The 57,671-nt window shown below is 54.8% G+C and carries 50 protein-coding genes and 3 pseudogenes (2 of these 53 running past the window's edge); 41 read left to right on the top strand and 12 right to left on the bottom strand.

Annotation, left to right across the window (positions count from 1 at the left end; all coding sequences use genetic code 11):
• The 19 genes from rpsB to tilS form a co-directional block, all read left to right on the top strand.
• Nucleotides 1-151 carry the final stretch of a 30S ribosomal protein S2 gene (gene rpsB / locus BLU64_RS02315; protein ID WP_026742927.1) on the top strand. It extends 575 nt beyond the left edge of the window, so the window shows 151 of its 726 coding nt (coding positions 576-726); its start codon lies beyond the left edge, outside the window; it ends in the stop codon at nucleotides 149-151.
• A gap of 112 nt (nucleotides 152-263) precedes the next feature.
• Nucleotides 264-1,121 (top strand): translation elongation factor Ts, encoded by an 858-nt coding sequence (tsf, locus tag BLU64_RS02310; RefSeq protein WP_026738760.1) that lies wholly within the window; start codon nucleotides 264-266, stop codon nucleotides 1,119-1,121.
• 144 nt (nucleotides 1,122-1,265) lie between these two features.
• Nucleotides 1,266-1,997 (top strand): UMP kinase, encoded by a 732-nt coding sequence (gene pyrH / locus BLU64_RS02305; protein WP_026738761.1) that lies wholly within the window; start codon nucleotides 1,266-1,268, stop codon nucleotides 1,995-1,997.
• A gap of 135 nt (nucleotides 1,998-2,132) precedes the next feature.
• On the top strand, nucleotides 2,133-2,690 hold the full coding sequence (frr, locus tag BLU64_RS02300) for a ribosome recycling factor (protein ID WP_026738762.1): 558 nt from the start codon (nucleotides 2,133-2,135) through the stop codon (nucleotides 2,688-2,690).
• 200 nt (nucleotides 2,691-2,890) lie between these two features.
• Nucleotides 2,891-4,084, top strand: a complete 1,194-nt coding sequence (gene ispC / locus BLU64_RS02295) for a 1-deoxy-D-xylulose-5-phosphate reductoisomerase (RefSeq protein ID WP_074727812.1) — start codon at nucleotides 2,891-2,893, stop codon at nucleotides 4,082-4,084.
• 188 nt (nucleotides 4,085-4,272) lie between these two features.
• A complete protein-coding gene (gene ispU, locus BLU64_RS02290) occupies nucleotides 4,273-5,034 on the top strand; it encodes a (2E,6E)-farnesyl-diphosphate-specific ditrans,polycis-undecaprenyl-diphosphate synthase (protein WP_026742925.1) in 762 nt (253 codons plus the stop codon).
• Between the two features lie 9 nt (nucleotides 5,035-5,043).
• Entirely contained in the window at nucleotides 5,044-5,901 is an 858-nt protein-coding gene (gene cdsA / locus BLU64_RS02285; protein WP_074727811.1) for a phosphatidate cytidylyltransferase, read from the top strand.
• Nucleotides 5,902-5,922: 21 nt separating this feature from the next.
• Nucleotides 5,923-7,278 carry a sigma E protease regulator RseP gene (gene rseP / locus BLU64_RS02280; protein WP_074727810.1) on the top strand — a complete coding sequence of 452 codons (1,356 nt, stop codon included), beginning with the start codon at nucleotides 5,923-5,925 and terminating at the stop codon, nucleotides 7,276-7,278.
• Between the two features lie 35 nt (nucleotides 7,279-7,313).
• Nucleotides 7,314-9,740, top strand: coding sequence for an outer membrane protein assembly factor BamA (gene bamA / locus BLU64_RS02275; protein WP_074727809.1), 2,427 nt, complete (start codon nucleotides 7,314-7,316; stop codon nucleotides 9,738-9,740).
• 142 nt (nucleotides 9,741-9,882) lie between these two features.
• On the top strand, nucleotides 9,883-10,380 hold the full coding sequence (gene skp, locus BLU64_RS02270) for a molecular chaperone Skp (protein ID WP_026742921.1): 498 nt from the start codon (nucleotides 9,883-9,885) through the stop codon (nucleotides 10,378-10,380).
• A gap of 4 nt (nucleotides 10,381-10,384) precedes the next feature.
• Nucleotides 10,385-11,407 carry a UDP-3-O-(3-hydroxymyristoyl)glucosamine N-acyltransferase gene (gene lpxD / locus BLU64_RS02265; protein WP_074727807.1) on the top strand — a complete coding sequence of 341 codons (1,023 nt, stop codon included), beginning with the start codon at nucleotides 10,385-10,387 and terminating at the stop codon, nucleotides 11,405-11,407.
• 149 nt (nucleotides 11,408-11,556) lie between these two features.
• Nucleotides 11,557-12,012, top strand: a complete 456-nt coding sequence (gene fabZ / locus BLU64_RS02260; protein WP_074727805.1) for a 3-hydroxyacyl-ACP dehydratase FabZ — start codon at nucleotides 11,557-11,559, stop codon at nucleotides 12,010-12,012.
• Nucleotides 12,013-12,016: 4 nt separating this feature from the next.
• Nucleotides 12,017-12,805 (top strand): acyl-ACP--UDP-N-acetylglucosamine O-acyltransferase, encoded by a 789-nt coding sequence (gene lpxA / locus BLU64_RS02255; protein WP_026742918.1) that lies wholly within the window; start codon nucleotides 12,017-12,019, stop codon nucleotides 12,803-12,805.
• Between the two features lie 5 nt (nucleotides 12,806-12,810).
• The gene (gene lpxB / locus BLU64_RS02250; protein ID WP_036152984.1) at nucleotides 12,811-13,956 is read left to right on the top strand and encodes a lipid-A-disaccharide synthase; all 1,146 of its coding nucleotides are present in this window, start codon (nucleotides 12,811-12,813) and stop codon (nucleotides 13,954-13,956) included.
• On the top strand, nucleotides 13,953-14,549 hold the full coding sequence (rnhB, locus tag BLU64_RS02245; RefSeq protein WP_074727803.1) for a ribonuclease HII: 597 nt from the start codon (nucleotides 13,953-13,955) through the stop codon (nucleotides 14,547-14,549). The genes lpxB and rnhB overlap by 4 nt, the downstream gene beginning before the upstream one ends.
• A 79-nt stretch (nucleotides 14,550-14,628) precedes the next feature.
• Entirely contained in the window at nucleotides 14,629-18,111 is a 3,483-nt protein-coding gene (dnaE, locus tag BLU64_RS02240; protein WP_026742915.1) for a DNA polymerase III subunit alpha, read from the top strand.
• Nucleotides 18,112-18,123: 12 nt separating this feature from the next.
• Nucleotides 18,124-19,083: an acetyl-CoA carboxylase carboxyl transferase subunit alpha gene (accA, locus tag BLU64_RS02235; protein WP_026738775.1), complete on the top strand. Its 960-nt coding sequence runs from the start codon at nucleotides 18,124-18,126 to the stop codon at nucleotides 19,081-19,083.
• Between the two features lie 104 nt (nucleotides 19,084-19,187).
• A complete protein-coding gene (locus BLU64_RS02230) occupies nucleotides 19,188-19,577 on the top strand; it encodes a VOC family protein (RefSeq protein WP_026742913.1) in 390 nt (129 codons plus the stop codon).
• Nucleotides 19,567-20,907, top strand: a complete 1,341-nt coding sequence (gene tilS / locus BLU64_RS02225) for a tRNA lysidine(34) synthetase TilS (protein ID WP_074727802.1) — start codon at nucleotides 19,567-19,569, stop codon at nucleotides 20,905-20,907. The genes BLU64_RS02230 and tilS overlap by 11 nt, the downstream gene beginning before the upstream one ends.
• Nucleotides 20,908-20,970: 63 nt before the next feature.
• On the opposite strand, the gene rof is transcribed toward tilS, so the two are convergent.
• Together rof and BLU64_RS02215 are read right to left on the bottom strand one after the other, a co-directional pair.
• Nucleotides 20,971-21,231 carry a Rho-binding antiterminator gene (rof, locus tag BLU64_RS02220; protein WP_071999783.1) on the bottom strand — a complete coding sequence of 87 codons (261 nt, stop codon included), beginning with the start codon at nucleotides 21,229-21,231 and terminating at the stop codon, nucleotides 20,971-20,973.
• Nucleotides 21,215-21,418 (bottom strand): YaeP family protein, encoded by a 204-nt coding sequence (locus BLU64_RS02215; protein ID WP_026742910.1) that lies wholly within the window; start codon nucleotides 21,416-21,418, stop codon nucleotides 21,215-21,217. The genes rof and BLU64_RS02215 overlap by 17 nt, the downstream gene beginning before the upstream one ends.
• A 212-nt stretch (nucleotides 21,419-21,630) precedes the next feature.
• Here BLU64_RS02215 and BLU64_RS02210 point away from each other — a divergent pair, with 212 nt between their 5' ends.
• Entirely contained in the window at nucleotides 21,631-22,179 is a 549-nt protein-coding gene (locus tag BLU64_RS02210; protein WP_026742909.1) for a YaeQ family protein, read from the top strand.
• A 145-nt stretch (nucleotides 22,180-22,324) separates the two neighbouring features.
• Nucleotides 22,325-22,717, top strand: coding sequence for a copper resistance protein NlpE N-terminal domain-containing protein (locus BLU64_RS02205; protein ID WP_051625515.1), 393 nt, complete (start codon nucleotides 22,325-22,327; stop codon nucleotides 22,715-22,717).
• A gap of 345 nt (nucleotides 22,718-23,062) precedes the next feature.
• Here the strand turns inward: BLU64_RS02205 and mutS are convergent, their stop codons facing one another.
• The 4 genes and pseudogenes from mutS to BLU64_RS02190 form a co-directional block, all read right to left on the bottom strand.
• Nucleotides 23,063-25,621: a DNA mismatch repair protein MutS gene (mutS, locus tag BLU64_RS02200; RefSeq protein ID WP_175527794.1), complete on the bottom strand. Its 2,559-nt coding sequence runs from the start codon at nucleotides 25,619-25,621 to the stop codon at nucleotides 23,063-23,065.
• A gap of 588 nt (nucleotides 25,622-26,209) precedes the next feature.
• Nucleotides 26,210-26,602, bottom strand: coding sequence for a DUF943 family protein (locus BLU64_RS02195; RefSeq protein ID WP_026742907.1), 393 nt, complete (start codon nucleotides 26,600-26,602; stop codon nucleotides 26,210-26,212).
• The gene (locus tag BLU64_RS17765; RefSeq protein WP_268748623.1) at nucleotides 26,595-26,693 is read right to left on the bottom strand and encodes a DUF3289 family protein; all 99 of its coding nucleotides are present in this window, start codon (nucleotides 26,691-26,693) and stop codon (nucleotides 26,595-26,597) included. The genes BLU64_RS02195 and BLU64_RS17765 overlap by 8 nt, the downstream gene beginning before the upstream one ends.
• A gap of 80 nt (nucleotides 26,694-26,773) precedes the next feature.
• Nucleotides 26,774-27,453 (bottom strand): annotated as a pseudogene (locus tag BLU64_RS02190) (DUF3289 family protein); the annotation flags it as partial.
• A 1,192-nt stretch (nucleotides 27,454-28,645) separates the two neighbouring features.
• Here BLU64_RS02190 and BLU64_RS17945 point away from each other — a divergent pair.
• The 5 genes and pseudogenes from BLU64_RS17945 to BLU64_RS02170 all read left to right on the top strand — a co-directional run.
• Nucleotides 28,646-29,404, top strand: a pseudogene (locus BLU64_RS17945) (Tar ligand binding domain-containing protein); the annotation flags it as partial.
• A gap of 66 nt (nucleotides 29,405-29,470) precedes the next feature.
• Nucleotides 29,471-30,304, top strand: a pseudogene (locus BLU64_RS17940) (methyl-accepting chemotaxis protein); the annotation flags it as partial.
• A gap of 219 nt (nucleotides 30,305-30,523) precedes the next feature.
• Nucleotides 30,524-30,973: a dehydroquinate synthase/iron-containing alcohol dehydrogenase family protein gene (locus BLU64_RS02180; protein ID WP_235195096.1), complete on the top strand. Its 450-nt coding sequence runs from the start codon at nucleotides 30,524-30,526 to the stop codon at nucleotides 30,971-30,973.
• A gap of 284 nt (nucleotides 30,974-31,257) precedes the next feature.
• The gene (locus BLU64_RS02175) at nucleotides 31,258-31,908 is read left to right on the top strand and encodes a DUF421 domain-containing protein (protein WP_026742906.1); all 651 of its coding nucleotides are present in this window, start codon (nucleotides 31,258-31,260) and stop codon (nucleotides 31,906-31,908) included.
• 269 nt (nucleotides 31,909-32,177) lie between these two features.
• Nucleotides 32,178-32,519 carry a zinc ribbon domain-containing protein YjdM gene (locus tag BLU64_RS02170; protein WP_026742905.1) on the top strand — a complete coding sequence of 114 codons (342 nt, stop codon included), beginning with the start codon at nucleotides 32,178-32,180 and terminating at the stop codon, nucleotides 32,517-32,519.
• 174 nt (nucleotides 32,520-32,693) lie between these two features.
• Here BLU64_RS02170 and BLU64_RS17760 read toward each other — a convergent pair whose 3' ends face one another.
• Nucleotides 32,694-32,819 (bottom strand): hypothetical protein, encoded by a 126-nt coding sequence (locus tag BLU64_RS17760; protein ID WP_280513588.1) that lies wholly within the window; start codon nucleotides 32,817-32,819, stop codon nucleotides 32,694-32,696.
• Nucleotides 32,820-33,504: 685 nt separating this feature from the next.
• Between BLU64_RS17760 and BLU64_RS02160 the strand changes: the two genes are divergently transcribed.
• From BLU64_RS02160 to BLU64_RS02140, 6 genes are all read left to right on the top strand, one after another.
• Nucleotides 33,505-34,131, top strand: a complete 627-nt coding sequence (locus tag BLU64_RS02160; protein ID WP_051625513.1) for a hypothetical protein — start codon at nucleotides 33,505-33,507, stop codon at nucleotides 34,129-34,131.
• Nucleotides 34,132-34,500: 369 nt separating this feature from the next.
• Nucleotides 34,501-34,674 (top strand): hypothetical protein, encoded by a 174-nt coding sequence (locus tag BLU64_RS17360; protein ID WP_157755373.1) that lies wholly within the window; start codon nucleotides 34,501-34,503, stop codon nucleotides 34,672-34,674.
• Nucleotides 34,675-34,875: 201 nt separating this feature from the next.
• Complete coding sequence (locus BLU64_RS02155) at nucleotides 34,876-36,534, top strand: multidrug ABC transporter permease/ATP-binding protein (protein ID WP_074727798.1); 1,659 nt, start codon at nucleotides 34,876-34,878, stop codon at nucleotides 36,532-36,534.
• A gap of 317 nt (nucleotides 36,535-36,851) precedes the next feature.
• Nucleotides 36,852-37,373, top strand: coding sequence for a shikimate kinase AroL (aroL, locus tag BLU64_RS02150; protein WP_026742902.1), 522 nt, complete (start codon nucleotides 36,852-36,854; stop codon nucleotides 37,371-37,373).
• Nucleotides 37,374-37,458: 85 nt separating this feature from the next.
• Nucleotides 37,459-37,743 carry a pyrimidine/purine nucleoside phosphorylase gene (gene ppnP, locus BLU64_RS02145; RefSeq protein ID WP_026742901.1) on the top strand — a complete coding sequence of 95 codons (285 nt, stop codon included), beginning with the start codon at nucleotides 37,459-37,461 and terminating at the stop codon, nucleotides 37,741-37,743.
• A 618-nt stretch (nucleotides 37,744-38,361) separates the two neighbouring features.
• The gene (locus tag BLU64_RS02140) at nucleotides 38,362-40,152 is read left to right on the top strand and encodes a methyl-accepting chemotaxis protein (protein ID WP_074727796.1); all 1,791 of its coding nucleotides are present in this window, start codon (nucleotides 38,362-38,364) and stop codon (nucleotides 40,150-40,152) included.
• Nucleotides 40,153-40,208: 56 nt separating this feature from the next.
• On the opposite strand, the gene rdgC is transcribed toward BLU64_RS02140, so the two are convergent.
• From rdgC to sbcD, 3 genes are all read right to left on the bottom strand, one after another.
• Nucleotides 40,209-41,120 carry a recombination-associated protein RdgC gene (gene rdgC / locus BLU64_RS02135; protein WP_027063687.1) on the bottom strand — a complete coding sequence of 304 codons (912 nt, stop codon included), beginning with the start codon at nucleotides 41,118-41,120 and terminating at the stop codon, nucleotides 40,209-40,211.
• Between the two features lie 142 nt (nucleotides 41,121-41,262).
• Complete coding sequence (locus BLU64_RS02130; RefSeq protein ID WP_074727794.1) at nucleotides 41,263-44,946, bottom strand: AAA family ATPase; 3,684 nt, start codon at nucleotides 44,944-44,946, stop codon at nucleotides 41,263-41,265.
• Nucleotides 44,943-46,175 carry an exonuclease subunit SbcD gene (gene sbcD / locus BLU64_RS02125; RefSeq protein ID WP_074727792.1) on the bottom strand — a complete coding sequence of 411 codons (1,233 nt, stop codon included), beginning with the start codon at nucleotides 46,173-46,175 and terminating at the stop codon, nucleotides 44,943-44,945. Before sbcD ends, BLU64_RS02130 begins: the two co-directional genes overlap by 4 nt.
• Nucleotides 46,176-46,385: 210 nt before the next feature.
• On the opposite strand from sbcD, the gene phoB reads away from it, so the two are divergent.
• The 5 genes from phoB to proY all read left to right on the top strand — a co-directional run bounded on the left by phoB (nucleotide 46,386) and on the right by proY (nucleotide 52,918).
• Entirely contained in the window at nucleotides 46,386-47,075 is a 690-nt protein-coding gene (gene phoB, locus BLU64_RS02120; protein ID WP_074727790.1) for a phosphate response regulator transcription factor PhoB, read from the top strand.
• 27 nt (nucleotides 47,076-47,102) lie between these two features.
• The gene (gene phoR, locus BLU64_RS02115) at nucleotides 47,103-48,428 is read left to right on the top strand and encodes a phosphate regulon sensor histidine kinase PhoR (protein ID WP_026742895.1); all 1,326 of its coding nucleotides are present in this window, start codon (nucleotides 47,103-47,105) and stop codon (nucleotides 48,426-48,428) included.
• Between the two features lie 233 nt (nucleotides 48,429-48,661).
• Nucleotides 48,662-49,768: a cobalamin-independent methionine synthase II family protein gene (locus tag BLU64_RS02110; protein WP_074727788.1), complete on the top strand. Its 1,107-nt coding sequence runs from the start codon at nucleotides 48,662-48,664 to the stop codon at nucleotides 49,766-49,768.
• 397 nt (nucleotides 49,769-50,165) lie between these two features.
• Nucleotides 50,166-51,485 (top strand): branched-chain amino acid transport system II carrier protein, encoded by a 1,320-nt coding sequence (gene brnQ, locus BLU64_RS02105; RefSeq protein ID WP_026742893.1) that lies wholly within the window; start codon nucleotides 50,166-50,168, stop codon nucleotides 51,483-51,485.
• Nucleotides 51,486-51,559: 74 nt separating this feature from the next.
• Entirely contained in the window at nucleotides 51,560-52,918 is a 1,359-nt protein-coding gene (gene proY / locus BLU64_RS02100) for a proline-specific permease ProY (RefSeq protein WP_026742892.1), read from the top strand.
• A gap of 110 nt (nucleotides 52,919-53,028) precedes the next feature.
• Here the strand turns inward: proY and BLU64_RS02095 are convergent, their stop codons facing one another.
• Nucleotides 53,029-53,631, bottom strand: coding sequence for a peroxiredoxin C (locus tag BLU64_RS02095; protein ID WP_026738801.1), 603 nt, complete (start codon nucleotides 53,629-53,631; stop codon nucleotides 53,029-53,031).
• Nucleotides 53,632-53,785: 154 nt separating this feature from the next.
• The gene (locus BLU64_RS02090) at nucleotides 53,786-54,385 is read right to left on the bottom strand and encodes an acyl carrier protein phosphodiesterase (RefSeq protein ID WP_074727787.1); all 600 of its coding nucleotides are present in this window, start codon (nucleotides 54,383-54,385) and stop codon (nucleotides 53,786-53,788) included.
• 116 nt (nucleotides 54,386-54,501) lie between these two features.
• Between BLU64_RS02090 and queA the strand changes: the two genes are divergently transcribed.
• The 4 genes from queA to secD all read left to right on the top strand — a co-directional run.
• On the top strand, nucleotides 54,502-55,572 hold the full coding sequence (gene queA / locus BLU64_RS02085) for a tRNA preQ1(34) S-adenosylmethionine ribosyltransferase-isomerase QueA (RefSeq protein WP_026742890.1): 1,071 nt from the start codon (nucleotides 54,502-54,504) through the stop codon (nucleotides 55,570-55,572).
• Between the two features lie 96 nt (nucleotides 55,573-55,668).
• Nucleotides 55,669-56,799: a tRNA guanosine(34) transglycosylase Tgt gene (tgt, locus tag BLU64_RS02080; protein WP_026742889.1), complete on the top strand. Its 1,131-nt coding sequence runs from the start codon at nucleotides 55,669-55,671 to the stop codon at nucleotides 56,797-56,799.
• Nucleotides 56,800-56,901: 102 nt separating this feature from the next.
• On the top strand, nucleotides 56,902-57,237 hold the full coding sequence (gene yajC, locus BLU64_RS02075; RefSeq protein ID WP_026738805.1) for a preprotein translocase subunit YajC: 336 nt from the start codon (nucleotides 56,902-56,904) through the stop codon (nucleotides 57,235-57,237).
• A gap of 28 nt (nucleotides 57,238-57,265) precedes the next feature.
• Nucleotides 57,266-57,671: the beginning of a protein translocase subunit SecD gene (gene secD / locus BLU64_RS02070; RefSeq protein WP_026738806.1), read on the top strand. The gene runs 1,442 nt beyond the window's last position; 406 of the gene's 1,848 nt are visible here — the first part of the coding sequence; its start codon is at nucleotides 57,266-57,268; its stop codon lies off the right edge, out of view.

Genomic DNA, 57,671 nt, shown 5'->3' with positions numbered 1-57,671 from the left:
TCCCGATGGCGTTGACTACATTATCCCTGGTAACGATGACGCCATCCGCGCCGTTAGCCTGTACCTGAATGCCGTTGCCGCAGCAGTGCGCGAAGGCCGTTCTCAGGACCTGGTTGAGCAGGCTGAAGAGAGCTTCGTCGAAGCTGAATAATAAGGCTGGCTCTATCGAGCCCTTATTAACCAGGTATTGATATATGTTGGTTAGGGGGCCTGTAAAGGCCCCCTTTTACTTATCTCCCCCATGAGATAACGAGGAAAAGATAATGGCTGAAATTACCGCTGCCCTGGTAAAAGAACTGCGCGAACGTACTGGCGCAGGCATGATGGAATGTAAAAAAGCGCTGGTTGAAGCGAATGGCGACATTGAGCTGGCCATCGACAACATGCGTAAATCCGGCCAGGCTAAAGCTGCCAAGAAAGCGGGTCGTGTTGCTGCTGAAGGCATCATCCTGACCAAGATTTCTGCAGACGGCAAATACGGCGTCATCGCTGAACTGAACTGTGAAACTGACTTTGTTGCCAAAGATGCCGGTTTCAAAGCGTTCGGTGAAGAAGTCGCTACCGCTGCTCTGAACGATCGCATTACCGACGTCGAAGCGCTGAAAGCCAAATTTGAAGATCAGCGTACTGCGCTGGTGGCTAAAATCGGCGAAAACATCAACATCCGTCGTATCTCCGTACTGTCCGGCGACGCGCTGGGTTCTTACCTGCACGGCGCGCGCATCGGCGTTATGGTTGCCGCGACGGGCGCAGACGAAGAGCTGATCAAGCATATCGCCATGCACATCGCCGCCAGCAAGCCTGAATACGTGAAGGCTGAAGATGTTCCGGCTGACGTTGTTGCCCGCGAGCACCAGATCCAGCTGGATATCGCCATGCAGTCCGGCAAACCGCGTGAAATCGCAGAAAAAATGGTCGAAGGCCGTATGCGTAAATTCACCGGCGAAATCTCTCTGTCCGGCCAGCACTTCGTGATGGACCCGAGCAAAACCGTCGGCCAGCTGCTGAAAGAGCACAATGCAGACGTCACCAGCTTCATTCGTTATGAAGTCGGTGAAGGTATCGAGAAAGCTGAAGTTGACTTTGCTGCTGAAGTTGCAGCAATGAGCAAGCAGTCTTAAGAAAAAAGAGGAGCCGCCGGTTGGCGGTTCCTTTTTATCCAGCCAAAAGAGTTCATGACATCGGGTAACTCGCTATTCTGCGAAACCGGGTGTAAGCAGTGTAACCATCCCCAATACGACGACAGCCTGTTAGGACAAAACACCATGGCAACCAACGCAAAACCCGTATATCAACGTATCCTGCTCAAACTGAGCGGCGAAGCCCTGCAAGGCGCGGACGGTTTCGGTATTGATGCTAGCATTCTGGATCGCATGGCTCAGGAAGTGAAAGAACTGGTGGAGCTGGGCATTCAGGTCGGTGTGGTTATCGGCGGCGGCAACCTGTTCCGCGGCGCTGGGCTTGCCAAGGCGGGAATGAACCGTGTTGTGGGCGACCATATGGGGATGCTGGCGACGGTAATGAACGGTCTGGCGATGCGTGATGCCTTGCACCGCGCATACGTCAATGCCCGACTGATGTCGGCGATCCCGCTGAACGGCGTGTGCGATAACTACAGTTGGGCGGAGGCTATCAGCCTGCTGCGCAACAACCGCGTCGTGATTTTCTCGGCCGGCACCGGCAACCCTTTCTTCACCACAGACTCCGCAGCATGTTTGCGCGGCATTGAGATCGAAGCCGACGTGGTCTTGAAGGCGACTAAAGTCGATGGCGTTTACTCAGCCGATCCGGTAAAAGATCCGAATGCGACCTTGTACGAAACGCTGGACTACCAGGATGTGCTGGAACGTGAGCTGAAGGTCATGGATCTGGCCGCATTTACGCTGGCGCGAGACCACAACCTGCCGATTCGCGTGTTCAATATGAACAAGCCCGGCGCGCTGCGTCGTGTGGTGATGGGTGAAAAAGAAGGCACGCTGATCAGTAATAACGGCTAACGTCAAAGTAGGGTAATATCCTGCTTCGGCGATACAAGATAGCGCTATCGCTGCCCGCTACGGCAGGCATCAATTATTCACTGGATCATGTTAAGGCGTGATCTGACAGGCAACCAGTTTTCAAGGGTTCACAACGTGATTAATGAAATCAGAAAAGATGCTGATACGCGCATGGAAAAATGCGTAGAGGTTTTCAAAAACCAAATCAGCAAAGTCCGTACCGGACGGGCTTCTCCCAGCCTGCTGGACGGTATTCATGTGGAATATTACGGTAGCGCAACGCCGCTGCGTCAGGTCGCCAACGTGGTTGCGGAAGATGCCCGTACGCTGGCGGTGACGGTCTTCGACCGCTCCCTGAGCGCGGCTGTGGAAAAAGCAATCATGGCGTCCGATCTCGGTCTGAACCCGATGTCCGCGGGTACGGTCATTCGTGTACCGCTGCCTGCGCTGACCGAAGAACGCCGTAAAGATCTGATCAAAGTGGTCCGCGGCGAAGCCGAGCAGGGGCGAGTCTCCGTCCGTAACGTGCGCCGTGACGCGAACGACAAGCTGAAGGCGCAACTGAAAGACAAAACCATCAGCGAAGACGAAGAACGCCGTGCTCAGGACGATATTCAAAAGCTGACCGACAGCTTTATCAAGAAAATCGATGCCGCGCTGGCTGACAAAGAAAAAGAGCTGATGGATTTCTAAATCCATCAGTCAGGACAGCGCCGCCAGTAGGTGAAGGTTTATCCTTCCCTCTCGCGGCGCTTTATTTTTTACACTTCCTTGATTCAGGTTTGGCGGTATTCATACCGGTTCAACCGGCATTGCCGACAGCAATGGAAGAGTCGAACTCCCGCCTGCTGCCACATCTGACAATCAACCGCTGTACGTATTAGAGCATTCCTATGAAGAAGCTGACAATTTTGGGTTCAACGGGTTCGATCGGCGTGAGTACGCTGGCTGTGGTCAGGGCGAATCCGAACGACTTTTCGGTCAAAGCGCTGGTCGCCGGGCGGAATGTGCCGCGAATGGTGGAACAATGTCTGGAATTTCGCCCTGAATTTGCTGCGATGGCGGATGAAGACAGCGCAGGCGAATTGCGTCGGCAGTTGAAAGAACAGGGCTGTAAAACTGAGGTGCTATGCGGAGAGCAGGGTGCCTGCGAGCTGGCCAAGCTGGACGGCGTCGACCAGGTTATGGCGGCCATTGTAGGCGCGGCTGGACTGTTGCCGACGTTGGCGGCAATTCGCGCAGGTAAGCAGGTACTATTGGCGAATAAAGAATCGCTTGTCACTTGCGGTCACCTGTTTATGCGTGAAGTTGCGGCTAACCGAGCCCAACTACTGCCTATCGACAGCGAACATAATGCTATTTTTCAGAGTTTACCTGAGCAAATTCAGCATCAGCTGGGGTACGCTGGCCTTATGGATTACGGCGTTGAACAGATTGTCCTTACCGGTTCAGGTGGGCCTTTCCGTGATACCGCGCTGGCGGACCTGAGGGCGATGACGCCCGATCAGGCTTGCGCCCATCCCAATTGGTCGATGGGGCGTAAGATTTCCGTGGATTCTGCGACCATGATGAACAAAGGTCTGGAATACATCGAAGCCCGCTGGTTGTTCAACGCTTCGGATGAACAGATGGAAGTGGTGATTCACCCTCAGTCGGTCATTCATTCCATGGTGCGTTATCGGGACGGCAGCGTACTGGCACAGCTGGGATCTCCGGATATGCGTACGCCGATTGCGCACGCGATGGCCTATCCGGTTCGCGTCGCCTCAGGGGTGCCAAAGCTGGATTTTTGCCAACTGGGCGCGTTGACCTTTTCGGCTCCGGATTATCAGCGTTATCCTTGTCTCACGCTGGCGATAGAAGCCTGTAATCACGGACAGGCGGCGACAACGGCGTTGAATGCCGCCAATGAGGTTGCCGTCGAGGCTTTTTTGCAGTCGGCTATCCATTTCACGGATATCGCGCAGGTCAACCGGGAGGTGCTGGAGCAACTGGTACTGCCCGAACCCGACAGTGTGGATGATGTGCTGGCAATCGACCGCTGGGCAAGGGGACAGGCACGACGGCAACTGCAGCACTACCGCTGATTGGGCGGGGTGTCCGTTTGTGGCGGGTGTTTCGAAATGGTATAGTCTGCGCCGCTAGGTGTAGGCTGTTTACGCGATAAGCCAATGGTAACGACAAGCTGTGCACGTTCACGGCTTTTTTTGCGCTGCCAGGTCCGATGACTGAAAGAACCTATCGATATTCTTGCTTGAGGAAATCAGTACACGCTATGCCCTCCAAAAATCAACAAGGCAGCCAAAGCCAGCAGTTATGCAGTCCACGTCATGTGGCCATCATCATGGATGGTAACGGACGTTGGGCAAAGCAGCGGGGTAAACTACGCGTTTTCGGCCATCAGGCGGGAGTCAAATCCGTTCGCCGGGCAGTCAGTTTCGCCGCCCGTCATCAGTTGAACGCCTTAACGCTTTATGCGTTCAGTAGTGAAAACTGGAGTCGTCCAGCGCAAGAGGTGTCGGCGTTAATGCAGCTGTTCATGCGAGCGCTGGACAGCGAAGTGAAAAGCTTGCACAAACACAATGTTCGGCTGCGCATTATTGGCGACACGAGTCGCTTTAGTTCACGTTTGCAGGAGCGAATCCGTCTTTCGGAAGAGCTGACTGCGAATAATAGCGGTCTTACCCTGAATATTGCTGCGAATTATGGCGGCCGTTGGGATATCATTCAGGGAGTCCGACAAATCGCCGAGCAGGTACAGGAAGGTGCGCTGCGTCCCGATACCATCGATGAAGCCACCCTGTGCCGGTACACCTGTCTTAACGAGCAGGCGCCGGTTGATTTAGTAATAAGAACGGGCGGAGAACATCGCATCAGCAACTTTTTATTGTGGCAAATAGCCTATGCTGAGTTGTATTTCACCGATGTCCTCTGGCCCGATTTTGATGAAGAAGTCTTTGAAGGTGCGCTGAATGCTTTTGCTCAACGAGAGCGTCGCTTCGGAGGAACCACGCCTAACGATGTCGTTGCATCCTAGGGGGACCTTTTGCTGAAGTATCGCTTGATTACTGCTTTAATTCTTATTCCTGCTGTTATTGCCGCGCTCTTTTTCCTGCCGCTGCTGGGATTCTCTTTGGTAACGCTGGCCGTTTGCATGCTGGCTGCCTGGGAGTGGGGACAGCTGGCTGGGTTTGTTTCATACAGTCAACGTATCTGGCTGGCGTTGCTCTTTGGGTTGTTGCTGGCTGTCATGATGTTGACGATACCGGCTTACCAACGCTCGGTGCACGTGGTGCAGGTCTCAGCGTCGCTGTGGTCTTCTGTCGTCTGGTGGTGCGTGGCGTTGGTGATGGTGCTGTCCTATCCCGCATCGGCTCTCGCCTGGCGGCATTCGCGCATACTGCGGCTGGTTGCCGGTATATTGACCATCATCCCGTTCTTTTGGGGCATGGTGACGCTGCGTCAGATGGGCTACGAAGCCAACTCATTTACCGGCGCCTGGTGGTTGCTGTACGTCATGTTGTTGGTATGGGGCGCCGACAGCGGCGCTTACGCTTTCGGTAAGGCCTTCGGCCGACATAAGCTGGCGCCGAAAATCTCCCCTGGGAAAACCTGGGAAGGTCTGATCGGCGGGCTGGCAAGCTCTGCGTTGATTTCCGTAGTTTTTAATCATTTTGTGCCGCTGACAAATTCGGGTCATATCCTGCTGATTTGCTCGATTGTCGCCGTGCTGGCTTCCATATTGGGCGATCTGACTGAAAGCATGTTCAAACGCGAAGCGGGCGTTAAAGACAGTAGTCATCTCATTCCCGGTCACGGCGGGGTGATGGATCGCATTGATAGCCTTACGGCGGCGGTGCCTGTGTTTTCCTGCCTGATGCTATTACTGTTCAAAGTCGTTTAGGGATATCGGTAGAGCCTGTTTATGATGAATATTCTCTGGAGTCTGGCCGCATTCATCGTCGCCCTAGGCGTGCTGATAACGGTTCATGAATTCGGCCACTTCTGGGTCGCCCGTCGCTGCGGCGTCCGGGTGGAGCGTTTTTCTATCGGCTTCGGAAAGGCGCTATGGCGACGTCGCGATCGTCTTGGCACAGAATATGTCATTGCACTCGTCCCACTGGGCGGATATGTGAAAATGCTCGACGGCCGCGTGGCGGATGTTCCGCCAGAGTTGGCCGAACAGGCATTTGATCGTAAGACCGTCTGGCAGCGCGCGGCCATTGTCAGCGCGGGTCCTATCGCCAACTTCATCTTTGCCGTTTTCGCCTATTGGCTGGTCTTCATTTTGGGTGTTCCGGGCGTGCGTCCGGTGGTTGGTGAAGTTTTACCCAATTCGATTGCCGCGCAGGCGCAAATTTCGCCTGGGATGGAACTAAAGTCAATCGACGGTATCGAAACGCCTGATTGGGACAGTGTTCGTCTTGCTTTTATCGGCAAGATCGGCGATGCCGAGATGACGATAGGCACGGCCCCGCTGGGGTCTTCCCTTATCGAACAAAAAAAACTGGATCTGCACAGCTGGAGTTTTGAACCAGACAAGCAGGATCCCGCGGTTTCTTTGGGCATAGTGCCCCGCGGGCCGCAGGTTGAAGCGGTGTTGGCCGGAATTCAGCCCCATTCAGCTGCTGAAAAAGCGGGTTTGCAAGCTGGGGACAGGATCGTTAAAGTCGATGGTCAGCTGTTGTCGCGCTGGCAACAGTTCGTCATTGCCGTCCGCGAACATCCCGGTGAGCGCGTCGAGTTGTCGGTCGAGCGGGAAGGGGAAACGTTAACCCTCACTCTGACCCCTGACAGCAAAACGGTAGGAAAAGATAAGATTGAAGGGTTTGCCGGCGTTATCCCACGTGTTACGCCGCTGCCTGAAGAGTACAAGACTGTTCGTCAGTACGGGCCGTTCAGCGCCGTTTACGAAGCCACCGACAAAACGTGGCAGTTGATGAAGTTGACGGTCGGCATGATAGGGAAACTGATTGCTGGCGACGTTAAGCTGAATAACCTGAGTGGGCCGATATCCATCGCTCAGGGAGCAGGAATGTCAGCTGATTATGGATTGATTTATTACCTGATGTTTTTGGCACTGATAAGCGTCAATCTGGGGATCATCAATCTGTTCCCGCTGCCGGTATTAGATGGTGGTCACCTGCTCTTTCTGGCGATAGAAAAGCTGAAGGGTGGGCCGGTTTCCGAGCGTGTGCAGGACTTTAGTTATCGCATTGGCACAGTGTTGCTGATGATGTTAATGGGACTCGCACTTTTCAATGATTTCTCCCGCCTTTAAGGTGTGGATTAAGTTAGGAAAAACGCATAACAACGATGGCGATTAAAAAGTTGCTCTTAGCGTCGCTACTGTTCAGTAGCGCCACCGTATACGGTGCAGACGGATTCGTAGTGAAAGACATTCATTTCGAGGGCCTGCAACGGGTTGCCGTCGGTGCGGCATTGCTCAGCATGCCAGTCCGTGTTGGAGATAACGTTAGCGATGAAGACATCGGGAATATTATCCGTGCTTTATTTGCGACCGGAAACTTCGAAGATGTTCGAGTACTGCGTGATGGCAATACGCTACTCGTTCAGGTGAAAGAACGTCCCACCATCGCCAGCATCACTTTCTCCGGCAACAAGTCGGTGAAAGAGGACATGCTGAAAGAGAACCTGGAAGCTTCCGGTGTTCGCGTGGGGGAAGCGCTTGACCGCACGATGATTTCCAACATCGAAAAGGGATTGGAAGACTTTTACTACAGCGTCGGTAAATACAGTGCGACGGTGAAAGCCGTGGTCACGCCGCTGCCGCGTAATCGTGTCGATCTCAAGCTGGTCTTTACCGAAGGCGTTTCCGCCAAAATCCAACAGATCAACATCGTTGGCAACAAAGCGTTCAGCAGCGATGAGCTGATTTCACGCTTCCAGTTGCGCGACGAGGTGCCGTGGTGGAACCTCGTCGGCGACCGCAAATATCAGAAGCAGAAACTGTCTGGCGATCTTGAAACGTTGCGCAGCTTCTACCTTGATCGCGGCTATGCTCGCTTTAATATCGATTCCACTCAGGTGAGTCTGACGCCGGATAAAAAAGGCATCTATATCACCATCAACTTGACGGAAGGCGATCAGTACAAACTTTCGGGCGTCGATGTCCGCGGCAATCTGGCCGGGCACTCCGCTGAAATCGAAGGGTTAACCAAAATCCAGCCGGGCGAGCTGTACAACGGCACGAAAGTGACCCGGATGGAAGAAAGCATTAAGAAACTGCTGGGCCGCTATGGTTACGCCTATCCGCGCGTCATCACGCAGCCGGAAATCAATGACGCCGACAAGACGGTGCGCCTGAATATCAGCGTGGACGCGGGTAACCGCTTCTCCGTTCGTCGCATTCGTTTTGAAGGCAACGATACCTCCAAAGACTCCGTGCTGCGTCGTGAGATGCGTCAGATGGAAGGTGGATGGCTCGGCAATGATCTGGTCGACCAGGGTAAAGAGCGTCTGAATCGTCTCGGTTACTTTGAAAGCGTCGATACGGAAACGCAGCGCGTTCCCGGAACGCCGGATCAGGTCGATGTGGTCTACAAGGTGAAAGAACGTAACACCGGTAGCCTTAACTTCGGTATCGGCTTTGGTACTGAGAGCGGCGTGAGCTTCCAGGCCGGGGTCCAGCAGGACAACTGGCTGGGTACGGGGAATTCTGTCGGGATCACCGGCACGAAAAACGACTACCAGACCTATATAGAACTGTCGATGACTGACCCCTACTTCACGGTAGACGGCGTGAGCCTGGGCGGTCGTCTTTTCTATAACGACTTCAAGGCGTACGACGCCGATCTGTCTGATTATACCAACCGCAGCTACGGCGCGGGTACGACCCTGGGCTTCCCGATCAACGAGAACAACTCGTTGCGTTTGGGTCTCGACTACGTGCACAACGACCTGTCCGATATGGAACCGCAGGTCGCAATGTGGCGCTACCTTAATAAATCCGGCGTTGAACCGAATGTCGTCTCCGGCAGTTCCGACAGCGCGGACTTCTCGGCCGACGATTTCTTCCTGACGCAGGGCTGGACGTATAACAACTTGGATCGGGGTTATTTCCCGACGTCGGGTAGCCGCGTAACGCTGAACGGTAAGGTGACAATCCCAGGGTCTGACAACGAGTATTATAAAGTCACTCTGGACTCGACCAGCTATCTGCCGCTGAGCGAGAATCGTGACTGGGTGCTGATGGGCCGCTCTCGTCTGGGTTATGGCGATGGACTGGGCGGTAAGGAGATGCCGTTCTACGACAACTTCTACGCCGGTGGTTCAAGCTCGGTTCGTGGTTTCCAGTCGAACACCATCGGCCCGAAAGCCGCTTACTACAAATGTAACGGTACGGAGTCGTCCTATGCCGGTTGTCCGATCGACAAAGATAATCTTGACGATGCGGTGGGCGGTAACGCGGTCATGGTGCTGAGCGCCGAACTAATTGTGCCTACGCCATTTATCAGCGAAAAATATGCGAACTCCGTGCGTACGTCCTTGTTTGTCGATGGTGGTACGGTGTGGGATACCCATTGGGAAAACACCCCGGCGACGCTTGCTGCGGGTGTACCGGATTACAGCAAGCCGGGTAATTTCCGTATATCGAGTGGTATTGCGCTGCAGTGGATGTCTCCGCTGGGGCCGTTGGTCTTCTCCTATGCCCAGCCGATCAAGAAATACGACGGGGATAAATCGGAGCAGTTCCAGTTCAATATAGGCAAGACTTGGTAATCTGAGGCCGGCAGAACGTATGCAGGCAAGCCGCACGGCAGGCAGAGTTGAGGACGCCGGCCTTTATGGAGCGTTACAGCGCTGCCTGTTGTGCATATACGAGTGTGTTAAGACACAAATAGGTTAGCGTGAGGAGTTTATAGTGAAAAAGTGGTTGTGTGCCGCAGGTCTTGGCCTGGCATTAGCTGCATCAGCGGGCGTTCAGGCTGCTGATAAAATTGCAGTGGTAAACGTATCCAGCATCTTCCAGCAATTGCCGCAACGCGAAACCGTCGCCAAGCAGCTGGACAGTGAGTTCCGTGGCCGTGCGTCAGAACTTCAAAATATGGAACGTGGTCTGCAGCAGAAAATGCAGAAACTGCAGCGCGATGGCTCTACGATGAAAGCCAGCGAACGCAGCAAGATGGAAAAAGACGTCATGGCACAGCGCGAACAGTTCTCTACTAAAGCGCAGGCATTTGATCAGGACAACCGTCGTCGCCAGATGGAAGAACGTAACAAAATCCTGAGCCGTATTCAGGATGCTGTGAAAAGTGTTGCCAGCAAACAGGGTTACGATATCGTCATCGATGCTAACGCTGTCGCTTATGCGGACAACGCGAAAGACATTACTGCCGACGTGCTGAAACAGGTTAAATAATTCGATGTTTTCAATTCGACTGGATGCTTTAGCACAACAGTTGGATGCACAGTTGCACGGTGATGGCGATATCGTCATCACCGCTGTCGCATCAATGCATTCTGCTCAGTCAGGTCAGATCACGTTCTTGTCTGACAGCCGCTATCGGGATCGCCTTGCAACCACTCAGGCTTCCGCCGTCGTGGTGACCGAAGCTGATTTACCTTTCTGTCATACCGCCGCCTTGGTGGTGAAAAACCCTTATCTAACCTATGCGCGTATGGCGCAGGTGATGGATACGACGCCGGCGCCGGCCGAAGATATCTCACCTGCGGCGACGATTGCGTCGGACGCACGCGTGGGTAAAGGCGTCTCAATCGGCCCGAATGCGGTGATTGAGTCTGGCGTTGAGCTGGGCGACGGCGCCGTAATCGGCGCTAACTGTTTCATCGGCAAGAATGCGCGCATCGGCGCGGGCAGCCGTCTGTGGGCCAATGTCACGATTTATCACAATGTCGTTCTGGGCGAACAGTGCTTAATTCAGTCAGGGGCGGTCATCGGCTCGGACGGTTTCGGTTATGCCAACGATCGCGGCAACTGGGTGAAGATCCCTCAGTTAGGTACGGTCATTATTGGCGATCGCGTCGAGATTGGCGCCAATACGACGATCGATCGTGGCGCGTTGGATGACACGATCATCGGTAACGGCGTCATCATCGATAACCAATGCCAGATTGCACACAACGTGGTGATTGGCGACAATACCGCAGTTGCCGGAGGCGTTATCATGGCGGGAAGTCTGAAAATCGGACGTTACTGCATGATTGGCGGCGCCAGTGTGATAAATGGCCATATGGAAATTTGTGACAAAGTTACGGTGACGGGAATGGGGATGGTTATGCGTCCTATCACCGAGCCTGGTGTATACTCCTCGGGCATACCACTGCAGCCGAATAAAGCATGGCGTAAAACGGCGGCTTTGGTCATGAATATTGATGACATGAGCAAGCGATTGAAGGCCTTAGAGCGAAAACTCGATAAAAGTTAAGTCCGTTGGCTTCAGTTCTACTGGGCTTTGCTGCAGGGACGGGCAAAGCTGTTTTGCTTTGTTATTGGCAGACTGTGTGAGGCTCCCTCTATTGGGGAGCCGCGGTCTGCATTGTTGATGACGTTTTTTATTAAGACAGGAAGAGTATTTTGAATACTGACACCCATACTCTGCACATTGAAGAGATTCTGGAACTGTTGCCGCACCGCTATCCGTTTTTGCTGGTAGACCGCGTACTGCATTTCGAGGAAGGTAAATTTTTACGTGCAGTGAAAAACATTTCCTTTAATGAACCTTTTTTCCAGGGGCATTTCCCAGGTAAACCGATTTTCCCCGGCGTGCTGATTTTGGAAGCCATGGCTCAGGCTACGGGTATTCTGGCGTTTAAAAGCGTCGGTAAACTGGAACCCGGCGAGCTGTACTATTTTGCCGCGATCGACAACGCGCGTTTCAAACGTCCTGTTGAGCCGGGCGATCAGATGGTATTGGAAGTGGAGTTCATCAAAGAACGCCGTGGCGTCGCTCGTTTCAAAGGCGTTGCGAAAGTGGATGGTGAAATCGCTTGTGAAGCAGAGATGATGTGCGCTCGTCGTCGGGAGGCCTGATAACGTGATTGATCAAACCGCCTTTATTCATCCCAGTTCGATTGTTGAAGACGGAGCCGTCATCGGTGCCGGCGTACACATCGGCCCCTTCTGCTGGATCGGTTCTCAGGTAGAGATCGGTGCGGGAACGGTGCTGAAATCGCACGTCGTGGTTAACGGAGTCACCCGTATCGGAGACGATAACGAGATCTATCAATTCGTTTCCATCGGTGAAGTTAATCAGGATCTGAAATACGCAGGCGAGCCGACCCGCGTTGAGATAGGCGATCGCAACCGCATCCGCGAAAGCGTGACCATCCACCGCGGCACAGCGCAGGACGAGGGGTTGACTAAAGTCGGCAGCGATAACCTGCTGATGATCAATACGCACATTGCCCATGACTGCGTCGTGGGAAATCACTGCATCCTGGCGAATAACGCGACGCTGGGCGGCCATGTTTCCGTTGATGATTACGCTATCATCGGCGGTATGACCGCCGTACATCAGTTCTGCGTCATTGGCGCGCACGTCATGGTGGGCGGTTGCTCCGGCGTGGCTCAGGATGTACCGCCGTACTTGATTGCTCAGGGGAATCACGCCACGCCGTTCGGTATCAATATTGAAGGGTTGAAGCGCCGTGGTTTTGATAAGGCGACGTTGCACGCAATACGCAATACCTACAAGCTTATCTACCGTAGCGGTAAGACGCTGGATGAGGTCAAGCCGGAAATCGAAGCGCTGGCCGCGGACCATCCTGCGGTTCAGGCTTATCTGGACTTCTTCACCCGCTCTACGCGCGGCATTATTCGCTGACGCTTATGACCCGTCCCCTGACTATTGCCCTTGTCGCCGGAGAAACCTCCGGCGATATTCTTGGCGCCGGTTTAATTCGCGCCATCAAAAACCAAGTCCCGGATGCGCGCTTTGTCGGCGTGGCTGGTCCGCGCATGCAAGCCGAAGGTTGTGAACCCTGGTACGAAATGGAAGAGCTGGCGGTGATGGGCATCGTGGAGGTGCTGGAGCGCCTGCCGCGCCTGCTGAAAATCCGACGGGATCTGACCCAACGTTTCACCGAGTTGCAGCCTGATGTCTTCGTGGGCATCGACGCGCCGGACTTCAACATCACGCTTGAAGGGCGGTTAAAGCAGCGCGGGATCACAACCATTCATTACGTCAGCCCTTCCGTATGGGCCTGGCGCCAAAAACGCGTTTTCAAAATTGGTCGAGCTACCGATTTGGTGTTGGCCTTTTTGCCTTTTGAAAAGGCGTTTTACGATCGTTTCAACGTTCCCTGCCGCTTCATTGGGCATACCATGGCCGACTCGATGCCGCTGCATCCTGACAAGCTGGCCGCCCGGGCGACGCTGGGGATCGCTCCCGATGTTCGCTGCCTGGCGATACTGCCGGGGAGCCGCGGCGCAGAAGTCGACATGCTGAGCAAAGATTTCCTTCTGACGGCCAGACTCTTGCGCGAATCCTGCCCCGATCTGGAGATTGTCGTACCGCTGGTCAACGCCAGGCGACGGCAGCAGTTCGAAGAGATCAAAAATGAGGTCGCGCCGGATTTGAATGTCCGTCTGCTGGATGGGTTAGCGCGCGAAGCGATGATTGCCAGCGATGCGGCGCTATTGGCCTCGGGGACGGCGGCGCTGGAGTGCATGCTGGCGAAATGTCCGATGGTGGTGGGTTATCGGATGAAGCCGTTCACCTTCTGGCTGGCCAGCAAGCTGGTCAAAACGCCGTGGGTTTCACTGCCCAATTTGCTGGCCGGGCGTGAACTGGTGAAAGAGCTGCTGCAAACCGAATGCACCCCGGATAAGCTGGCAGAGGCTTTGCTGCCTTGGTTACAGGACAGCGTTCAGGTCCACGAATTACAAGAAACCTTTTTACATCTGCATCAGCAGATACGCTGTGATGCCGATGAGCAGGCGGCTCAGGCGGTACTGGAGTTGGCAAAACCATGAATGATGTTTTCGTTTATCCGCAGGCAACCTGCATTGCCGGCGTGGATGAAGTCGGAAGAGGCCCGCTGGTGGGCGCCGTCGTGACCGCCGCCGTCATTCTCGATCCGGCTCGACCAATCGTCGGTCTGGCCGACTCCAAAAAGCTCAGCGCGAAACGGCGCGAGGCGCTGTATCATGAAATCAAAGAAAAAGCGCTGGCGTGGAGCCTGGGCCGGGCAGAGCCGGACGAAATCGACAGCCTGAATATCCTGCACGCTACCATGCTGGCGATGCAGCGCGCCGTGGCCGGTCTGTCATTGACGCCCGACTATGTGCTGATCGATGGCAATCGCTGTCCAGCCTTGCCAATGCCGTCACAAGCGGTCGTCAAAGGCGATAGCCGGGTGCCGGAGATCAGCGCCGCGTCCATCCTGGCGAAGGTGACGCGAGACCGAGAGATGGAAGCGCTGGATTTACTGTTCCCGCATTACGGTTTTGCGAAGCACAAAGGTTATCCCACGCCTTACCATCTGGAAAAACTGGCGATGCATGGTGCAACTCATCATCATCGCCGCAGTTTTGCTCCAGTGAAGCGGGCGCTGGGGCTGGCGTAGCGTCAGCACAAATTATGTGATGCCTGTGGGCGTATGAGTCGCAGGCGACATTCGATTTAATCAATACTGGGATCTGGAGATGGCCGAACCACGTTTTGTTCACCTGCGTGTTCACAGTGACTATTCCATGATCGATGGGCTGGCGAAGGTCGGACCGTTGGTGAAAAAAGCAGCGTCGATGGGCATGCCTGCGCTGGCGATCACCGACCACTCCAACCTGTGCGGTCTGGTGAAATTTTACGGCGGCGCTCATGGCGCTGGCGTCAAGCCGATCGTCGGCGCCGATTTTTATCTCCAGAGCGAGGAACTGGCCGACGAACTGGCGCACCTCACTATTCTGGCGATGAACAACGCCGGCTATCAGAATCTGACGCTGCTGATATCGCGCGCCTACCAGCGCGGCTATGGCGCTGCTGGCCCGACGATAGATCGCGACTGGCTGGTGGAGCATCAGGAAGGCCTGCTGTTGCTGTCCGGCGGTCGTCAGGGTGACATCGGCAAATTCCTGCTGCGTGGCAATGACGCGTTAGTGGAACAGTGTCTGGCTTTTTATCAGGAACATTTCCCGCAGCGTTACTATCTGGAGTTGATCCGTACCGGTCGGTCGGATGAAGAAAGCTATCTGCATGCGGCGGTGGCGCTGGCAACCAAGCACGGCCTGCCCGTCGTTGCGACCAACGACGTACGTTTCATCAACGCCGACGAATTCGACGCCCACGAAATTCGCGTAGCGATCCACGACGGCTACACGCTGGACGATCCCAAGCGGCCGCGCAACTACAGTCCCCAGCAGTACATGCGCAGCGAAGAGGAAATGTGCGAGCTGTTTGCCGACATTCCCGAAGCGCTAACTAACAGCGTTGAAATCGCCAAACGCTGCAACGTGACCATTCGACTGGGCGAGTACTTCCTGCCGCAGTTCCCCACGGGTGATATGTCGACGGAAGATTATCTGGTCATGCGCGCTCGGGAAGGGCTGGAAGAACGTCTAGCGTTCCTGTTTCCGGACGAAGAAGAGCGAACGCAGCGGCGGCCGGCTTATGACGAGCGCCTCGATATCGAGCTGCAGGTCATCAACCAGATGGGATTCCCCGGCTACTTTCTGATCGTGATGGAGTTTATTCAGTGGTCGAAAGATAACGACGTGCCCGTCGGGCCGGGACGAGGTTCCGGTGCCGGGTCGCTTGTCGCCTATGCGCTGAAAATCACCGACCTCGACCCGTTGGCGTTCGATCTGCTGTTCGAACGATTCCTGAACCCCGAACGTGTTTCTATGCCCGACTTCGACGTCGACTTCTGCATGGAAAAACGCGACCTGGTTATTGATCACGTGGCGGATATGTACGGTCGTGATGCGGTATCGCAGATCATCACATTCGGTACCATGGCGGCGAAGGCGGTGATCCGAGACGTGGGGCGGGTGCTGGGTCATCCCTACGGATTCGTGGATCGCATCTCCAAGCTGGTGCCGCCCGATCCGGGAATGACGCTGGAAAAAGCGTTTGCCGCGGAGCCGCAGCTGGGCGAAATCTACGAAGCGGATGAAGAAGTCAAAGCGCTGATCGACATGGCGCGCAAACTCGAAGGGGTGACCCGCAATGCCGGCAAACACGCCGGGGGCGTGGTGATCTCGCCGACCAAAATTACCGACTTCGCGCCGCTGTATTGTGACCCGGAAGGGCAGCATCCGGTCACCCAGTTTGACAAGAGCGACGTGGAATACGCCGGGCTGGTGAAGTTCGACTTCCTTGGCCTGCGCACGCTGACCATCATCAACTGGGCGCTGGGGATGATCAACCCGCGTCAGGAAAAGCAAGGGTTGCCGCCGGTCGATATCGCCGCCATTCCGCTCGACGACAAAAAAAGTTTCGACATGCTGCAGCGGTCGGAAACCACCGCGGTTTTCCAGCTGGAATCCCGCGGCATGAAGGACTTGATCAAACGTCTCAAACCCGACTGCTTCGAGGATATGATCGCGTTGGTGGCCCTGTTCCGGCCAGGCCCGCTGCAGTCAGGAATGGTGGATAACTTCATCGACCGTAAACACGGTCGGGAAGCCATCTCTTATCCGGATATCGAGTGGCAGCACGAGTCGCTGAAACCGGTGCTCGAACCGACTTATGGTATCATCCTGTACCAGGAACAGGTGATGCAGATAGCCCAGGTGCTCTCCGGCTATACACTGGGGGGCGCGGATATGCTGCGTCGCGCCATGGGTAAGAAAAAGCCCGAAGAGATGGCCAAGCAGCGCTCGGTGTTTAAAGCCGGCTCAGAAAAGATGGGCATCGACGGCGAACTGTCGATGAAGATTTTCGACCTGGTGGAGAAGTTCGCCGGTTACGGTTTCAACAAGTCGCACTCGGCCGCTTATGCGCTGGTGTCTTATCAGACGCTGTGGCTGAAGGCGCATTATCCGGCGGAATTCATGGCTGCGGTCATGACGGCGGATATGGATAACACCGACAAGATTGTCGGGCTGGTCGATGAATGCTGGCGTATGGGCCTAAAAATCCTGCCGCCGGACATTAACAGCGGCCTATACCATTTTCACGTCAACGACGCCGGCGAAATCGTTTATGGCATCGGCGCGATTAAAGGGGTTGGCGAGGGGCCGATTGAGGCCATCATCGAAGCCCGTAATCAAGGCGGTTATTTCCGCGATCTGTTCGACCTCTGCGCGCGCACGGACATCAAAAAGCTCAACCGCCGTGTGCTGGAAAAGCTGATCATGTCCGGCGCGTTCGACCGTCTCGGCCCGCATCGCGCGGCGCTGATGAACTCATTGCAGGATGCGATGAAATCGGCCGAACAGCATGCGAAAGCAGAGGCTATTGGTCAGGTGGACATGTTCGGCGTGCTGGCGGAGACGCACGAGCAGGTTGAGCAGTCCTACAGCACGGTTCCCCCGTGGCCGGAACAGGTAGTACTGGACGGTGAGCGGGAAACGCTGGGTCTGTATCTGACCGGCCATCCCATCAACCAATATCTGAAGGAAATCGAACGTTATGCCGCAGGCGTGCGTTTGAAAGATATGCACCCAACGGATCGGGGCAAAATCACCACTGCGGTGGGTCTCGTGCTTTCCGCCCGCGTCATGGTGACGAAGCGAGGCAACCGCATCGGTTTATGTACCCTGGACGATCGCTCCGGTCGTCTGGAAGTGATGTTATTCACCGATGCATTGGATAAATACCAGCATTTGCTGGAGCAAGATCGAATTTTGATCGTCAGTGGACAGGTCAGTTTTGATGATTTCAGCGGCGGGCTTAAAATGACCGCGCGTGAGATTCTGGATATCAGCGAAGCGCGGGAAAAATATGCGCGTGGACTTGCTATCTCGCTGACTGACAGGCAAATTGATGACCAGTTGTTAAACCGTCTCCGTCAATCGTTGGATCCCCATCGATCAGGGACGATTCCGGTGCATCTTTATTACCAGCGGGAGGATGCGCGAGCTCGGCTACGCTTCGGCGCAGCATGGCGCGTGACCCCGACCGACGTGCTCCTGAACGATCTGCGCACCGTAGTGGGTAATGAACAGGTAGAACTGGAATTTGACTAATATAGGATTACTATGAGTCTGAATTTTCTTGATTTTGAGCAGCCGATTGCAGAGTTGGAGGCGAAAATTGACTCTTTGACCGCCGTCAGCCGTCAAGACGAAAAATTGGATATTAACCTGGATGAAGAGGTTAAGCGTTTACGCGAAAAAAGCGTAGAGCTGACGCGTAAAATCTTCGCCGATTTGGGCGCATGGCAGGTTGCTCAACTGGCACGTCATCCTCAGCGTCCTTACACGCTCGACTATATCAAACGCGTTTTCACCGATTTCGATGAGCTGGCAGGCGACCGCGCCTACGCTGACGATAAAGCGATTGTTGGGGGTATTGCGCGTCTGGATGGCCGTCCCGTGATGGTCATCGGCCACCAGAAAGGCCGTGAAACCAAAGAAAAAATTCGCCGCAACTTCGGTATGCCGGCCCCGGAAGGCTATCGCAAAGCGCTGCGTCTGATGGAAATGGCCGAGCGTTTCAAAATGCCGATCATCACCTTCATCGACACCCCGGGCGCTTATCCGGGCGTGGGCGCGGAAGAACGCGGCCAGTCTGAAGCGATTGCGCGTAACCTGCGTGAGATGTCCGAATTGAGCGTTCCCATCATCTGCACCGTCATCGGTGAAGGTGGCTCTGGCGGCGCGCTGGCGATCGGCGTGGGCGACAAGGTCAACATGCTGCAGTTCAGCACCTACTCCGTGATTTCCCCTGAGGGCTGCGCCTCTATCCTGTGGAAAAGCGCGGACAAGGCGCCGTTAGCCGCAGAGGCGATGGGTATTATCGCTCCGCGTCTGAAAGAACTGGGCCTGATCGACACGGTGATCCCTGAACCGTTGGGTTCCGCGCACCGCGACGTAGACGCTATGTCGGCATCACTGAAATCTCAGTTGCTGGCTGACCTGCGTGAGCTGGATGCGTTCAGCGATCAGGAACTGTTGAATCGTCGTTACCAGCGGTTGATGAACTACGGCTACTGCTGATTGTTCTCTCCGTCTGAAAAAGTCCGAGGTCAGCAATGACCTCGGACTTTTTTTGTTATGATGGCCCTCATGTATTCCTCACACCGCGGTTGCCGGGAGTCGCTATGCTGAAACTTCAAGGAATTCATCATATTGCCATCATTGCATCTGACTACGAACGAAGTAAGCGCTTCTACTGCGACCTGCTGGGATTCACCCTGCAGCACGAGATTTATCGTGCCGCCAGAGACTCCTGGAAGGGGGATTTGGCGTTGAACGGCCACTACGTCATTGAGCTGTTCTCTTTCCCGGATGCGCCTTCGCGCGTGAGTCGTCCCGAGGCCCAGGGACTCAGACATCTGGCCTTTGCTGTTGAGGATATCGACCAGTCGGTCAGCGAACTGACCCGCAGGGGCGTAAACTGCGAGCCTATTCGTATCGATGAAGAGACCGGGCGACGATTTACCTTCTTTGCCGACCCGGATGATTTGCCGTTGGAATTGTATGAACGATAACGCCTCTGCTCCTATCGATGAAGTCCTGTTGAACGCGGTTGCGCGTCACGTGACGTCTGGCGGTCGTTACCTGCTCGCCTACAGCGGTGGGCTGGACTCCACCGTGCTGCTCCATCTTCTGGTAACGTTACGCGAACAGCGCGGGCTATTACTGCGGGCGGCGTACGTCCACCACGGACTTAGTAAGTTCGCCGACAGCTGGGCATTGCACTGCGCAAGGCAATGTGCAACCTGGGATATTCCATTCAGCACCCTGCGGGTGAAAGTAGAGGCGGAGCAGGGGGGGATTGAAGCGGCGGCCCGCGAGGCGCGCTATCAGGCCATCCGTCAACATCTGTCCCCGGAAGAAGCGCTGCTGACGGCGCAGCATCTCAACGATCAGAGTGAAACGTTCCTGCTGGCGCTCAAACGGGGCAGTGGTCCTGCAGGGCTGTCGGCGATGGCATCGTCGACACGACTCGGCGAGCAGACGCATTTACGCCCCTTGCTGGACTGTAGCCGCGCTCAACTTGCCGAGTATGCGGCGCATCACGGCCTGCAATGGATTGAAGACGACAGCAATAGCGACGATCGCTTTGATCGTAATTTCTTGCGTCGCCACGTTTTACCTATCTTGACGCGGCGCTGGCCCCATTTTCCGACTGCGGTCTCACGCAGCGCCAGGCTCTGCGCGGAACAAGAGCAACTGCTGGACGAGTTGCTGGCCGAGTCGCTGCAATCGCTTCGCCGCACCGACGGCGGATTGTCGATTACGGATCTGGCATCTTACAGCCCGCAGCGACGCTCAGCACTGTTACGACGTTGGCTGGCGGCTGAGGGCGTGCGGATGCCTTCTCAGGAGCAGCTACAGCGCTTGTGGCGGGAAGTGGCGCTCTGCCGGCGGGACGCGGAACCGCAGTTGCTGCTGGGACAGTGGCAGATTCGACGTTTTCGCGATTGTTTATATGTGTTGCCGCTGCGTGCGTCGGTCAGAGAGGCGATTTTGACCTGGGACCCGCCGTCAGCGCCTTTGGCACTGCCCTCCGGGCTGGGATCGTTGGCGTTGGGGCCGCAGGGGGTTGCGGTTCGCCAGCCCTATCCCAATGAAGCGGTAACCGTTCGCTTTCATGCGCAGGGAAAATTTCATATCGTCGGACGCGAACACGGGCGCCAGTTAAAAAAACTGTGGCAGGAGTTAGGGGTTGCGCCCTGGTTGAGGGAACGGACGCCGTTGATTTTCTACGGCGAACAGCTTATCGCGGCGGTGGGAACGTTTGTCACGCGTGAAGGGCGGCCCGATTCAGAAGAGGCGGCCTGGCGTATTGTCTGGCATCCTGCGTCTCTACCGTAAAAGGGGTTTTAAAGTGAAAACGGACAACCAGGTTGTCCGTTTGAATTTTTGGGAAAAATTTGGTCAGGGTTCGCTAACCACGACTTTACCTATTTCGGGATGGCTGAAGCTAAGGATATGGTCAAGCCGAACTTCCCTGACGTCGCCCGCATCATCAAGCAGCAGATATTCGACGTGCTTGCGAGAGATGATGTCGTTGGCTATCCCGGACACCACCTCACCGTTACGCAATTCCACCGTCAACGTCAGGTGCTGTTGGCAGGTGGCTTCAAGATTCTCGTAATCATCACAATTGATGGGTTGATATTCATGACTCATTGACATAATCGCTCACCAATAAGTTAGCGGCGGCAAAAGCCGCCTGTTCCCTGACTGAGGACGGCAAATCGCTATTGAGGGCGATTTCGTCCAGGGTTTTCAATACACAACCCAGAGCATCGGGTAAATAAGCCAGGTTACCGCCGGCGATCTCTGCATAGAGACGACGTACTAATTCACCATATTGTTGCACTATATCCTCCCTAAGAGCTCAGCCTGGTAGCCTTCAAAATGACTTCACCGGAGGTGATAAGCCTAAGACGAAAATGAACGCTATCTTGCCAGCCGACTATAGCATAGGCATTGAGGGGTTATCAGTATTATGCCCAAGGCGTATTACCAAAGCCGGGGTGTGAGGCACGGCGGTTCTCCAGTACAATGTCGGCCCAAACCAAGAGGTGAAACATGGCGTTAAAAGCAACGGTGTACAAAGCGGCAGTCAATATTGCCGATATGGATCGCCATTTTTTCCACGATGCTGCACTGACAATAGCGCAGCATCCTTCCGAAACCGATCAGCGAATGATGTTGCGGCTCCTGGCCTGGATTTGCCATGCCGACGAAACATTGCGGTTTACGAAAGGACTGTGTGCCGACAACGAACCTGAAATCTGGCGGCACAGTGACGATCAGCAGATTGAACTGTGGATTGAACTGGGATTGCCGGATGAAAAGCGTTTAAAGAAAGCGTGCAGCTTGTCGCGTGAAGTGGTGCTGTATGCCTACAACGAGCGCGCGGCGCGGGTCTGGTGGCAGACGATGGCGGATAAAACTGCGCAGCTTTCCAACCTGACGGTACATTTTCTCGATGATAAGCAACTGATGCAGTTGACCACGTTGGTCCGCCGCAACATGTCGCTGCAGGCCACCTTGCAGGAAGGCACCATCTGGTTGTCAGATGATCAGAATCATCTGGAAGTCGTTTTTGATGACTGGCAATTGGCGCGGCAATAGGGATGATCGCTATTCATTTACGCCATCCTTTCCTTCATTTCTGCGCTGAACGGATGGCTATATCAAGAGCCGCCGTTACGTTGAACTTAAGCAAAACAGACCTCGACCGCAGGTTTGTTACGCGCAGAAAAGCAGGGAGATTATGATGCATAAGCTGATCATCAGTGGTGTTTTGATGTTCGGTCTGTCGGGACTTATCGGCTGCCATTCGCATCCGGCCGTTCAGTCTGAGTCACTCCAGCCTATGGCGCAACATTATCGGGGAACGTTGCCCGATAGCCGGAACATTGTGCTGTATCTCGACGCCGACGGCAGTTTCGTTCTGAATACGCATGCTGTTGATGGCGAAGGGCGTCCTCTGCGCCGGATAGAGAAAGGTCAATGGCTGCGTACCGCGGATAAGCTGGTGCTCACGAATACCCACGGCGGCAAACGTTACTTTTTAGCTAAAAATAACGATTTAACGGTACTGGATGATAATGGCCGCCCGTTGCGTTCCTCTCAGCAATACCATCTGTTTGCCGTAAACCCCGCGTAAACATCGGAGTTGTGACTTTGCAGTCACGGCAAAGCATGCATCCAACGCGGATAGGGATAGCCCGTGGAGCGCGAGATAAAGACTACTTCCGACCTCAAGGCCTGACGTCGGCGCTATCGCTATCCTGCGCTAAGACATCCCTTGTTTCCCGCTCAAAAAGTTTCCCCTCATCAGGGTTTTCTGAACTTACAGCGTTGAATGACTCACAAACATACAATTTGCTGGTGCCAGGAATGACGGGATAGGCGGGGACGAAGATTGGAAGGCGATGAGTCGTGATCAATGGGGGGTACAGGCGTAAGCTACGACCGCCTTACGACGGCCGTGCGATGATTTTCTTTTAATTTATAACATCTTTTTCAACTGATAGAGCCAATCTAGCGCCTGACGCGGCGTCAGCATATCCGGGTCGAGCGTCTCTAGCGCTTCAATCGCGGCCGATGGCTCTTCGGGCGCCAGCAGCATCAACTGCGCCCCGTCGATATGGCTGCTCGAGGCATTATTAGACAGCGTTTCCAGCTCTTTCAGCTTTTGGCGCGCGCGTTTGATTACGTCTTTCGGCACCCCGGCCAGCGCCGCTACCGCCAGCCCGTAGCTCTTACTGGCAGCTCCATCTTGTACGCTGTGCATAAAGGCGATGGTATCGCCGTGTTCTAAGGCATCCAGGTGGACATTGACAACACCTTCCATTTTTTCTGGCAAATTGGTCAGTTCGAAGTAATGGGTGGCGAACAGCGTCATGGCTTTGATCTTGTTTGCCAGCGTTTCTGCGCACGACCAGGCCAGAGACAGGCCGTCATAGGTTGATGTTCCACGGCCGATCTCATCCATTAGCACCAGACTGTGTTCCGTCGCGTTATGCAGAATATTCGCGGTCTCGGTCATTTCCACCATGAAGGTGGAGCGACCCGACGCCAGATCGTCCGCTGCGCCGACGCGGGTAAAGATGCGATCGACCGGGCCGATGATGGCCTGCTCCGCTGGAACATAGCTGCCGATATGGGCCATTAGTACGATAAGCGCGGCCTGACGCATATAGGTGCTTTTCCCGCCCATATTCGGACCGGTGATAATCAGCAGTCGACGCTGTGGGGACAGCGACAACGGATTGGCGATAAACGGTTCGCTGAGCACCTGCTCTACGACGGGGTGACGGCCGCCTGTGATCTTGATACCGGGGCGATCGCTCAATGTCGGGCAGACATAGTTCAGTGTTTCCGCACGTTCCGCCAGGTTGCTCAGCACGTCCAGTTCCGCCAGCGCGCTGGCGCTTTGCTGTAGCTCCGCCAGATGGGGAAGCAATATGTCAAACAGCTGGTCGTACAGCGCTTTCTCCAGCGCCAGCGCCTTACTTTTAGAGGTGAGAACCTTGTCTTCGTACTCTTTCAGCTCAGGGATGATATAGCGCTCGGCGTTTTTCAGCGTCTGACGGCGCACATAGTGCATTGGCACCAGATGGCTTTGGCCGCGGCTAACCTGGATGAAATAGCCGTGTACGCCGTTGAAGCCGACTTTCAGCGTATCAATGCCGAGCTTTTCGCGTTCTCGGATTTCCAGCTTGTCCAAGTAGTCGGTGGCGCCCGCGGCAAGGCTGCGCCATTCGTCCAGCTCTTCGTTGTAGCCGGTGGCGATAACGCCGCCGTCCCGAACCAGAACCGGCGGCGTTTCAACCACCGCGCGTTCCAGCAGATCCCGCAGTTCGTCGAACTGACCTATCTGGCTGGCAAGCCGCTGAATCGCATCGGCGTCGATCGATGACAGCAGGGCATGAATGTCCGGCAGTTGATGGAAGGCATGGCGCATTCTCGCCAGATCGCGCGGACGCGCCGTTCGCAGCGCCAGCCGGGCCAGAATACGCTCCAGATCGCCGACCTGACGCAGAAAAGGCTGCAATTCGACGGCCAAATCCTGTAACGCGCCAATGGCCTGCTGACGCTGCGTTAACGTCTGAACGTTGCGGCTTGGCATATGCACCCAACGTTTCAGCATCCGGCTGCCCATCGGCGTCACGGTGCAGTCCAACACGGCCGCCAGCGTATTCTCGGGGCCGCCGGACAGGTTCTGCGTCAGTTCGAGATTACGTCGCGTCGCGGCATCCATGATGATGCCGTCTTGCTGGCGCTCCATCGTGATCCCGCGAATATGCGGCAGCGAAGTGCGCTGCGTATCTTTGGCGTATTGCAGCAGACATCCGGCGGCGCGCAGCCCGAGCTTGGCCTGTTCGACGCCAAAGCCCGTCAGGTCGCGCGTACCGAACTGCAGATTCAGCTGCTGGCGGGCCGTATCCAGCTCAAATTCCCACAGGGGGCGGCGGCGCAGCCCGTTGCGATGGTCAATCAGCGACATCAATTCAAAGGTTTCGGGATAGAGCAACTCTGCCGGATTGGTGCGCTGTAATTCAGCGGCCATGCTTTCGGCATCGGCGGGTTCCGCCAGTCGAAAACGTCCAGAACTGATGTCCAGCGTGGCATAACCGAATCCGCGGCTGTCTTGCCAAATCGCTGCTAGCAGATTGTCCTGACGCTCCTGAAGCAGGGCCTCGTCGCTGATGGTCCCCGGTGTCACAATGCGCACGACTTTCCGTTCTACCGGGCCTTTACTCAACGCGGGGTCGCCGATTTGTTCGCAGATGGCGACGGACTCACCCAATTGCACCAGCCGGGCCAGATAGTTTTCCACCGCATGATGAGGAACGCCGGCCATCGGAATGGGCTCACCCGCCGAGGCGCCGCGCTTGGTTAATGAGATATCCAGCAGCTGAGATGCCCGCTTGGCGTCATCGTAGAACAGCTCGTAAAAATCGCCCATGCGGTAGAACAACAGAATGTCCGGGTGTTCTGCTTTCAGCCTCAGGTACTGCTGCATCATGGGGGTATGACTATCGAGGTTGTCGGTGGTTTTCATGCGGTTATTTTCATAATCCATTGAATTTACGTTCGATGGTGATTTTTTTTGTTCTTGTAGGGCATCACCGGTGTATCGCAGCGAGCAGCCGATTGTGTTCGTCGTGAAGTCGGAATGCGACGCCTGCCAATCAATCAACGGGCTATCATAGCGGAGCGCGTTCGACAGGAAAACCGATCAACAAAGCGTTCTCGCTCAAGGCCAGCGACGCGATGAGCCAGGAGATTCACTCATGGCCGTTGCTGGCGAGAATACCAAGCTGAAAAAGCATCGGCGGCAACGGATATCGCGACCCTTATTGAGCGCTATACTAGCTCAGCGCCCTGCAAACTGACATAGGTAAAACCTGGAAGCGTCCCGCAAACTTTGTGTGAAATAGCTTATTTGGAAATGGCAGAGACTTGTGTTCGTTTGTAAGAAACGGGGAAGGGGCCACAGCACATGAGGAGTAGCCGGTTCTAGGAAAGAGCATCGCAGCCACCTACAGTAATGATTGTACGAATCGTCAATATGGAAACGTTTCGCGACGTGGTTCATTCATGCTATTTCTCGCTTATTCCCGCGCGATATGGCTTCCCCCAATGTTATCTACCAATAAAACTGCCCGGTATTTTGGCTCCAGCCTAACCACATCAAGGGGGCTTTCTCGATACATTTTGTCTCAACGGTCATGTCGTCAAAACACAGTAAGTCAGTATCTTCGTCCGTTCCTTGGTCTACACGGTAGCCCTCACCGTAGTTTTGGATGAATAAATCATAGCTTCCGTCGTTACGTCTGTGAGGGATGCCATAGGTTGCTTGGATTTTATCTTTATTAGCTTCCCACCAAGCGATCTGGCGGTTTTTCAAGTAGGGGAAATGTTTGACGAGAATGATGTCGCCATCATGTACGGCTACGATTTCCACAGGGGTCAGGGACTCCCAAAGTAAATAACCACTGGCCACAGCTGCAATCAAGCTAGCTACTATTCGTTTATTCACCTCGTCTCCCGCTAATTTCCACTCTGGTATTCATTTCGGTAATAAAAGGCTTATACCCGTACTGTTTTGAGCGCTGTAATACAAACCACAACTTGAAGATGGAAAACTATGATTGTAATTAGTATTTAGGATATCTTTATCATCGAGTCCAAAATGGTCTTGGACACGATAATGGACGACGGCTTTGTAGGAATCCCCTGTATGTCCAGGGACTCAAGTGTGATATGGGTCGCCCAGGTATCGTGAACGGAGAGGCCAAGAGCATTTACATAGTCTAGCCAACGATCAAACTTGGGTAATACGGTATGTTTCTGAATATTTTCGCGAAAACGCGACTCTTTATCCTTAGGGATAAATCCGTTGTCGTAATCGATTGAGGATGCAAGCGTCTTTTTGATATTGAGAAGTGTACTGCTGCTGGAATTGTCTTCCAGGATCTGTTCTTTCAATGCATTGTCCAGAAACGGGCTACTGAATGGCTTACCCGTGTTTTCTTGCATGTGTTTGATCATCTTCATGATGATATTCTCACTCCCCCCTAAAGGAGTAAGATCCGCTGCACTCTCCCTGAATTCATCAAACATCATTGCGGCTGCTTCTTCCTGAGTCACCTTTTCGATAGGAGATGCGTTTTTTTTAAAAAAGTTTTCTGATATCGATAGATATAACGGTTCTAGCATAGGTGTTTCGGCATCTAAAGATCGTATTGACCTTATGTCGGCCTGTTTTTTTATAAGTTCTACGGGATCCACAACGGAAGATGCATTATTGACATCGATATTATATTTACTTTTCAGCGTTTCAATATCGAGATCGCCGCACTTCATGTCATCCGCTTCATAATCATCCATTTTATGTCTGGTGGTAAAGATGAGCGCCGGTATGGCCATTCTTTGCAGCCCTTGGTGCTCTTTATAAGAGTCAAGCTGCACAAATGGCGCGAACCTTTCTTCGACGATTTGCGGTATGTAACTGTAGGCGGGTCTTTTAATTTGTTTATCAATCAGGTAATTCAGCCTGTCCTTAAGAAAAATAGGCAACCTTTCGTTGAGCCTATTTCCACCGGAAAGAACGCCCATAATCTCCACGCCATAAAACGTGTTTCCATTGCATAACCCTCTGATTGACACCGTTACGCAATCATCCCTCTCAACACCGTTATTGATATCATAACGCCTTAATATCAACGCGATAAATAACCTGTTGAATTGAGTGGTTAATGGCGGTTTGCCTGAAAGCTCACTGTTTGTATCCCTCCGATTCTCATCAACAGAGCTCATGCGGCAATAGGGTAAAAACAGCCGTAGACCCCAAAAGGGGGAAGGGGAAAAGGGGGGGACTGGATCGTCTTTTAAGGTACGACCAGGGCATTTCAATTATTCAACACTGCCCACGCGGCGGGCTGGTGCTATCTGAGTCAGTACGCCAGCTGGCAGGGGTACGCTGCGTCTTATTCTGTTTTCGTGACACGCGTTGTACTGATTCTGGACTCCACCACGCGGCCGCCTGCGTTTTAACCCCTTACGCCACACTTTTTCGATACGTTGATTGTTCTTTGAAGCGGGGCGCTGATGATCGTATATGCTGTCTTTCTGCGCTATTTCACGGCGTTTGTGCTGAAAAAACGCATAGTCTAATGAATGTATGTTGAATAATACCCCATGTTAAAGATGAATGATCGTTTACGATAGCTCGGGGGAATTTACGCTTCTGCGCGGCAGCCATTTAGATTAATTTTTGATTAAATTTTGACTCAGTCTCTCTCTATCATCGGGTGTTGATATAGGTAATGATTTCAATGCCTTTCCGAATGAACTCCGTATCAAATCTAATCTTGAAGACCGCTATATTAGCGCGCAAATAACGTATTTATCCTTTTTATTCAATGGCTTTATTGGGTTTTGTTGATCTTGCTTGGGCTTTTAATAAAAAGTCAGCCGCAGCCCCTGTTTACCGTCCTGGCGAGCTTAACTACGTGCTTTTTCTGCCGATAGTAATGATGTCGGCAATATCGTTGTTTTGCTCATATATATAGGACTTAATATGTCAATTAAACGCTTCTCTCTCATCATTCTTGCTTCACTTTTGCTTATCTTTTTCGCCAGTACGCTATCGAATGTATGGATGCTGATACGCAGCAACAATTCTCTGGATAGTGTGAATAAAGAAATACGCGTTGTGCTGTCGGTCATTGACCCCATCAACCATAGCCGCACCTTGCGCGTGCATCTCATGGAATACATGGAAGATTTGGAAAAAGGGAACAGTCAGAATACTCAGTCGACGCTGGAAGGCGCGAAAGCCGTGCTGGCGAAAGCCGATGCGGCGTTTCAGGCTTACCTCAGTGCGCCGAAACAACCGTCGGAAGGTCCGCTGGCCGACGCATATCGCACCACCTATCTCGCCTACCGCCAGGATGGATTGCAGCCTCTGCTGGATGCGGCGGCCAAAAATGACGAAACCACATTTTATGCGCAGCTGGCCATCGTACGTAAGCTGGATCGTCAGTACGAAATTGCCCTGGATAAGCTCCTGGAATTCCGTGAGCATTATGCGAAACAGCTGAATCAGGACGCTCAGAGTAACTTCACCTTCTCAATGGGCCTGATCGTTACTTTCGCCATCGTGTTTATCGCCATCATGGTCGGGATGATGATCCTGCTGAAGCGCTTCGTTCTGGATCAGCTGGGTGTTGCCAAAGATCACTGTAGTCAGATTGCCAACGGTCATCTGGAAACCTCGGTGAATGGGCGTTTGAAAGGCGAGATTGGCGATCTGATGCGTTCGATGGAGCAAATGCGTCTCTCCTTGGTGCAGATTATCGGGCAGGTGCGCGACTCGAGCAACACCGTTGCTCACGCATCTCAGGAAATTGCGGCGGGCAACATTGACCTGTCTTCCCGCACCGAACAGCAGGCGTCCGCGCTGGCGGAAACGGCGGCAAGCATGGAAGAGCTGGGGGCGACCGTAAAACAGAATACGGCGAACGTATATCAGGCCACCAGCCTGACCCAGGACGCGGTGAAAGCCGCGCAGGAAGGGGAAAAGGTTGCTCAAGCGGTGGGTGAAACCATGCAGGGCATCACCGCCAGTTCCAAGAAAATCGAAGACATCACCAGCGTCATCAACGGTATTGCATTCCAGACCAATATATTGGCATTGAACGCGGCGGTAGAAGCGGCCAGAGCCGGAGAGCAGGGGCGGGGATTCGCCGTCGTGGCCGGTGAGGTGCGCAATCTGGCGCAGCGCAGCGCTCAGGCGGCAAAAGAGATCGAAGGGCTGATCAGCGAATCGGCGAACGGCGTACGCATGGGGTCGGAGCAGGTCACTAAGACCGGAGACGCGATGTCTGCCATTATCACCTCCATCACGCGGATTAACGATTTGATGGGTGAAATTGCAACGGCGTCGGACGAACAGAGCCGCGGCATCGGTCAGATAGAACAAGCCGTGACGGAAATGGACGGTGTGACGCAGCAAAATGCGGCGTTGGTTCAGGAATCCGCCGCGGCCGCTGCGTCGCTGGAAGAGCAGGTGCATCATCTGACTCACGCCGTCTCCTCTTTCAAACTCCCGACGAATGAAAACACGCTGTTACGGCCTACATTAACCCAAAAAACGCCTTCGTCCTCCAGCGTCAAAGCGCTGCCTTCGAGCACCGACGGTAAAAAGACGGGCGAGGATAACTGGGAAAAGTTCTAAAAACAGGTGCGCCAATCACTCACCATCGCTGAGTTTTCCTACGCTGTGGTGGTGACCTGGGAAACGGGCCAAGCCGTACAAGGGAGGTACGGTCGGCGAATGGACTTCCCGGGGGCCGACAAGTGATTGGCGAAGGGCGTTGCGGACTCACACCCTGTGGCGGGGCTAGAGCTGGCCAAACTGTGTTACCAGCTTCTAAGTGAAAACGTCGAATCCGCCATGGATGCTATTAAAAACAAGGTGGCGACGCCTGCGCTGGAACAGACCATCGAAGCCACCATTTATTTGAGCGGCGTCGGCGCTGAATCCGGTGGTCTGGCGGCCGCCCATGCGGTGAATAACGGTATGTCCGTCGTACCGGATTTGCACAAAGCCCAGCACGGTGAAAAAGTGGTCTTCGGCCTGCTGACGCAACTGGTGCTTGAAAACGCGCCGGTCGCCGAGTTCGATGACGTTATCCGCATCATCAAAACCACCGGTCTGCCGTTGACGCTGGAAGATATGGGCCTGAAAACGTTTGTTGAGGCTGAGTGGCGTAAAGTGGCGGAAATTGCCTGCCATAAAGACGACACGCTGGGCAACATGCCGATGGCGGTGACCGAAGAGGATGTCTATAACGCAATGGTCGCGGCGAACAGCCTGGCCGAGCGTTACAAAGCGAAAGCCTAACGCTTGTCGCTGCGTCCTCATGCCAGCCCTATTGCCGGGTTGGCTTGTTGCCGCTTTTCCGCTTTATGCGGCACGTGTCTGTTGACCTCTCTTCTCCTGGACCGTGCGCAATGCATGGGATTTTCACTGCTAATCGGCGGCACTGGCATCGAGCGGTATGAGGATTTGTTTGTTCCACGTGAACTCATTGCCTGCGCTCTGAATTCATCCGAATTTTTTTTTATCTATTATACTGTCTTCGGTCATTAAACTGAGGCGCAGCAGCAGCTGTGAATAGAGCAGAGATGGAATATTATTGCTTCGTATTAATCAAATTCATTATTGGTTTTACTATTGTCATCACGCACCTGAATGTTTCAGGTAAAACACAGTTATCGCAAATGACGCCGGTGGACTTCATCGGTAACTTCGTTCTCGGGGGGATTATCGGCGGCGTTATTTACAGCGACAGCATCCCACTCTACCAATACATCATCGTGTTATTTATTGGCGTTGGGCTTATTTCTTTGCTGAATTTTATCAGCAAGCATTTTCATCTTTTTCGCTCTATCGCCATTGGCGATCCTTTACCGATCGTCAAAAAAGGTCGTTTTCTGATGGAAAACATCCTGCGACAGAAGAACAAAATCGACATTCTTAATGTCGCCTCGCAGCTTCATTCTCAAGGAATTCGTTCATTCCAACAAATTACCTATGCTCAGATCGAGCCGAGTGGCCAGTTGACGGTGGTCTGCGAAGACAACGAAATGCCTTCGGTCATTGTCATGAAAGACGGTGAAATCAGGAGTAGAGAGTTGGAACAAATTGAAAAAGATGAGGATTGGCTGCAAAACAAGCTTCGTGAGCATGAACTTGAAGAAGATGACATCTTTATCGCGGAGTTTTGGGACGGCAATCTGATGTTTATCCTGCGCGACGGCTCGGTAATGAAGTAACGTTTGTGTGATATTCGGCGGATAGCGGACGTGACGTTTCGTTAATCCGTTTCGACAGATACGTATAATCCTCTGTAATAAAAGTTTTTTCTCCTTTTTCGGGGCCTTTAACCTAGGTTGATGGCCCCGTTTTCGTGCTGCCATAAAGTCCTTTACGTAAAGATGGCTACTCAGCGAGGCTTTAAAACGTTAAAATATGCTCAGCTGAATATACTGCTATTGATTTTATTGGTTTTTTACATACATTTTTTATTTTTAGGAATTTTATCATGCAACAGCTACCCAATTGCCCAAAATGCCAATCCGAATACACCTGGCAGGACAACGACATGCTGAACTGTCCTGAGTGCGGGCATGTTTGGTCAATGGCGGGCGAAGCCGCGGAGCAGGAAGAAGGACTGGTCGTTCGCGATGCTAACGGCAACCTGCTGGCTGATGGCGACACGGTCACTGTGATTAAGGATCTGAAAGTGAAGGGAAGCTCTACCCCGCTGAAAATGGGTACGCGCGTGAAAGGGATCCGCCTGGTGGAAGGCGATCACAACATCGACTGCAAAATCGACGGCTTCGGCGCGATGAAGCTGAAGTCCGAGTTCGTGAAGAAAAACTAATCGCCGTGCTCTCGCTTCCTGAAGTAGCCGTATTGATTTCAGGAAGCATCTCCATTGATGAGTTCCACACAAGCTATCCTCGCCGATCCCTTCATCCATTCCTGGTAGTAAACATATCCGTCTTCCCCGTCCGTGAGCGCTGAAAATATCGCCCTGGGTTTAACATCTTGAGTTTCACACCAGTCCCAATACCGCGGCCATAACGTCGAGACTGACGCCGTTCGTCAGGCATCGCCCCGGTTTGGCGGCCCTGACTGATTGCGCTGTAGCGGCTTCAACATACAGCGCTGCGCTGTCCATGAACGTGACGCCACCTTGACGGTCGTATAAGCCCGAGAAAAGACTGACGCGCTGTCTGAGATAGAAAAGAGGGGGATTGAACAGCCCGCAGGGGCGACGGTCTTTCACGACCGGCAGGCTGACCAGTGCTTCAATCTCGTAAAAAGCGTCTGTGCCGTCTCAGGGGGAGACCGGGAAACAAATATATCGTGCGCCTCGGTACCCGCAAGCCATGCGTTGTGCGGACCTCATGAGAAACATGGCGAATGAGCACATAGCGTATTATCTTTAAGCGGTGAGTCATGGGTAAAACCATAACAGCGCGAAACGGAAGCCTGGCATCTGCTTTCGTCGGGGAAGTGGCGCAAAGGGATAATAGTGGCGTACGCCATCAATTCTCTATTTTTATTCTTTTTTAGTCTTAACGAAAAAATGCATTAGCCGATATATTTTAGAGAACAGACTTTTTTTGACTCTGATATCAGCTGTTTCTACTACAGAATGTTCTTTCATGCCAAGGTGGCGGTTGAGCCTATTTTCTCCGCTGTTTGATATTCGCCACCAGGAGCCTGTTTACATTTCCAATAATCGCTTTCGGGATGAAAGCATTTGAACTTTATTTCAATACTTCGATGTTAGTTATTACGATAACTCGTCGCTTTTACGGTGTGATGGTATTAATTGAAATATAACAAGGAGACGTATTGTGGCTATATCTGGTATTGAGACACACAGTCAAAATATAAAGCCTTACTATCCCCTCGTGACATCAATCGGCGCGGCGAATAAGAGCGGCTCATCCACAGCGGATAGCGAGAGCGGTTTTCCGCTTAACAGTCAGACGGGAGCCAGCTTTGGCGACGTTTCCACACAGACGTTCACGACGGGGACGGTAAGCGCGTCCGATTCAACCCAGTCGACAGATGAGCGGCTGGAAGATCTTGAGGCACAGCTAGAGTCTCGCGAAGCCCAACAGGCTAAGGACGATAAAGAGGAAGTGCAGTCCGACTCGCTTGAACGTTCTCTGCAAATGATAAATGGGATCCCGATGTACGGCGGCACGTTGGTGTCGATGATCAGCTACCCCGACGGGAGTTGGGTAGCGTACGACGCCTTCTCCGGCGAGCCGGTCACCACCGAAGAGCGGGTGAAGATGGGGCAAGAGAGTAGCAGCGCGGACAGCGATATGTTCAGCTTCTATAGCAAAGGGATATATAAAGGCCTCTCCGCCGCTGAAATTTACGAAAAGATCCAGCAGATGATGGGGGGAGGGGCGGACGAGATGACCTGGGGCATTGTCGGGTCTTCTAAAGTCGCCTCGACAAACGCCTAACGAACGCTTTGCCGTTTGCAAACCTGTCAGGGTGTAACAGGTTCTGATTAAAGGCTATTCCGGCCAGTCAGGCGTGGCTCCTGATGTAGATAATTGTTGCACCCCATCAACTGAATCAGCCGTATTGAACGGCGACCGGAACTCGAGCATTTATCCTTTGTTGATCAGCCTGGATGAATATGTCATTAGCTACTCATAAATCTTCATATTACGCACCTTGTTGTTCACGCTGTTATCGGCGGACGGCTCTTTCAGTCCGCCCACTTTCAAGTCATTGTCGGACGAGTAACCTGTCATCAGCGTGACGCCTAAACCTTTTGTGCAAGCCCATAGCGAGCAGCAATGAGGTTGTGGGGGAGATTTCATTCGATGCGTCGCACCCGTTCCTGGCGCATTATTCGCTTTCTGCATCAGGCTATCAGTCATGATGCCAAACTGCTGGCCAAGCAGACGCTGCCCAGCCCGACCATGCTCCTGCATCCCTCCCTGCATAACACCGCGTGTTATCCCTCGCTTGCCCCGGAAACCGGGACTCCGTCCTGAGTGAAGCGCAGCAGTGGGCTAAGCTCAAACACGTCGTCGACATCGCGAAAACCATCTGGATAATCCCTGATTAAGTCAACGGATCCAGAAGAATCATATCGAGAAAGGCGGCGCCATTCGCTGCCGCCTGCAATAACTGATTGATATCATTTCGCCGCTAACTAAACTGGCTGCATCCAACTTCTCAGCATGCGGGATCCCATGGAGCTGATTCATCTTGTATACCGGCAATATCGTTGGCCTTTCATCGCCGTCATTCTTCTAAGTCTGGCCAGCGCGGCGCTAGGAATTGGTCTGATTGCGTTTATTAACCAACGATTGATTGTCACATCGCATTCGGACCTCTGGGTGTTACCACAGTTTCTGGGTTTGCTGCTGCTTCTGATGGGGATCACGCTGGGCGCCCAATTGGCGCTGACCCTGTTAGGGCACCATTTCGTCAGCCGTATGCGCGGGCAGCTCATCAAACGCATCCTGGACACCAGTCTGGAGCGCATGAACCACATTGGCCATGCTCAGCTGCTGGCCAGCCTCTCCAATGATATCCGCAGTATCACTATCGCCTTCGTTCGCCTGCCGGAACTGGTGCAGGGCGTTGTTCTGACCGTCGGCGCGGCCTGTTATCTGGCGTGGCTGTCGCCGCGCATGATGCTGTTCACCACGCTGTGGGTGACCGTCACCATCTGGGGAGGTTATTGGCTGGTCTCCCGCGTCTACCGCCATTTCAACCGCGTTCGGGAAATGGAAGATAGCCTGCACGAAGACTATGAGCGGGTCATTTCGGGATGTAAGGAGCTGGCGCTGAATCGGGACCGTGCTCAACGGCTGTACGAGGAGGATTATCAACAGCACGCCAGGGAATATCAGCACCATATCGTGCGTGCCGACTCCTACCATCTCAGCGCGATCAATTGGTCGAATATTATGATGTTGGGCACTATTGGTGCGGCGTTCTTCATGGCCAACGGTCTCGGGTGGGCGGACAACGCGGTGGCCGCGACCTATTCGCTGACGCTGTTATTCCTGCGCACGCCCTTGTTGCAGGCGGTCGGCGCGTTGCCGACGTTGCTCAGCGCACAGGTGGCGTTCGATAAGCTGCGTCGGCTCAAGCTGAACCCTTATCAGGAAGGTTTTCCGGCGTTCGCCGCTCCGCGGCACTGGCAGTTGATCGAGCTACGCGACGTCCGCTTCCGCTATGGTCAATCCGGCTTCGAGATCGGCCCGATCAACGTGCGCATTCAGCGCGGCGAACAGGTGTTTGTCATCGGCGGCAACGGCAGCGGAAAATCCACGCTGGCGATGCTGCTGACCGGACTGTATACGCCGGTCAGCGGACAAATTTTGTTGGATGGCAATCCGGTATCGTTGCCGGACTATCAGGCGCTGTTCTCGGCGGTCTTTACCGATTGTCACCTGTTTGACCGATTGATGGGACCGCAAGGCGAGGCGCCGCCAACGGCGCTAATCGAACGCTGGGTGGAACGTCTCAATATGCAGCATAAACTGCGGCTGAACGGGACCCAAATTGAAGACTTATCGCTGTCTCAAGGGCAGCGGAAGCGGGTCGCTTTGCTGCTGGCGCTGGCAGAGCAGCGAGAGGTCCTGCTGTTGGACGAGTGGGCCGCGGATCAGGATCCTCAGTTTCGACGCGTGTTTTATCAGGTGCTGTTGCCGCATCTGATGGCCGAAGGCAAAACGGTCATCGCCATCAGCCACGACGATCACTATTTCGGTCAGGCGGATCGGTTACTGGAGATGCGCGCCGGTCAACTGGTGGAGCTGACCGGACAGGCGCGTGCCGACGCCAGCCGCGATGCCGTCGCGAGGATCAACCGTTGCGAGGAAGGGGGCGCGCGCTGACAAGCCGCTTCTTCCGCTCGGCGCTTCGAAGACGCCCGCATAATCGCCGTGTTGCTGCGGTTCGATATTCTTATTCCCCCGCTTTGCTTGTATGATTCAACTCTTGGTATGACAGAAGACGGCTGATGCGATGGCCGTCGACTAAGCACCTTTCCCATACGGGCGATGTCACCTGTCATTCCGGACCACGCGGTGCTCGAAACCCTCACGCATATCCCTGTGCGCGCCGGTTTCTCCGCACTGTATGTGTCCAGACTGGCGGCGGCAATAACGCCTTGTGGGATAGGTTCTATGAATAATTAAGGACTCGTCGTTAAATGACACGACCGATTTTTATGGTTGGCGCCAGAGGGTGTGGCAAAACTACCGTGGGCGGGGAGCTGGCGCGCGCGCTCGGCTATCAGTTCGTTGATACCGATATTTTCATGCAGGAAACCAGTCAGATGACGGTGGCCGAGGTCGTAGCAGCGGAAGGCTGGCCGGGATTTCGCCGTCGTGAAAGTGCCGCGCTTCAGGCGGTGACTCAGCCTGAGTACGTGATTGCCACCGGCGGCGGTATTGTGCTGCTGGACGAAAATTGTCGCTTTATGCGGGAGCAGGGGAGAGTCATCTACCTGCATGCGCCAGCAGGGTTATTGGCTCAACGGCTGGTGGTCGACCCCCAGGCCGAACAACGGCCGACGTTGACGGGGCGCCCAATTGCGGCGGAAATGGCGGCGGTACTGGCAGAACGTGAGGCGCTCTATCAGTCTGTCGCGCACCACGTCATTGATGCGACACAGACCCCTGACTCCATCGTTGCAGATGTCTTGCAGGCGCTCAGGATGGCGGCGGCCTGAGCCTGCGTCGCGGCGACAGCCGGTGCGGCCTTGTTCCAGGATGATTTTTCATAACATGATGACTGTTCGATAAGAGGATGTTTGTATGCTGCAGGTGAACGAGTATTTCTCAGGAAAAGTGAAATCGATTGGTTTTGACAACAGCACTGATGGCCGAGCGAGCGTAGGGGTCATGGCGGAAGGCGAATACACCTTCGGCACCGGTCAGGCCGAAGAAATGACGGTCATCAGCGGCGCGTTAAATGTACTTCTGCCGGGTGCGGTGGAATGGCAGCTGTTCTCCGCTGGGGAGATGTTCTCCGTGCCGGGGCATAGCGAGTTTAATCTACAGGTTGCCGAACCGACGGCCTATCTGTGCAAATACCTCTAATCCAGGTCGTCTGACAGGCGGGCACCGTCAGATACGGTGTCCGCCGCGCCGAAGCCGCCGTCTCAACCCGTGTGTTATTCGCCTTACGGTCTCTTCACCGCACCGTCGCTCGGTCAGCAACAGCGTCTCATCCCTTTTCTCTGAATGTTTTTTCTGTGGAAATGGTTATTTCCGTGTTCATGCGCCGAGCGTTATTTAGTACCTAATGAAATAAATTAAATGTCGACGTAACACTATTTTATTATCACCCTTGATCTTTGAGGTGATATTTTTCTCGGCGCATTATCGGCAGTCAAAATAAAAACTTTACTCGCTTTGGTTAAATATAAAAATCCCCTATGGGAACCTGGGTCTTATTTTTTATTAAAGGGGTTCATGCGAGCCTGATTTATCGATCTTGATGCTATTTTCTTATATTAAAAAAAGGATATAACGCTGTGAATAAATTCCCTTCCGTTGTATTTTGCTGAAGGGGCGCGACCGCGCGGGGAGGAAATGGGGTGTATCAGGAGGAAAAACAGGACGCTGGCCAAGTATATAAAGAAAAGAAATCCTCTGGTATTCAATTGAGGAAATTACATTGGATATTCAAAACGTTATTACAAATGGTTGACTACTATGCTCAAAACTACACGCGCTCGTATTTTGGCTGTATGTACCGCAATTATCGTTTTATCTCTGATCATTAATACCTTCCTGAATTACCAAGTGGCAGGGAAATATAACGATAAATCCATCGATAATATGCTGTCTGCCGTGACGGAAAGCCACAGCCTGGCTATTGGCGATTGGGTGGCATCGAAAAAACAGATGATGGCTTCGTTGTATGACGTCGCCGCTGGCAGCGACGACCCTGTGCCGATATTCCGGCAGATAACCCGGTCGGGCGACTTTATCAACGTGTATATGGGCTACGCTAACGGGACGGCCAAGTTCGTCGAGACCGGCGGCATTCCCGCAGACTATAACCCGACGGTACGGCCGTGGTATCAGCAGGCGGTAAAAGAGGGCGAGCCGCTGGTGACCGCACCTTATGTGGATATGGTTACCAATACCATCGTGGTGTCGTTTGTCGCGCCGGTTATTGATAACGGTACCCTGATAGGCGTTGTCGGCAGTGATATGGCGATGAAAAATGTGATCGCCAACGTCAATGCCATTCATCCCACCACCGAGAGTTACGGCCTGCTCATTCAGGCCGATGGCACCATCATCGCCCATCCCAACCCTGAACTGACGATGAAACCGCTGAAGGAGATCGCGCCAGAGGTGGCCTTAGATCGCATTTTGTCCGCTAAAACTCCCGTCGAGGTAAAGCTCTCCGGCGTCGACAAACTGGTGCTTGCCAGACCTGTCGCGGGGACGGACTGGTATGTGCTCGTCGCGCTCGACAAGGCGCAGGCGACGGCGGGGATGCATTCGCTGCTTCTGACGTCGGTGATTACGTTGGTGGTCATTGCGCTACTCGGCTCGCTGATTGTCAGCGTGATGGTGAATTCGTCGCTGAGACGTCTGCTACAGGTGCGCGATGCGATGGACGACATCAGCAACGGAACCAATGACCTGACCCAACGGTTGCCGGATGAAGGCCATGATGAAGTGGCGCAGATCGCACGTTCGTTTAACCGCTTCGTCGATAAACTCAGCATGATTATGTTGCAAATCCGCGATGTGAGCGCCTCGCTGCAAATGGCGGCCAACGAGATTGCCGCGGGCAATAACGACTTGTCCTCTCGTACCGAAGCCTCTGCGGCGAGCTTGCAGCAAACGGCGTCGGCGCTGGAACAGATTTCGGCGACGGTCACTCAGTCGGCGGGGTCGGCCCAGCATGTCAATGAGCGCTCACTGATACTGGCGAAAGATGCCCGCAGCGGCGGCAAAGTGGTCTCGGATGTGATTGTGACCATGGACGATATCGTGGTGGCCTCCGGAAAAATCGGCGACATCATCGGCGTGATTGACGGCATTGCGTTCCAGACCAATATTCTGGCGCTTAACGCCGCAGTCGAAGCCGCTCGCGCCGGCGAGCAGGGCCGGGGATTCGCCGTCGTTGCGGGTGAGGTGCGAGCGCTCGCTCAGCGCAGCGCCCAGGCAGCCAAAGAGATCAAGGCGCTGATTGAGTCCACGGTGCGCAGCGTGGGCGCAGGCTCTAAACAGGTGCGTCAGGCCAGCAGTACCATGAATGAAATTGTCGGCGGCGTATCGACGGTCACGACGGTGATGTCAGAGATCACCCATGCATCGGAAGAGCAGATGAGGGGAATTCAGGAGATCAACAAGGCGATGGCGCAGCTGGACTCGATGGTGCAGCAGAATGCGGCGTTAGTTCAGGAATCTGCCGCCGCGTTTGCTTCGCTGCAATCGCAAACCGAGGAGCTGAATTCGGCGGTCGGTCACTTCAAACTGTAATCGACATTCCCCCGCCTACAGGCGGGGGAATGTTAACGAAGGAGATCAGGGAGGGATCAACGCGGGGCTTCGCCGCCCAGCGCTTCGATCAGGTTAGCGATGAGCGCGGCCAATTCCGCCGTCATCAGAATGAAATCCGCATCGAATTTCTGTGCAAAATCCTCACGGTCGATATCGTCATTCTGCTCCCGCAGCTCGTCTGAGAATTTCAGGCGTTTCAGCGACCCATCGTCGGCCAGCATCAGTTGAACTCGCTCCTGCCAGTCCAGCGCCAGTTTGGTCACCAGCTTGCCCGCTTCGATATGTACGGCAATTTCGTCGCTGACCAAATCCTGTTTCTTGCAGCGAATCACGCCGCCGTCTTCCAAGATGGCCTTCAGCTCGGCTTCGTCCATCAAGGCAAAGCCCTGCGGGGTTTGGCCGGAGCGAACCCACTCGGTCATCGTCAGCTCGATGGGGCTTTCCATCGTCAGCGGCACAACAGGCAGGGAGCCGAGTGTTTTGCGCAGCAGCGCCAGCGTATCTTCCGCTTTTTTAGCGCTGGCGGCGTCGACCATAATCAGGCCGTTGACCGTATCAATCCACAGCCAGATCTGGCTGAACCGGCTGAACGCGCGCGGCAGCAAGCTGTGCAGCACTTCATCCTTGAGGGCGTCTTTTTCGGTTTTTTTCAGTTTGCGGTGCTGTTCGTTTTCCAGCTTGTCGATTTTGGCTTCCAGCGCCTGCTTGATGACCGGCGACGGCAGGATCTTTTCCTCTTTGCGGGCGCAGATCAGAATTTGGCCGTTAACTTCGTGCGTCAGGGCATCGCTGTGGGAGCCCATCGGCGACACCCAGCCGCTCTTGGTCATGTCCTGACTGCCGCACGGCGTGAAAGAGAATGAGGCCAGCTGCTTTTCCATTTCATCCGCAGACAAGCGGACGTCGCGGCTGAGGCGATAAATCATTAAATTTTTAAACCACAGCATTCTGTTATTCCAGGCTGATGCGCAAAAAGAAGACGCGCGCAGGATTAATGTCAGCGCGCATGATAACGACTGAGGCGGGCGACGTTAAGATAAAAAGGTGGTTGCCGTCGCCCGCCGGATTGGCGCAAGTATCACGCCGGGGTTATTTGACCGCGTAGAGACTGTCCAACTGGCTGATCCCCAACCCGTTGCGTTTTCTCACCCGAATTTGCACCTGAATACGCTCTTTCATCGCTTCGACGTGGCTGATGACGCCGATGGATTTTCCCGTCGCATTGAGGTTGTCCAGCACGTCCAAGGCTGAGTCCAGCGTGTCGCCATCCAGCGACCCGAAGCCTTCATCGAGGAACAGCGAGTCGATGCGGGTCTTGTTGCTGACCAGATCGGAAAGCGCCAGCGCCAGCGACAGGCTGACCAGGAAACTTTCGCCGCCGGAGAGCGTGCGGGTATCGCGCGTGGCGTCGGCCTGCCAGGTGTCGACCACCTGCAGTTCCAGCGTGTCGGAGGCTTTACGCTGCAGCAGGTAGCGTCCGTGCAAGCGCGACAGCTGGCGGTTGGCCAAAAATACCAGGTGATCCAGCGTCAGCCCCTGAGCGAAGCGTCGGAACTTATCGCCTTTCTGAGAGCCGATCAGCTGATTTAGCTGCGCCCAGTCTTCGCATTGTTGTCGGCGCCGCGCGACCTCTTCCAGCAAAGTGCGCTGCTTGTCCTGCCACTGCTGGTCGCTTTGCAGCTGTTGACGGATCTCGCCCTGCCGTTGCGCGCCGTTCTTCAGCATATTGTCGAGTTCGGCGAGCATTTGCAGCACGTCCGCATAGACCAGGTTCTCCTGCAGCGATGCCGGTCTGGCCGCCTGATGCTGAGTGAGTTTTTCTTCCGCCTGCGCATGTAGCGCATCGGCCTGCTGCTGACGCTGATTGAGCTGCTCTTTCAGTATGATGAGTTTCTCGCGGATCTCTTCGCTCAATAGCGCGCGGGTAAAGTCGCTCTCATCATCGAACGGGCTAGCCCGCAACGCGTCGGTAAAGCGGCTTTCCGCCTCATTCAGCATGTTCTCGGTGCGCTGTCTCTGCTGTTTCAGCGACTGTCTTTCGCCGGTCATCCGGCTGAGTTGTGACTGGCCTGACTGCCACTGATCCTGTGCCAGTCTAAGATCGCGCTCGTCCTCCTGCGCCTGTTGACGCAGGTGCGCCTGTACCTCTTTAACGCTCTGATTGCCCAACAAATTCCAGCGCGACTGTTGCGCCGTTTCCAGCGATTGCCGCGTCGCTTTCAGCTGTTGCTGTAGCGTGGCGAGGGCCGTTTCCGTGTCTTTCAGACGCTGTTGCGTATGTTCGGTGTCGGCGATCAGCGCCGATAGTTTGGGTTCGCACACGTGCTGTTCGTGTTCGCTCTCCTGCCAGCGCTGCCATTCGCGCCGGCGAAGATTCAGCCACTCTTCTTGCCGGCCGTCAGCGGGGGCGTCGAGAGTAAACTCGGCGAGCTTATGACTCAGGGCGTCATTCAGTCGGGCCAGCTCTTTCTCGGTTTTTTCCTGCGCCTGCTGTAATGCCTGGCGGGACTGGGTCAACGCTTCCCGTTGCTGGGCATTCAGCGCCAGCTGCTGTTCAGTCTGTTGCAGCGACTGCTGCGCGGAGGTCAGTAAATCCTTACTATCCTGAATTTGTCGTCGAGTTTGTTCACGCTCGGCGAGCTGCGCCTGCAACGCTTTCTCCTGCGCGTCGCACTGTTCCTGCCAGCGGCTCAGTGCTTCCGGCTGATTCAGGTCAAAGTCGATGTGCAAGCGTTCACTGACGTTTTGGCACTCCTGTCGCAGGTCGGCGATTTCATCGTTGACCTGATTCAGCCTCAGATGCTGCTGCTGTCGCTGCTGCTGCAACAGATGCAATTGGGTGGTGGTTTGCACCACTTTAGCCTGCAAGGCATCCACTTCCTGCCGCAGCGAATGCAGCCGCCGTTGGGTTTCGGACGGGCGCAGCGACTGATAGCGTTCGATCGCCGGATGATGCGTAGAGCCGCACAGTGGGCACTCTTTACCGGGCTGCAGCTGTGTACGCTCGTTTTCAAGATTGGCGATGCGCAGTTCCAGTTCGTGGCGTTTTTCCAGATCGTCCAGGTGGCCGACGCGCTGCTGATGTTCTCCCCGTTGCTGCTCCTGTTCCCGTTCTAACTGCTGAATACGGTGGTGGTCGTCCAGTAGCTGAGATTCCAGCAGCGTGTGTTGGCTCAGCAAACGTTGCAGAACAGTAGCGCGGGTGGCGAACTGCTGACGGTCTTGACGTTGAGCCGCTAAATCGCTCAACTGCTGACGCAGGTCGTCGGTCGGTTGCGACGCTTCACGCTCTCGGACGCGCTGCTGCAACTGTTCGTAATTTTGCCGAGCGCCTTCCGTCGTTGTCCGTTGCGCCTGCTGTTTTTCTAACAGCGCAGCGTGCTGTTGCTGAAGATAATCGGCGCGAACCTGCTCTTCGTCCGCCTTGGTTCGCTGTGATTTCAGCTCCTGTTGCAGTGCCTGCAACTGGGGAAACTGCGCTTCCCATAACGGAATGTGGCTGCCCCAGTATTGATAAAGGCTATGTTGCTGTCTGAATTCGGCGATTTGAGCCAGCTGCGTCTGAACGCGATCGCGTTCCTGACGCAGTTCGGACTGGTTTTCGATCAGAACTTTTTGCAGTTGCTTCTGCTGGTCTTGCAACTGCTGCTGCTGGTCGCGTTGTTCTCGCAGCGTGGCGATGCGCTGGTCCAGTGGCTGGATCTGCTCGCTGATTAGCGTTTCTTGACGCTGGCGTTCTTCGGCGTGCTGTTGCTGACGTGCTGCGGCATTTTCTTTCTGCGTTTGCAGTTGCGTCAGCGTGCTCTGCTGCTGCGTCATTTGCCGATCGAGTTTGGCGATAAGATTCGCCAGTTGCGTCTTTTCCTCTGTATAACGTTGGCGTTCATTGTAGAGCGGGCGCAGTTTTTCTGCAGGAATGCTGGCCTCCAGACGTTCCAATTGAGGCTTCGCCTGAACGTAGTCCAACTGTAGCGACCGCAGTTTTCCTTGGCTTGAGGTGAGCGCCCGCTGATGTTCGTGCAGCGTCTCAAACCAGCGCTGATGGGCGGTGATATCGTCACGATGGCGTGTATTCTCCAGCTCTTGCTGCTGGAGTTCGCTGAGCTGTTGTTCAAGTTCAGCACGCCGCTCGCTGCTCAGACATTCAATGCCGCCGGCCTGCGCCTGTAGCTGTTCGAGCGCGTTTTGCGCGGCTTTATGCTGCTCAAAGACGCGCTCGGAGATCCGCCCGTAGATATCGGTGCCGGTTAACTCTTCCAACAATTCGGCGCGCTCATTGGCGTCGGCGTTGAGAAAAGCCGCAAATTGCCCCTGGGACAGCATCATGGATTTGGTGAAACGGTCAAAGTCCAGCCCGGTAATCTGCGCGATGGTCGACAGCTTGTCGTTGACTTTATCGCTGATGATTTTGCCGTCCGCGCAGTACGCCAACTCCACCTTCGGCGCCTGCAGGTTGCCTTCCGGCGCGTTGCGCGCACGGCGCTGGCTCCAAAAGGCGCGATAGGCGACGCCTTTCACTTCAAACTCGACTTCGGCCAGGCATTCCGCGGTGTGCCTGGTCATCAGCTCGTTCTGACTGGGGGTGACTTTCAGTCGCGGCGTCTGGTGGTACAGCGCCAGGCAAATGGCGTCCAGCAGCGTGGTCTTACCGGCGCCGGTGGGGCCGGTAATAGCGAACAGACCATTGCTGACAAACGGCTCGCGGGTGAAGTCGATTTTCCATTCACCCTGCAACGAGTTGAGGTTTTTCAGCCGTAGACTCAAAATCTTCATGCGGTTGCCTCCTGGCTATCGTCTTCCACGTCTTGCAGCACCTGATTGAACAGCGTACGCAAACGTTGCTGCTGGCGCTCCTCCAAATCCGGCTCCAGCGCCAGCCGTCTCTCGAAGACTTCACCGGGCAGCAGTTCGTCCAGCGTCTCTTTCTCCTGTTGAACCAGCATCTGTAGATGCTGTTCGCGCGCGCGGCGCAAGAGCACCACCTCCACGTTCAAATCGGCCGTCAGGTTTTGAATATGCTGCTGGATGTCGCTCAGGTAGTCCTGAGTAGCGATTTCAATGTCCAGCCAAACCGGCTTTTCACCGTCGTATTCACGAAAACCGGCCAGGCGACGTTCGATCTCGGACAGGCTGCCTTTAACCAGTTGCATCGGCTGAGAGGCGGGGATCGTCAGGGGCGAGACGTCTTCGAGCCTGTCCTGCTCGAAACGCACCAGATAGACCGATTTCTCGTGGTTCAACTCGTCGAAACTGAGGGGGATAGGCGAGCCGCTGTAGCGAATGTGTTCCGTCTGCGCGATGCGCTGAGGACGGTGAATGTGACCGAGCGCGATATAGTCCGCCGGCGGAAACGCCTGAGCGGGGAAGGCATCCAACGTACCGATGTAGATATCCCGCACGGAATCGGTCGTGGTCACGCCCACCGTGGTCAAGTGGCCGGTGGCGACGATCGGTAGCGCGAGGCCCATCGCTTCGCGTCGGCGCACGGCAAGCTGATAGCTGCGCTGATAATGGTTGGCGATCGCTTCCTGGAGCGCCAGCTGCTTGTCGGCGCCCGACTGCCCGGCCTGGCTGGTCAGCACGTCGCGTGGTCGCAGGAACGGAATAGCGCATAGCAGCGCGCCGGGCTTGCCCTCTCGGTTGTTCAGCACGATGACCTGCTGTTCAAGATCGCCTTCGCAGCTTGCAATGACCTGCGTGTTCAGGCAGGAAAGTAACAGTCGGGACTCGTTCAGGGTGGCGACGGAATCATGATTGCCGCCTAAAATAACCAGCTGACAGCCGGTTTTATGCAGTTCGACCACGAAGCGGTTGTACATCTCCCGGGCGTAGCTCGGCGGCGTGCCATTGTCGAAAATGTCGCCGGCCACGATGATGGCATCGACGTGATGCTGCTCCACCTGCTCAATCAGCCAGCGCAGAAACGCCTGATGTTCCGCGGCCCGGCTCTTAGTGTAGAAGTACTGTCCAAGATGCCAGTCGGAGGTATGAATAATTTGCATGGCGCGTCCTGTTGCGGCGTCGGGATAGCTGAGTGTTACGATTATCGGCGATTATAGACAGACAGTTTAGGGCTGTCTCAGGGAATATCCGCCCCCACGCAGTCAGTTAACCGAGGATGACGAGGGAACCGCTTTATCATAAATCTGTCATAAAACTGACGCATAATCCCTACCGCACGCCAATAGCGACGATTAACGGCAGGATTAACGATGGCAAGACGCATTTTGGTAGTAGAAGATGAGACGCCTATCCGTGAGATGGTGTGTTTCGTTCTGGAACAGAACGGTTATCAGCCTGTAGAAGCCGAAGATTACGACAGTGCGATCAATCGCCTGTCGGAACCTTATCCTGAACTGGTCTTATTGGATTGGATGCTCCCAGGCGGTTCCGGCTTGCAGTTCATCAAACACATGAAGCGTGAAACGTTGACCCGCGATATTCCCGTCATGATGCTGACCGCGCGCGGCGAAGAGGAAGACCGCGTCAAAGGTCTTGAAGTCGGCGCGGACGACTACATCACCAAACCGTTCTCCCCCAAGGAGCTTGTGGCGCGTATCAAGGCGGTGATGCGCCGCATTTCTCCGATGGCCGTCGAAGAGGTGATCGAAATGCGTGGTCTCAGCCTGGACCCCTCGTCGCATCGCGTCACCACCGAGGACCGGGCGCTGGACATGGGGCCGACCGAGTTCAAGCTATTGCATTTCTTTATGACTCACCCGGAACGGGTATATAGTCGAGAACAATTGCTGAACCATGTCTGGGGCACGAATGTCTATGTGGAAGATCGTACCGTCGATGTTCATATACGCCGCCTGCGTAAAGCGCTGGAAGCCAGCGGGCACGACAAAATGGTGCAGACTGTCCGGGGAACCGGTTACCGATTCTCGACGCGCTACTGATCCCGGACGCTGTGGAGACAACCTCACGTGTTAGAACGTTTATCCTGGAAAAGGCTGGCGGCGGAGTTGGCGTTCTTCTGTCTTCCCGCGCTGCTGCTGGGGCTGATAATCGGTTATCTGCCGTGGTTCTTGCTGGCGGCGGTGCTGGCCGCCCTGTGCTGGAACTACTATAACCAGCTGCGTCTGTCTCACTGGCTCTGGGTCGACCGCAGCATGACGCCGCCTCCCGGTCGCGGCAGCTGGGAGCCGTTGCTCTACGGTTTGTACCAAATGCAATTGCGCAGCCGTCGTCGTCGTCGCGAGCTGGCGGTGCTGATCAAACGTTTTCGCAGCGGGGCGGAGTCGCTTCCCGACGCACTCGTCATCACGACGGAAGAGGGCGGGATCATCTGGTGCAACCGTCTGGCTCAACACCTGCTGGGGCTGCGCTGGCCAGACGACAACGGGCAAAATGTACTCAATCTTTTACGTTACCCTGAATTTTCCCACTACATGCAGTCGCAGACGTTCGATCGCCCGCTGACGCTGCAGCTGAACAATGGCCACCACGTCGAATTTCGGCTAATGCCGTATTCTGAAGGCCAAACGATGATGGTGGTGCGTGACGTCACCCAAATGCATCATTTGGAAGGCGCTCGCCGCAACTTTTTCGCCAACGTGAGCCACGAGCTGCGTACGCCGCTCACCGTGTTGCAAGGGTATCTGGAGATGATGCACGACGGTCCGATGGAGGGGCCGCCGCAGGCAAAGGCACTCAACACCATGCAAGAGCAGACGCGGCGGATGGATGGTCTGGTAAAACAGCTGCTGACGCTCTCCAAGATTGAAGCGGCTGCGACCATCAATCTCGATGAGAAGGTCGACATTCCCCTGATGTTGCGGGTGTTGCAGCGCGAGGCGCAGACTTTAAGTCAGGACAGGCACGAGATTGTCTTTCGCGTCAACGAACAACTACACGTGTTCGGGAATGAAGAACAGCTGCGCAGTGCCGTCTCCAATCTGGTGTATAACGCCATTAACCACACGCCGGAAGGGACACGAATCGAGGTCACCTGGCAGCGGACGTCTCAGGGGGCGCAATTCCAGGTCAGCGACAACGGGCCGGGCATCGCGCCGGAGCATCTGCCTCGGCTAACGGAACGTTTCTATCGCGTCGACAAGGCGCGTTCGCGCCAGACGGGCGGTAGCGGTCTGGGGTTGGCCATCGTCAAACATGCGCTTAGCCATCACGACTCCCGACTGGAAATTCTCAGCGATCTGGGAGCCGGTTCCCGCTTTTTATTCACGCTGCCCAACCGTCTGATTGTGACGTCGCCTTCTCCGGAGTCCCATTCGACGCCTTCCTTGTTATAACCTGGCAGGCCATCATTGTCCGATGGCCTGCTAAACGTCCCCTGCTTCTTTGCTCCTCTGTGCAACGCTGTTACGCGGAATGAAAACTATTCTATTGTCCGATGGCGCAATTCATGTCAGGATGAAATCGCTATAGCCGTCTGGATGTCCGGTTTAAGTGCGATATTCCACGGTTTCTCATTAACCCTGTCTGTTGCGGTCAGCCACCGCCAGCAGCGACTCAGGAGTCAAACATGACACAACCTAAACCTCCGTTCCGTGCTGATGTCGTGGGTAGTCTACTGCGCCCGGCGGCGATCAAGCAGGCGCGTCAGCAATGCCTGGCGGGTGAAATCGATGCGGCGCAGCTGCGCGAAGTGGAAGACCGAGAAATTCTGCACGCCGTCGAGCGTCAGAAAGCGGTGGGGTTGCAGGTGGTCACCGACGGCGAATTTCGCCGTTCATGGTGGCACTTTGACTTCTTCGAAGGGCTGGAAGGGGTTGAAGGCTATGAAGCCGACCACGGTATCCAGTTCAACGGTATTCAGACCAAATCCCGCAGCATCAAGGTCACAGGGAAGGTCGGGTTCAATCCGCGCCACCCGATGCTGGACGACTTTCGCTATCTGAACAGCATTGCGGGAGACGCCGCCGCTAAAATGACGATCCCCAGTCCCAGCGTATTGCACTTCCGGGGCGGCCGCGCCGCGATCGACAGCGCCGTTTATCCGACGTTGGACGCTTATTTCGACGACCTGGCTCAGACCTGGCAGGACGCCATTCAGGCCTTTTACGATGCGGGCTGCCGTTATTTACAATTGGACGACACCGTGTGGTCATATCTCTGCTCCGAAGATCAGAAACGCCAGATCCGCGAGCGCGGTGAAGATCCTGAAGTCCTCGCCAGCACGTATGCGCGGGTGCTGAATCAGGCGCTGGCCAACAAACCGGCCGATTTAGTCATTGGCCTGCATGTGTGTCGGGGCAATTTTCGCTCCACCTGGATCGCCGAAGGCGGCTACGAGCCTGTCGCCAGCACCTTGTTTGGCGGCGTGAACGTGGATGAGTTCTTCCTGGAATATGACACGGAACGGGCCGGCGGCTTCGAACCGCTGCGATTTATTCGTCCGGGCCATCAGCAGGTCGTGCTGGGGTTGATTACCACCAAAACCGGCGAGCTGGAGGCGGTGGCCGACGTGGAGAAACGGATTGCCGAAGCCGCGCAATATGTCGCGCTGGATCAGCTTTGCCTCAGCCCGCAGTGCGGTTTTGCTTCTACCGAAGAGGGCAATACCCTATCCGAAGCAGAGCAGTGGGAGAAGCTGAAGCGGGTTGTGGAGATTGCTAAACGCGTATGGTAACGCCGTATGCGTGTTGTTTTTATAACGCCGATAGTGAATATCGGCGTTTTTTATATCAATAAGTTTTGTTTATGACTGTGTTTAGCGCAGAGCGGCATGAAAGTGCCATATTATTGCTCTGGATGGGCCTTAAATGCACAAATCATGTGTTAGCCAATAAAGAAAAACTAATCACATTCACTGGGTAGAATAAATAATTCAGTTCGATATTCTGCTTTTATGATCGCGCCTTGTATTTTTTCGCTATAAACGGTTTACTTAGCCACCACAAACGCTGTGTGGAAAACAACCATTCCTATACTTCTGCGCACCATCCGAAATCAAGAGCGGATCCATACCGGCGACGACCTCGTTCCGGTCTTTTTTCAGTTCGTTTTACAGGCAACACGACATACGTATGAATTATCGTTTAAAAACCAGAGATATCGTGGCATTAGGTTTTATGACCTTTGCCTTGTTTGTTGGCGCGGGCAACATTATTTTCCCGCCCATTGTCGGACTGGAAGCGGGTCCTCACGTTTGGATCGCCGCTCTAGGCTTTCTGATTACCGCCGTGGGTCTGCCTGTGATTACCGTCGTTGCGCTGGCGCGCGTGGGCGGCGGGATCGATGCTCTGAGTACGCCGATTGGCCGAAAAGCGGGTCTCGTGTTGGCGACGGTCTGTTACCTCGCTGTCGGTCCGCTGTTTGCAACGCCGCGTACTACGACCGTTTCCTTTGAAGCCGGTATTGCGCCGCTAGTCGGCTCCGGCGGCATGCCGCTGCTGATTTATAGCCTCGTCTACTTCGCCATTGTCATCGGCATCTCCCTCTATCCCGGCCGTCTGCTGGATACCGTTGGTCATATTTTGGCACCGGTGAAAATCATTGCATTGGGCATCCTTGGGGTTTCCGCCCTGTTATGGCCCGCCGGTTCGTCTATCCCGCCGGCGGAAGCGTATCAGTCCATTCCCTTCTCTAGCGGTTTCCTCAATGGCTATATCACAATGGACACGTTAGGTGCGATGGTGTTCGGTATCGTCATCGTTAACGCGGCCCGTTCACGCGGCGTCAGCGACGCCAAGCTGCTGACCCGTTACACCATTATGGCTGGTTTGATTGCCGGCATCGGTCTTGCGCTGGTTTATCTGAGTCTGTTCCACTTGGGGGCGCATAGCGGTCAGTTGATCCCGGAAGCTCAGAATGGCGCCGAGATTCTGCATGCGTATGTCCAACATACGTTCGGCAATATGGGCAGCGCGTTCCTGGGGATCCTGATTTTTGTCGCTTGTCTGGTCACGGCGGTCGGCTTGACTTGTGCCTGCGCGGAGTTTTTTGCCGAGCACTTGCCATTTTCCTACCGTACGCTGGTTTTCATTCTGGGGCTGTTCTCTATGGTGGTATCCAATCTGGGACTGAGCCATTTGATCCAGCTGTCCATTCCGGTGCTGACCGCGATTTATCCGCCTTGTATCGTGCTGGTGATGCTGAGCTTCACCCTGCGCTGGTGGAATAACAGCAGCTATATCGTCGCGCCCACCATGCTGATTAGTCTGGTCTTCGGCGTGATTGATGGCGTAAAATCGTCGGCCTTTGCGTCCTGGTTGCCAGAGTGGGCGAACTACCTGCCGTTGAGTAAACAAGGACTGGCCTGGCTGTTACCGTCTCTGGCCGTGTTGCTGGTGGCTGCCGTTTACGACCGATTGATCGCTCGTCAGACGGCTGCCGCGCGCACTTAGTACGGCAAGAGGGATTTTCACCACAGGCTCCCGCCTGTGGTTTTTTTCGTTTGTAAAACAGGGTTGCTTTAAATATGGAACAAGAGTCCAAGCTCAAGCGTGGCTTAAGCGCGCGGCATATCCGTTTTATCGCCTTAGGTTCGGCGATAGGAACCGGTCTGTTTTATGGTTCCGCCAGCGCCATTCAGATGGCAGGCCCCAGCGTATTGCTGGCTTATCTCATTGGCGGCGTAGCGGCGTACATCATTATGCGCGCGCTGGGAGAGATGTCGGTCAACGACCCTCAAGCCAGCTCCTTTTCTCGCTATGCTCGCGATTATCTCGGTCCGATGGCCGGTTACATCACCGGATGGACCTACTGCTTTGAAATGCTGATCGTGGCGATTGCCGATGTCACGGCGTTCGGCATCTATATGGGCGTCTGGTTCCCTGCGGTGCCGCATTGGGTCTGGGTACTGAGCGTCGTGCTGATCATTGGCGCGATAAACCTGATGAACGTGAAGGTGTTCGGCGAGCTGGAGTTCTGGCTGTCCTTCTTCAAGGTCGCGACGATCATTCTGATGATTGCCGCGGGTATCGGCATCATTATCTGGGGGATAGGCAACGGCGGCGAACCGACCGGCATCCATAACCTCTGGACCAACGGCGGCTTCTTCAGTCACGGGGTGATGGGGATGATACTGTCGCTGCAAATGGTGATGTTCGCCTATGGCGGCGTGGAAATTATCGGTATTACCGCCGGCGAAGCGCAGGACCCGCGTAAGTCCATCCCGCGCGCCATCAACTCTGTTCCCTGGCGCATTCTGGTGTTCTATGTCGGGACGCTGTTCGTCATCATGTCCATTTATCCGTGGAATCAGGTGGGTACCAGCGGCAGCCCGTTCGTGATGACCTTCCAGCACATGGGAATCAATGCAGCGGCCGGTATTTTGAATTTCGTCGTGATCACCGCGTCGCTGTCGGCGATCAACAGCGATGTCTTCGGGGTAGGGCGGATGCTGCACGGCATGGCTGAACAAGGTCATGCGCCGAAAGTCTTCATGCGCCTGTCCCGTGGCGGCATTCCGTGGGTGACGGTCGTGGTGATGATGGTGGCGCTGCTGGCGGCGGTCTATCTGAACTACATCATGCCCGAAAAAGTGTTCCTGGTTATTGCGTCGCTGGCGACCTTCGCGACGGTCTGGGTATGGATTATGATCCTGTGTTCCCAAATCGCCTTCCGCCGCAAGCTCACCCGCGAACAGGCTAAAGCGCTGGCATTCCCGGTGCCGGGCGGGGCGGTAACGTCCGCAGTAGGGATTGTTTTCCTGGCGTTTATCATCGGCCTGATCGGCTACTTCCCGGACACGCGTATCTCGCTGTATGCCGGTTGCCTGTGGATTGCGCTGTTACTGGCGGGTTATTTCGTCTTCCTGCGACGTAAAGCCGCCTGATGACCGCAGGCCGGATGGCGTGACCGTGTTGCTCGGTCCGGCTTGAATCTCAGCCAATAAAAAACCCCGCGGCCATCACCGCGGGGTTTTTGACGTTACAGGCCGTTGAATTACAGCTTGTTGGCGTTCTGAGACAGATATTTGGCGACGCCGTCCGGAGACGCGCCCATGCCTTCTTCTCCCTTCACCCACTGCGCCGGACAAACTTCTCCATGCTCTTCGTGGAACTGCAGCGCATCGACCATACGCAGCATCTCATCAACATTACGACCCAGCGGCAGATCGTTGACCACCTGATGGCGCACGATGCCGTTTTGGTCGATCAGGAAAGAACCGCGCAGCGCGACGCCCGCGTCCGGGTGTTCGATGCCGTAGGCTTTCTGAATTTCGCGTTTGATGTCTGCTACCATCGCGTATTTCACTTCGCCAATGCCGCCTTTATCGATAGGGGTGTTACGCCAGGCGTTGTGGACGAACTCGGAGTCGAAGGAGACGCCGACGACTTCAACGCCGCGCTTCTGGAACTCTTCGTAACGATGGTCGAAGGCGATCAGCTCTGACGGGCACACGAAGGTGAAATCCATCGGCCAGAAGAAGATGACGGCCGGCTTACCGTTGATGTGCTCTTTCAGGTTGAAATTTTCAACGATCTCTCCGCTGCCTAAAACGGCGGCGGCAGTGAAATCGGGGGCGGGACGAGTAACCAGAACCATAATAACTCCCGTGGTGTTAAATGAGTAAAGCGGAGGGATATAAACCCTGTCGAGTATAGGTATTTCGCCAGGGTGAATAAAGGGATGGTCGGCCAATCAATGAGATAGGTTTAGCCTATTGCATCAATTGGTATTAGTTTACGAAGTCGTCCTGTTACCGCGGGTCAGGCGATGACAGTCGTCCGCTTTTGGCGGTCTCCATCATCACGGGATAAAACTGCCAGAACAGGGGTTCAAGCTGATGATAGTGGCGCTCAATATCCTCGAAAGAGCCGGCCAACGCCGCCAGTCGAGGGCGACGTTGCGCCATGCGGGACAAAACTTCGCCGATGAATGGCAGCTCGGCATAGCGCTCCAGCCAACGTTCGCTCCACAGATAATTGTTCAGATTGCGGAAACGTTCAGGGGTGTGCGGTAACTGAGGCTCGATCTCATGACGTGCGTCGGCGACGAACTGCGTCAATGTGACGTGAGGGGCCAGCCTCGACCAATGCAGAGCCAAAAAGTGATCCCACAGCACGTCGAGCGTAATCGGCGCGACACGGCGATAATTCGGACTGAAATAGCAGCATGCGGCACGGACTTCCGGCAGGCTGTCCGTCAGGCTGTCAATTCGACGATGCAGCCGAATACCGGCGACGATCTCATCGGGAAAAACGCCGTCGGGGTTGCCGCGCACAAAGTCAGCCATCAGGTTTCCCAGCAGGGAGCTATCGGCCAGCGTGGCTAGATGGAGATGGGCAAGAAAATTCATCCCGGCAGTATAAGTGCAATTCCCTTTGCAGACCGCTTATTTCTTGCAGCTGGCCGTTCCCGGCTCTAGACTAGGCCGCCTCTTTTTCCCTCTGTCAGATAGCTAAGTGAATAGTCATGCGTGTTGCCGATTTTTCGTTTGAACTCCCTGAGTCCCTCATCGCCCATTATCCCCAGGCGCAGCGTAGCGGGTGCCGTCTGTTATCGCTGGATGGGCCGAGCGGCGAGACCTCTCTGGGCATCTTTAGCGATTTGTTGGATAAGCTGGAACCCGGCGACCTGCTGGTTTTCAACAATACACGCGTGATCCCAGCCCGCCTGTTCGGACGCAAAGCGAGCGGCGGTAAGCTGGAAGTCCTGGTGGAGCGGGTGCTGGACGCGCATCGCGTGCTCGCGCATGTCCGCGCCTCGAAGGCGCCTAAGCCGGGCGCTGAGCTGGTGCTGGGCGAGGATGAAAGCGTGGCGGCCACGATGCTGTCCCGTCAGGACGCGCTGTTCGAAATTCGTTTCGACGATCCGCGCGACGTCCTGACTATTCTCAACGACATCGGCCATATTCCGCTGCCGCCCTATATCGACCGTCCTGATGAGGATGCCGACCGGGAACTGTATCAGACTGTCTACAGCCAGCGTCCCGGCGCGGTGGCGGCGCCGACCGCCGGCCTGCATTTCGACGAGCCGCTGCTGGCCGCGTTGCGCGACAAAGGGATTGAAATGGCCTTCGTCACCCTGCATGTGGGCGCGGGGACTTTCCAGCCGGTCCGGGTCGACAGCATCGAAGATCACGTTATGCACGCCGAGTATGCGGAAGTCCCGCAGGACGTCGTGGATGCCGTGCTGGCGTGTAAAGCGCGCGGTAACCGGGTGATTGCGGTCGGCACGACGTCCGTCCGTTCGCTGGAGAGCGCGGCGCAGGCCAGTTCGGAGGCCATTATTGCCCCGTTCTTCGGCGATACCCGCATCTTTATCTATCCCGGCTATCACTACCGCGTCATCGATGCGCTGGTCACCAATTTCCACCTGCCGGAGTCCACGTTGATCATGCTGGTCTCCGCTTTCGCCGGCTACCGTCATACCATGAACGCCTATCGTCTGGCCGTGGCGGAGCAGCTCCGTTTTTTCAGCTACGGTGATGCGATGTTTATTACTCGCAATCCCGGAGCAGAACAGGAAAGCGTCGGCGAATAAACCGACGATTACCGGCGGCGTAGGCCGCCAGCAATCCCTATTATTTATAGGTCATCAACAACGACATCAGACTGTTTCTCTGGTGCTGGAGGTTAAGTGAAGTACGAATTGTTTACGACGGATGGTCGTGCCCGCCGCGGACGACTGGTGTTTGAACGTGGCGTCGTCGAGACCCCGGCTTTTATGCCGGTGGGGACTTACGGCACGGTCAAAGGCATGACGCCGGAAGAAGTGAAAGAGACGGGGGCGCAGATCATTCTGGGCAACACGTTCCATCTGTGGCTGCGGCCGGGGCAGGAGATCATGAAGTTGCACGGCGACCTGCATGACTTCATGCACTGGCAGGGGCCGATACTGACTGACTCCGGCGGCTTCCAGGTATTTAGTCTGGGCGATATCCGCAAGATCACCGAAGAAGGCGTTCATTTCCGTAACCCGATCAACGGGGATGCGATCTTCCTTAGCCCGGAAAAATCGATGGAAATTCAGCACGACCTGGGATCGGATGTTGTGATGATCTTCGACGAATGCACGCCGTATCCCGCCGACTGGGACTACGCTAAACGCTCGATGGAAATGTCGCTGCGCTGGGCAAAGCGTTGCCGCCAGCGCTTCGACGAACTGGGCAATGGCAATGCGCTGTTCGGCATCGTGCAGGGCAGCGTTTACGAAGATTTACGAGATGTGTCGGTAAAAGGGCTGGTAGACATTGGTTTTGATGGGTACGCTGTGGGCGGCCTGGCGGTCGGTGAGCCGAAAGCGGATATGCATCGCATTCTGGAACACGTCTGCCCTCAGCTTCCGGAAGACAAACCCCGATACCTGATGGGCGTTGGGAAGCCGGAAGACTTGGTGGAAGGCGTGCGACGCGGCATAGACATGTTCGACTGTGTGATGCCGACTCGCAACGCCCGCAACGGTCACCTGTTTGTGACCGACGGCGTGGTGAAAATTCGCAACGCCAAGCATAAGGATGATACCGCGCCGCTGGATGCCGAATGTGATTGCTATACATGCCGCCATTACAGCCGTGCTTATCTGCATCATCTTGATCGCTGTAACGAAATACTCGGCGCGCGTCTCAATACCATCCATAATTTGCGCTATTATCAGCGGCTGATGGCGGGTTTACGTCAGGCTATCGAAGACGGTAAATTGGATGACTTTGTCACCGCCTTTTACCAGCGTCTTGGTAAGCCGGTTCCGCCGGCGATCGACGCAGCATAAGTCGTATAAGTCGTATAAGCAGTATGAGGGCGGCGGCGGACGTCGCTCCCTTGACTTTTTTTGGTTTGATCACTTTTTCGTTTTTATAAAGAGGAAATTTACATGAGTCTTTTCATTTCCGATGCCGTTGCAGCAACAGCGGGGGCTCCGGCGCAGGGAAGCCCTTACTCTCTGATCATCATGCTGGTTGTGTTCGGTCTGATTTTCTACTTCATGATCCTGCGTCCTCAGCAAAAGCGCGCCAAGGAACACAAAAAGTTGATGGATTCCATCAGCAAAGGGGATGAAGTGCTGACCAACGGCGGCCTGGTAGGTCGTGTGACTAAAGTCTCCGAGAATGGCTATATCGCCATCGAACTGAACGAAAATAACGAAGTCGTGATCAAACGTGATTTCGTCGCCTCCGTGCTGCCGAAGGGTACTATGAAAGCCCTGTAATTTTTGCTTCTTCCCAAAGGGAACTACCGTGTTAAACCGTTATCCTTTGTGGAAGTACATCATGCTGATCGTGGCTGTTCTTATCGGTCTGCTGTATGCGCTTCCTAACCTATATGGTGAGGATCCGGCGATTCAGATCACTGGCGCGCGCGGTGTCGCCGCCAGTGAATCTACGCTGGTCCAGGTCCAAAATGTCTTAAAAGAACAGAATCTTTCCAGCAAGTCGATTGCGCTCGAAAACGGCGCGATACTGGCTCGTTTCTCCAACCCTGACGTACAGCTCCGCGCTCGTGAAGCGCTGCTCGGCGAGCTGGGCGACAAGTTCGTCGTTGCGCTCAATCTGGCTCCCGCGACCCCGCAGTGGCTGAGAGTGCTCGGCGCTGAACCCATGAAGCTGGGGCTTGACCTGCGCGGCGGCGTGCACTTCCTGATGG

It is taken from the genome of Lonsdalea quercina, assembly GCF_900107885.1.
GTDB lineage: Bacteria > Pseudomonadota > Gammaproteobacteria > Enterobacterales > Enterobacteriaceae > Lonsdalea > Lonsdalea quercina.
The sequence above is the reverse complement of the archived record's forward strand: the minus strand, read 5'-3'. Positions and strand labels throughout refer to the sequence as shown.

Coding starts and splice junctions, on each gene's coding strand:
- tsf (WP_026738760.1), top strand. CDS start 264: ATGGCTGAAATTACCGCTGCCCTGGTAAAAGAACTGCGCGAACGTACT.
- pyrH (WP_026738761.1), top strand. CDS start 1,266: ATGGCAACCAACGCAAAACCCGTATATCAACGTATCCTGCTCAAACTG.
- ispC (WP_074727812.1), top strand. CDS start 2,891: ATGAAGAAGCTGACAATTTTGGGTTCAACGGGTTCGATCGGCGTGAGT.
- ispU (WP_026742925.1), top strand. CDS start 4,273: ATGCCCTCCAAAAATCAACAAGGCAGCCAAAGCCAGCAGTTATGCAGT.
- rseP (WP_074727810.1), top strand. CDS start 5,923: ATGATGAATATTCTCTGGAGTCTGGCCGCATTCATCGTCGCCCTAGGC.
- bamA (WP_074727809.1), top strand. CDS start 7,314: ATGGCGATTAAAAAGTTGCTCTTAGCGTCGCTACTGTTCAGTAGCGCC.
- lpxD (WP_074727807.1), top strand. CDS start 10,385: ATGTTTTCAATTCGACTGGATGCTTTAGCACAACAGTTGGATGCACAG.
- lpxB (WP_036152984.1), top strand. CDS start 12,811: ATGACCCGTCCCCTGACTATTGCCCTTGTCGCCGGAGAAACCTCCGGC.
- rnhB (WP_074727803.1), top strand. CDS start 13,953: ATGAATGATGTTTTCGTTTATCCGCAGGCAACCTGCATTGCCGGCGTG.
- dnaE (WP_026742915.1), top strand. CDS start 14,629: ATGGCCGAACCACGTTTTGTTCACCTGCGTGTTCACAGTGACTATTCC.
- accA (WP_026738775.1), top strand. CDS start 18,124: ATGAGTCTGAATTTTCTTGATTTTGAGCAGCCGATTGCAGAGTTGGAG.
- BLU64_RS02230 (WP_026742913.1), top strand. CDS start 19,188: ATGCTGAAACTTCAAGGAATTCATCATATTGCCATCATTGCATCTGAC.
- tilS (WP_074727802.1), top strand. CDS start 19,567: ATGAACGATAACGCCTCTGCTCCTATCGATGAAGTCCTGTTGAACGCG.
- rof (WP_071999783.1), bottom strand. CDS start 21,231: ATGTCAATGAGTCATGAATATCAACCCATCAATTGTGATGATTACGAG.
- BLU64_RS02210 (WP_026742909.1), top strand. CDS start 21,631: ATGGCGTTAAAAGCAACGGTGTACAAAGCGGCAGTCAATATTGCCGAT.
- BLU64_RS02205 (WP_051625515.1), top strand. CDS start 22,325: ATGCATAAGCTGATCATCAGTGGTGTTTTGATGTTCGGTCTGTCGGGA.
- mutS (WP_175527794.1), bottom strand. CDS start 25,621: ATGAAAACCACCGACAACCTCGATAGTCATACCCCCATGATGCAGCAG.
- BLU64_RS02180 (WP_235195096.1), top strand. CDS start 30,524: ATGGATGCTATTAAAAACAAGGTGGCGACGCCTGCGCTGGAACAGACC.
- BLU64_RS02175 (WP_026742906.1), top strand. CDS start 31,258: ATGGAATATTATTGCTTCGTATTAATCAAATTCATTATTGGTTTTACT.
- BLU64_RS02170 (WP_026742905.1), top strand. CDS start 32,178: ATGCAACAGCTACCCAATTGCCCAAAATGCCAATCCGAATACACCTGG.
- BLU64_RS17760 (WP_280513588.1), bottom strand. CDS start 32,819: ATGGACAGCGCAGCGCTGTATGTTGAAGCCGCTACAGCGCAATCAGTC.
- BLU64_RS17360 (WP_157755373.1), top strand. CDS start 34,501: ATGCGTCGCACCCGTTCCTGGCGCATTATTCGCTTTCTGCATCAGGCT.
- BLU64_RS02155 (WP_074727798.1), top strand. CDS start 34,876: ATGGAGCTGATTCATCTTGTATACCGGCAATATCGTTGGCCTTTCATC.
- aroL (WP_026742902.1), top strand. CDS start 36,852: ATGACACGACCGATTTTTATGGTTGGCGCCAGAGGGTGTGGCAAAACT.
- ppnP (WP_026742901.1), top strand. CDS start 37,459: ATGCTGCAGGTGAACGAGTATTTCTCAGGAAAAGTGAAATCGATTGGT.
- BLU64_RS02140 (WP_074727796.1), top strand. CDS start 38,362: ATGCTCAAAACTACACGCGCTCGTATTTTGGCTGTATGTACCGCAATT.
- rdgC (WP_027063687.1), bottom strand. CDS start 41,120: ATGCTGTGGTTTAAAAATTTAATGATTTATCGCCTCAGCCGCGACGTC.
- BLU64_RS02130 (WP_074727794.1), bottom strand. CDS start 44,946: ATGAAGATTTTGAGTCTACGGCTGAAAAACCTCAACTCGTTGCAGGGT.
- sbcD (WP_074727792.1), bottom strand. CDS start 46,175: ATGCAAATTATTCATACCTCCGACTGGCATCTTGGACAGTACTTCTAC.
- phoB (WP_074727790.1), top strand. CDS start 46,386: ATGGCAAGACGCATTTTGGTAGTAGAAGATGAGACGCCTATCCGTGAG.
- BLU64_RS02110 (WP_074727788.1), top strand. CDS start 48,662: ATGACACAACCTAAACCTCCGTTCCGTGCTGATGTCGTGGGTAGTCTA.
- brnQ (WP_026742893.1), top strand. CDS start 50,166: ATGAATTATCGTTTAAAAACCAGAGATATCGTGGCATTAGGTTTTATG.
- proY (WP_026742892.1), top strand. CDS start 51,560: ATGGAACAAGAGTCCAAGCTCAAGCGTGGCTTAAGCGCGCGGCATATC.
- BLU64_RS02095 (WP_026738801.1), bottom strand. CDS start 53,631: ATGGTTCTGGTTACTCGTCCCGCCCCCGATTTCACTGCCGCCGCCGTT.
- BLU64_RS02090 (WP_074727787.1), bottom strand. CDS start 54,385: ATGAATTTTCTTGCCCATCTCCATCTAGCCACGCTGGCCGATAGCTCC.
- queA (WP_026742890.1), top strand. CDS start 54,502: ATGCGTGTTGCCGATTTTTCGTTTGAACTCCCTGAGTCCCTCATCGCC.
- yajC (WP_026738805.1), top strand. CDS start 56,902: ATGAGTCTTTTCATTTCCGATGCCGTTGCAGCAACAGCGGGGGCTCCG.